This is a genomic window from Streptomyces sp. NPDC048257 (assembly GCF_043201855.1).
GTDB lineage: Bacteria > Actinomycetota > Actinomycetes > Streptomycetales > Streptomycetaceae > Streptomyces.
Genome location: NZ_JBICZI010000035.1, coordinates 1 through 57,671 on the forward strand (window position 1 = coordinate 1; position 57,671 = coordinate 57,671).

General features: G+C 68.0%; 42 protein-coding genes and 7 pseudogenes. 18 read left to right on the forward strand and 31 right to left on the reverse strand.

Annotated elements, in window-relative coordinates:
• Positions 1-153 precede the first annotated feature (153 nt).
• The 4 genes from ACGFZK_RS35340 to ACGFZK_RS35355 all read left to right on the forward strand — a co-directional run bounded on the left by ACGFZK_RS35340 (position 154) and on the right by ACGFZK_RS35355 (position 9,312).
• A complete protein-coding gene (locus ACGFZK_RS35340) occupies positions 154-6,690 on the forward strand; it encodes an RHS repeat-associated core domain-containing protein (RefSeq protein WP_393852926.1) in 6,537 nt (2,178 codons plus the stop codon).
• A 113-nt stretch (positions 6,691-6,803) separates the two neighbouring features.
• On the forward strand, positions 6,804-7,427 hold the full coding sequence (locus tag ACGFZK_RS35345; protein ID WP_393852927.1) for a DUF4304 domain-containing protein: 624 nt from the start codon (positions 6,804-6,806) through the stop codon (positions 7,425-7,427).
• A gap of 230 nt (positions 7,428-7,657) precedes the next feature.
• Entirely contained in the window at positions 7,658-8,953 is a 1,296-nt protein-coding gene (locus ACGFZK_RS35350) for an ISL3 family transposase (RefSeq protein WP_393852928.1), read from the forward strand.
• Entirely contained in the window at positions 8,950-9,312 is a 363-nt protein-coding gene (locus ACGFZK_RS35355; RefSeq protein WP_393852929.1) for a transposase, read from the forward strand. The genes ACGFZK_RS35350 and ACGFZK_RS35355 overlap by 4 nt, the downstream gene beginning before the upstream one ends.
• A 79-nt stretch (positions 9,313-9,391) precedes the next feature.
• On the opposite strand, the gene ACGFZK_RS35360 is transcribed toward ACGFZK_RS35355, so the two are convergent.
• The 4 genes and pseudogenes from ACGFZK_RS35360 to ACGFZK_RS35375 all read right to left on the reverse strand — a co-directional run bounded on the left by ACGFZK_RS35360 (position 9,392) and on the right by ACGFZK_RS35375 (position 14,109).
• Positions 9,392-9,733 carry a hypothetical protein gene (locus tag ACGFZK_RS35360; RefSeq protein ID WP_393852930.1) on the reverse strand — a complete coding sequence of 114 codons (342 nt, stop codon included), beginning with the start codon at positions 9,731-9,733 and terminating at the stop codon, positions 9,392-9,394.
• A 1,928-nt stretch (positions 9,734-11,661) separates the two neighbouring features.
• Positions 11,662-12,012, reverse strand: a pseudogene (locus tag ACGFZK_RS35365) (IS110 family transposase); the annotation flags it as partial.
• A gap of 825 nt (positions 12,013-12,837) precedes the next feature.
• On the reverse strand, positions 12,838-13,335 hold the full coding sequence (locus tag ACGFZK_RS35370) for a hypothetical protein (RefSeq protein ID WP_393852931.1): 498 nt from the start codon (positions 13,333-13,335) through the stop codon (positions 12,838-12,840).
• 15 nt (positions 13,336-13,350) lie between these two features.
• Positions 13,351-14,109 (reverse strand): hypothetical protein, encoded by a 759-nt coding sequence (locus ACGFZK_RS35375; protein ID WP_393852932.1) that lies wholly within the window; start codon positions 14,107-14,109, stop codon positions 13,351-13,353.
• A 2,229-nt stretch (positions 14,110-16,338) separates the two neighbouring features.
• On the opposite strand from ACGFZK_RS35375, the gene ACGFZK_RS35380 reads away from it, so the two are divergent.
• On the forward strand, positions 16,339-20,652 hold the full coding sequence (locus ACGFZK_RS35380; protein WP_393852933.1) for a hypothetical protein: 4,314 nt from the start codon (positions 16,339-16,341) through the stop codon (positions 20,650-20,652).
• A gap of 1,168 nt (positions 20,653-21,820) precedes the next feature.
• On the opposite strand, the gene ACGFZK_RS35385 is transcribed toward ACGFZK_RS35380, so the two are convergent.
• The 7 genes and pseudogenes from ACGFZK_RS35385 to ACGFZK_RS35415 form a co-directional block, all read right to left on the reverse strand.
• Positions 21,821-22,696, reverse strand: coding sequence for a PQQ-binding-like beta-propeller repeat protein (locus ACGFZK_RS35385; RefSeq protein ID WP_393852934.1), 876 nt, complete (start codon positions 22,694-22,696; stop codon positions 21,821-21,823).
• Positions 22,630-23,310, reverse strand: coding sequence for a hypothetical protein (locus ACGFZK_RS35390; protein WP_393852935.1), 681 nt, complete (start codon positions 23,308-23,310; stop codon positions 22,630-22,632). Before ACGFZK_RS35390 ends, ACGFZK_RS35385 begins: the two co-directional genes overlap by 67 nt.
• Before the next feature lie 5 nt (positions 23,311-23,315).
• Complete coding sequence (locus ACGFZK_RS35395) at positions 23,316-23,555, reverse strand: hypothetical protein (RefSeq protein ID WP_393852936.1); 240 nt, start codon at positions 23,553-23,555, stop codon at positions 23,316-23,318.
• A gap of 258 nt (positions 23,556-23,813) precedes the next feature.
• A pseudogene (locus tag ACGFZK_RS35400) lies at positions 23,814-24,459 on the reverse strand (restriction endonuclease).
• Between the two features lie 749 nt (positions 24,460-25,208).
• Positions 25,209-25,916, reverse strand: coding sequence for a helix-turn-helix domain containing protein (locus tag ACGFZK_RS35405; protein ID WP_393852937.1), 708 nt, complete (start codon positions 25,914-25,916; stop codon positions 25,209-25,211).
• A complete protein-coding gene (locus ACGFZK_RS35410; protein ID WP_393852938.1) occupies positions 25,916-28,042 on the reverse strand; it encodes a hypothetical protein in 2,127 nt (708 codons plus the stop codon). Before ACGFZK_RS35410 ends, ACGFZK_RS35405 begins: the two co-directional genes overlap by 1 nt.
• A gap of 8 nt (positions 28,043-28,050) precedes the next feature.
• A complete protein-coding gene (locus ACGFZK_RS35415; protein WP_393852939.1) occupies positions 28,051-28,638 on the reverse strand; it encodes a helix-turn-helix domain-containing protein in 588 nt (195 codons plus the stop codon).
• Between the two features lie 1,652 nt (positions 28,639-30,290).
• Between ACGFZK_RS35415 and ACGFZK_RS35420 the strand changes: the two genes are divergently transcribed.
• The gene (locus tag ACGFZK_RS35420) at positions 30,291-31,196 is read left to right on the forward strand and encodes a hypothetical protein (protein ID WP_393852940.1); all 906 of its coding nucleotides are present in this window, start codon (positions 30,291-30,293) and stop codon (positions 31,194-31,196) included.
• Between the two features lie 450 nt (positions 31,197-31,646).
• On the opposite strand, the gene ACGFZK_RS35425 is transcribed toward ACGFZK_RS35420, so the two are convergent.
• Together ACGFZK_RS35425 and ACGFZK_RS35430 are read right to left on the reverse strand one after the other, a co-directional pair.
• Positions 31,647-32,966, reverse strand: coding sequence for a protein kinase (locus ACGFZK_RS35425; protein ID WP_393852941.1), 1,320 nt, complete (start codon positions 32,964-32,966; stop codon positions 31,647-31,649).
• A 245-nt stretch (positions 32,967-33,211) separates the two neighbouring features.
• On the reverse strand, positions 33,212-33,490 hold the full coding sequence (locus ACGFZK_RS35430) for a GlsB/YeaQ/YmgE family stress response membrane protein (RefSeq protein ID WP_030713656.1): 279 nt from the start codon (positions 33,488-33,490) through the stop codon (positions 33,212-33,214).
• A gap of 174 nt (positions 33,491-33,664) precedes the next feature.
• On the opposite strand from ACGFZK_RS35430, the pseudogene ACGFZK_RS35435 reads away from it, so the two are divergent.
• Positions 33,665-33,997 (forward strand): annotated as a pseudogene (locus tag ACGFZK_RS35435) (transposase); the annotation flags it as partial.
• A 177-nt stretch (positions 33,998-34,174) separates the two neighbouring features.
• On the opposite strand, the gene ACGFZK_RS35440 reads toward ACGFZK_RS35435, so the two are convergent.
• Positions 34,175-34,579 carry a DUF1622 domain-containing protein gene (locus ACGFZK_RS35440; RefSeq protein ID WP_393852942.1) on the reverse strand — a complete coding sequence of 135 codons (405 nt, stop codon included), beginning with the start codon at positions 34,577-34,579 and terminating at the stop codon, positions 34,175-34,177.
• Positions 34,580-34,654: 75 nt separating this feature from the next.
• Between ACGFZK_RS35440 and ACGFZK_RS35445 the strand changes: the two are divergent.
• Positions 34,655-35,118 (forward strand): annotated as a pseudogene (locus ACGFZK_RS35445) (DUF2267 domain-containing protein).
• Here the strand turns inward: ACGFZK_RS35445 and ACGFZK_RS35450 are convergent.
• Together ACGFZK_RS35450 and ACGFZK_RS35455 are read right to left on the reverse strand one after the other, a co-directional pair.
• Positions 35,049-35,723: a LysE family translocator gene (locus ACGFZK_RS35450; RefSeq protein WP_393852943.1), complete on the reverse strand. Its 675-nt coding sequence runs from the start codon at positions 35,721-35,723 to the stop codon at positions 35,049-35,051. The pseudogene ACGFZK_RS35445 and the gene ACGFZK_RS35450 overlap by 70 nt on opposite strands.
• 447 nt (positions 35,724-36,170) lie before the next feature.
• Positions 36,171-36,482 (reverse strand): hypothetical protein, encoded by a 312-nt coding sequence (locus tag ACGFZK_RS35455; RefSeq protein WP_393852944.1) that lies wholly within the window; start codon positions 36,480-36,482, stop codon positions 36,171-36,173.
• On the opposite strand from ACGFZK_RS35455, the pseudogene ACGFZK_RS35460 reads away from it, so the two are divergent.
• Positions 36,469-36,846: pseudogene (locus ACGFZK_RS35460) on the forward strand (transposase); the annotation flags it as partial. The gene ACGFZK_RS35455 and the pseudogene ACGFZK_RS35460 overlap by 14 nt on opposite strands.
• Positions 36,847-36,878: 32 nt before the next feature.
• Here ACGFZK_RS35460 and ACGFZK_RS35465 read toward each other — a convergent pair.
• Together ACGFZK_RS35465 and ACGFZK_RS35470 are read right to left on the reverse strand one after the other, a co-directional pair.
• Complete coding sequence (locus ACGFZK_RS35465) at positions 36,879-37,415, reverse strand: SMI1/KNR4 family protein (RefSeq protein ID WP_393852945.1); 537 nt, start codon at positions 37,413-37,415, stop codon at positions 36,879-36,881.
• Between the two features lie 138 nt (positions 37,416-37,553).
• Positions 37,554-38,900 (reverse strand): IS630 family transposase, encoded by a 1,347-nt coding sequence (locus ACGFZK_RS35470; RefSeq protein WP_393852946.1) that lies wholly within the window; start codon positions 38,898-38,900, stop codon positions 37,554-37,556.
• A 95-nt stretch (positions 38,901-38,995) separates the two neighbouring features.
• On the opposite strand from ACGFZK_RS35470, the gene ACGFZK_RS35475 reads away from it, so the two are divergent.
• Positions 38,996-39,871, forward strand: coding sequence for an IS5 family transposase (locus tag ACGFZK_RS35475; protein ID WP_393852947.1), 876 nt, complete (start codon positions 38,996-38,998; stop codon positions 39,869-39,871).
• On the opposite strand, the gene ACGFZK_RS35480 is transcribed toward ACGFZK_RS35475, so the two are convergent.
• Positions 39,855-40,553 (reverse strand): alpha/beta hydrolase, encoded by a 699-nt coding sequence (locus tag ACGFZK_RS35480; RefSeq protein ID WP_393852948.1) that lies wholly within the window; start codon positions 40,551-40,553, stop codon positions 39,855-39,857. The two genes, ACGFZK_RS35475 and ACGFZK_RS35480, sit on opposite strands and share 17 nt — an antisense overlap.
• Before the next feature lie 197 nt (positions 40,554-40,750).
• The gene (locus ACGFZK_RS35485) at positions 40,751-41,143 is read right to left on the reverse strand and encodes a hypothetical protein (RefSeq protein WP_393852949.1); all 393 of its coding nucleotides are present in this window, start codon (positions 41,141-41,143) and stop codon (positions 40,751-40,753) included.
• 297 nt (positions 41,144-41,440) lie between these two features.
• On the opposite strand from ACGFZK_RS35485, the gene ACGFZK_RS35490 reads away from it, so the two are divergent.
• Both ACGFZK_RS35490 and ACGFZK_RS35495 read left to right on the forward strand, forming a co-directional pair.
• On the forward strand, positions 41,441-41,716 hold the full coding sequence (locus tag ACGFZK_RS35490; protein WP_393852950.1) for an isoamylase early set domain-containing protein: 276 nt from the start codon (positions 41,441-41,443) through the stop codon (positions 41,714-41,716).
• A 51-nt stretch (positions 41,717-41,767) separates the two neighbouring features.
• Complete coding sequence (locus ACGFZK_RS35495) at positions 41,768-42,106, forward strand: PRC-barrel domain-containing protein (RefSeq protein WP_393852967.1); 339 nt, start codon at positions 41,768-41,770, stop codon at positions 42,104-42,106.
• Between the two features lie 228 nt (positions 42,107-42,334).
• On the opposite strand, the gene ACGFZK_RS35500 is transcribed toward ACGFZK_RS35495, so the two are convergent.
• Both ACGFZK_RS35500 and ACGFZK_RS35505 read right to left on the reverse strand, forming a co-directional pair.
• Positions 42,335-42,538 (reverse strand): cold-shock protein, encoded by a 204-nt coding sequence (locus ACGFZK_RS35500; protein ID WP_019072426.1) that lies wholly within the window; start codon positions 42,536-42,538, stop codon positions 42,335-42,337.
• Positions 42,539-42,783: 245 nt separating this feature from the next.
• Positions 42,784-43,122 carry a MerR family transcriptional regulator gene (locus tag ACGFZK_RS35505; protein ID WP_393852951.1) on the reverse strand — a complete coding sequence of 113 codons (339 nt, stop codon included), beginning with the start codon at positions 43,120-43,122 and terminating at the stop codon, positions 42,784-42,786.
• A gap of 1,124 nt (positions 43,123-44,246) precedes the next feature.
• Here ACGFZK_RS35505 and ACGFZK_RS35510 point away from each other — a divergent pair.
• Entirely contained in the window at positions 44,247-44,576 is a 330-nt protein-coding gene (locus ACGFZK_RS35510) for a cold-shock protein (RefSeq protein ID WP_393852968.1), read from the forward strand.
• A 799-nt stretch (positions 44,577-45,375) separates the two neighbouring features.
• Here ACGFZK_RS35510 and ACGFZK_RS35515 read toward each other — a convergent pair.
• The 5 genes and pseudogenes from ACGFZK_RS35515 to ACGFZK_RS35535 form a co-directional block, all read right to left on the reverse strand.
• Positions 45,376-45,812: pseudogene (locus ACGFZK_RS35515) on the reverse strand (TOBE domain-containing protein).
• 34 nt (positions 45,813-45,846) lie between these two features.
• On the reverse strand, positions 45,847-46,635 hold the full coding sequence (locus tag ACGFZK_RS35520) for a TSUP family transporter (protein ID WP_393852952.1): 789 nt from the start codon (positions 46,633-46,635) through the stop codon (positions 45,847-45,849).
• Between the two features lie 391 nt (positions 46,636-47,026).
• Positions 47,027-47,392 carry a hypothetical protein gene (locus ACGFZK_RS35525; RefSeq protein ID WP_393852953.1) on the reverse strand — a complete coding sequence of 122 codons (366 nt, stop codon included), beginning with the start codon at positions 47,390-47,392 and terminating at the stop codon, positions 47,027-47,029.
• Between the two features lie 796 nt (positions 47,393-48,188).
• Positions 48,189-48,509: a CPCC family cysteine-rich protein gene (locus ACGFZK_RS35530; RefSeq protein ID WP_393852954.1), complete on the reverse strand. Its 321-nt coding sequence runs from the start codon at positions 48,507-48,509 to the stop codon at positions 48,189-48,191.
• An 89-nt stretch (positions 48,510-48,598) separates the two neighbouring features.
• Positions 48,599-49,096, reverse strand: coding sequence for a DUF6247 family protein (locus tag ACGFZK_RS35535; RefSeq protein ID WP_393852955.1), 498 nt, complete (start codon positions 49,094-49,096; stop codon positions 48,599-48,601).
• A 128-nt stretch (positions 49,097-49,224) separates the two neighbouring features.
• On the opposite strand from ACGFZK_RS35535, the gene ACGFZK_RS35540 reads away from it, so the two are divergent.
• Entirely contained in the window at positions 49,225-49,794 is a 570-nt protein-coding gene (locus tag ACGFZK_RS35540; RefSeq protein WP_393852956.1) for an SMI1/KNR4 family protein, read from the forward strand.
• A 284-nt stretch (positions 49,795-50,078) separates the two neighbouring features.
• Positions 50,079-50,353: pseudogene (locus ACGFZK_RS35545) on the forward strand (acyl-CoA dehydrogenase); the annotation flags it as partial.
• Between the two features lie 141 nt (positions 50,354-50,494).
• On the opposite strand, the gene ACGFZK_RS35550 reads toward ACGFZK_RS35545, so the two are convergent.
• From ACGFZK_RS35550 to ACGFZK_RS35560, 3 genes are all read right to left on the reverse strand, one after another.
• The gene (locus ACGFZK_RS35550) at positions 50,495-50,815 is read right to left on the reverse strand and encodes a hypothetical protein (protein ID WP_393852957.1); all 321 of its coding nucleotides are present in this window, start codon (positions 50,813-50,815) and stop codon (positions 50,495-50,497) included.
• 145 nt (positions 50,816-50,960) lie between these two features.
• Positions 50,961-52,727 (reverse strand): DUF4157 domain-containing protein, encoded by a 1,767-nt coding sequence (locus tag ACGFZK_RS35555; protein ID WP_393852958.1) that lies wholly within the window; start codon positions 52,725-52,727, stop codon positions 50,961-50,963.
• Between the two features lie 407 nt (positions 52,728-53,134).
• A complete protein-coding gene (locus ACGFZK_RS35560) occupies positions 53,135-53,857 on the reverse strand; it encodes a dienelactone hydrolase family protein (RefSeq protein ID WP_393852959.1) in 723 nt (240 codons plus the stop codon).
• Positions 53,858-54,305: 448 nt separating this feature from the next.
• Between ACGFZK_RS35560 and ACGFZK_RS35565 the strand changes: the two genes are divergently transcribed.
• The 3 genes from ACGFZK_RS35565 (at position 54,306) to ACGFZK_RS35575 (ending at position 55,447) form a co-directional block, all read left to right on the forward strand.
• Positions 54,306-54,752, forward strand: a complete 447-nt coding sequence (locus ACGFZK_RS35565; protein WP_393852960.1) for an IPT/TIG domain-containing protein — start codon at positions 54,306-54,308, stop codon at positions 54,750-54,752.
• A gap of 126 nt (positions 54,753-54,878) precedes the next feature.
• Positions 54,879-55,013: a hypothetical protein gene (locus ACGFZK_RS35570; RefSeq protein WP_393852961.1), complete on the forward strand. Its 135-nt coding sequence runs from the start codon at positions 54,879-54,881 to the stop codon at positions 55,011-55,013.
• Between the two features lie 305 nt (positions 55,014-55,318).
• Positions 55,319-55,447, forward strand: a complete 129-nt coding sequence (locus ACGFZK_RS35575; RefSeq protein ID WP_393852962.1) for a hypothetical protein — start codon at positions 55,319-55,321, stop codon at positions 55,445-55,447.
• Between the two features lie 23 nt (positions 55,448-55,470).
• Here the strand turns inward: ACGFZK_RS35575 and ACGFZK_RS35580 are convergent, their stop codons facing one another.
• Entirely contained in the window at positions 55,471-57,054 is a 1,584-nt protein-coding gene (locus ACGFZK_RS35580) for a carboxylesterase/lipase family protein (RefSeq protein WP_393852963.1), read from the reverse strand.
• Positions 57,055-57,671: the final 617 nt, after the last annotated feature.

Genomic DNA, 57,671 nt, shown 5'->3' on the forward strand with positions numbered 1-57,671 from the left:
CGGCCCCCCCCCCCCCCCCCCCGTCCCGCCCCCCCCCCCCCCCCGCCCCCGGCCCCGCCCGCCCCCCCCCCCCCCACCCCCCCCCGCGGGCGGGGGCCCCCCCCCCCCCCCCCCCCCCACGGCTCTCTCCTGCACACCTTCTTTGGAGTATTCGTGTCCAGACGTTCACCAGGCGGAGAATTCCGCCGGCGGGTGCCTTTGGCAGCCGCCTTGGCCCTAGCCCTCGCGGTGCCAGGGTCACTCACACCAGTCGCGTCCGCAGCCGACCTCCCTGGCGCCCCGAAGATCGCCAAGCACAAGGACGCCAAGGTCCACGCGATCAACACCGCAGGGGCCAAGGCCGCCCGCGAGCAGGTTGCACAGAACAGGGCCGAGAACAAGGTCCAGGCAGAACGGGCCCGCATCGACGCCAAGGCCTCGTGGCCGAAGGCTGCCACCCTCGTTCAGGACGCCTCCTCCAGGCAGGCTGACACCCGCCCGTTGGTTGACGTACGGCCCACCGCGCGGCCGAAGAGCCCACTGCTCCTCCCTGCCGTCCCCGCCGGCCCGGTCGCGCCGGTACAGGCCGGTTCAAGAGGGAAGTCCACCGTCAAGGTTCGCGAGCAGAAAGCGGCCGAACGCGCTGGCATCACCGGCGTGCTGTTCTCAGCGACGTCCGACGGTTCCGGCTCAGTACAGATCAGCGTGGACTACAGCAGCTTCGCTTCGGCCGTCGGCGGCGGCTGGTCCAACCGCCTCAGCCTCGTCAGGCTCCCCGCCTGCGCACTGACCACTCCGGAGAAGGCGGAGTGCCGCAACACCACACCATTGCCCTCGGCAAACAACCTCAAGAACCAGACCGTGACGGCTGAGGTCGCCTCGCTCCCCGTCGGGTCGACAGCAAAGTCCAAAGCCCCGAATGCCCAGGCCCCAGCTGTCTTCGCGGTGATGGCCACGGACGCCGCCTCGGCCAAGGGCGGCGGCGACTTCAAGGCGACCCCGCTCTCCGCTTCCTCCAACTGGGAGTCCGGTTCCTCCAGCGGCGCATTCTCCTGGTCCTACCCCATTGCGGTACCATCCGCCGCCGCCGGACCCGCCCCGTCGCTCTCGTTCTCGTACAACACCGGCAGCATCGACGGCCGGACTGCGAACTCGAACAACCAGGGCTCCCAGGTCGGCGAAGGTTTCGACCTGACGTCCTCGTATATCGAGCGCAAGTACGGATCCTGTGACGACGACGGGCAGAAGGACAAGTTCGACCTCTGCTGGAAGTACGAGAACGCCTCGCTCGTCCTCAACGGAAAGTCCACCGAGCTCGTCAAGGACGACACGACAGGCAAGTGGCGACTCAAGGACGACGACGCCTCCCAAGTGACATGGGAGACAAACGCGGACAATGGTGACGCCGACGGCGAGCACTGGAAGATCGTCACCGGTGACGGCACCACCTACTCCTTCGGCCTGAACAAACTGCCGGGTGCAGGCGCCCAGCGCACCAACTCCACCTGGACAGTCCCCGTCTTCGGTGACGACGCCGGCGAGCCCGGATACGCCAAGGGCTCTGCCTTCACCGATCGGCACGAAAACCAGGCCTGGCGGTGGAACCTGGACCTCATCCAGGACGTCCACGGCAACGCCGCAAGCTACTGGTACGCCGCGGAGACCAACAACTACCCCAAGAACGGCGACAAGACCAAGCTCCTCCCGTACACCCGCGGCGGCACCCTCTCTGAGATCCGCTACGGCCAGCGCGTCGACACCCTCTTCACCGGCACCGCCTCGCAGAAGGTCACCTTTGGTTACAAGGAGCGCTGCCTCGCGGCGAACTGCGACAACCTGACCAAGGACACCTCGGACAACTGGCCCGACGTCCCGTTCGACGCGATCTGCGCCACCGGAGCCACCGACTGCCGGGCGACCGGCCCGGCCTTCTTCACCCGCAAGCGCATGACCGACGTCACTACCTCCGTCTGGTCTACCGCGCTGGAGCCGGACAACTATGCCCCGGTCGACATCTTCGACCTCGCCCAGGAATACCTGGACCCGGGAGACCTCGGTGACACCAGCGACCAGACCCTGGTCCTGAAGTCCATCAAGCGCACCGGCAAGAACGGAGGGACCGCCGAGGTCCCGCCCGTCGACTTCACCTATCACATGCGCCCAAACCGTGTGGACGCCGACGGCGACGACATCGTGCCGCTCAACCGCCCGCGCATCAACACGGTCACCTCCGAGACGGGTGCGATCACCACCGTCACCCTTTCCGACCCGCAGTGCGTGCGCGGCACCAGAATGCCGGTCGCCGAGGACGACAACTCGCTCTCCTGTTACCCGGTGTACTGGCCGATCAACGGCGGTGACCCGGCACTCGACTGGTTCCACAAGTACAACGTCAGCGCCGTCACCATCGCCGACCCTGCTGGCCAGAACGACCTCGTCGAACACTCCTACACATACGAGAACCCGGGCTGGCACTACAACGAGGACCCGCTGACCCCCGAAAAGGATCGCACCTGGTCCGACTGGCGGGGCTACGGCAGGATCACCGCTTACACCGGAGCCACCGACAAGACCCGTTCCAAGACCGTGAAGGTCTTCATGCAAGGCATGCATGGAGACAAGCGCAAGGGCACGGGGTCCACCCGCACCACTGCCGTCGTCGCCACACCGGTGCCTGGACTGACGGTCCCTGACATCAACGACGACAACCAGTACCGCGGCTTCCAGCGCCAAGAGATCACCTACGACGGCGCCACCCCCCTCTCCGTCTCCGTCACCGACCCCTGGAGCAAGGAGACCGCGAGCCAGCAGAAGTCGTACGCCAACACCAGGGCCCACTACGTCCGCCCGGCGACCGGGTACGGGCACACCTTCCTTGCCGCCTCCAACACCTGGCGCACCATCCGTACCGGCAACACCTACGACGACTACGGCATGCCGACGCACACTTCGTCGGAGGGTGACACGGGCAAGGCCGGCGACGAGACCTGCACCCGCATCTGGTACGCCCGCAACGACGCAAAAGGCATCACGAGCCTGACCTCCCGCACCCGCACCGTCGGAGCCCTGTGCTCCGTCACCGACGACAAGCTGACCCTTCCGGCCACATCGGCGACCCGCGGCGACGTCCTCGTCGACACAGCCACCACCTACGACGACACCGCCGCCACCGCCTGGACCGCGAACCAGACCCCGACCCTGGGGCTGCCCACCTGGACCGGCCGCGCGCAGTCCTACCCGGCAGCGAACGGCACCGCCGACCGCAACCCGGTGGGCAGCATCGGCTGGCAGACCGTCAAGAAGATCACGTACGACACGGCGACGGCCAAGCTCGGCCGACCGCTGACTGCTACCGACGCGGCCGGGAACACGACCACTACCAGTTACACGCCCGCCGCAGCCGGACCGCTGCAAGTCACCGTGGTCACCGCACCGAAGCTCGCCTCCAACGGCCAGCAGCACAAGGCGTACACCTACATGGACCTGCGCGGCTCGACCGTGCGCTCCATCGACGCCAACATGGCCTCCACCTACAACACATACGACGCACTCGGCCGCGTCACCGCAACCTGGCTCCCCAACCGTGGCCAGTCCCAGTCCCCGAACGTCAAATACGGGTATCAGCTGACCCGCGGCACGCAGCCCTGGACCTCTGTCGGCACGCTGGCCGCCGACGGAACCTACAAGACGTCCTACTCAATAACCGACGCCCTGCTGCGCCCGCTCCAGACCCAGACACCGTCGCCGAACGGCGGCCGAGTCCTGACCGACACGCGCTACGACTCGCGCGGTCTGGCCTACGAGTCGTACGCAGATATTTGGGATAAGGACAAAGCACCCGAGGGCACCTACGCCCGCGCCGAGTACGGCAGCACCCCGGTCCAGAACCAGACCGTCTTCGACGGCCTCGGCCGCCCCGTCTCCTCATCGCTCCTCGTCTACGGAGTTAAGAAGCAAACCACCTCCGCCAGTTACACCGGTGACTCGGTCGCCCGGACGGCGGTCCAGGGCGGCACGGCAAGCCGCACAATCACCGACGCCCTCGGGCGGACGACGGAGACCCGCACCTACGGCGGGACGACGCCGAACGACCCGGCCTACGGCGGTACTGCGCCTGGCACGCCTTACACCAGCGTGAGCCACACGTACACGTCTGACGGCAAGCAGGCGACGGTCACCGGCCCCGACAACGCAAAGTGGACCTACGGCTACGACCTCTTCGGCCGAACCGTCTCCACCACCGACCCCGACAAGGGAACGGGCACCACCACCTACACCGCCCTGGACCAGACCGCTACCACCAAGGACGCACGCAACACGGTCCTGGAGTACGGCTACGACGAACTCGGCCGCAAGACCGGTCTGTGGAAGTACCCGAAGTCCGACGTCAACAAGCTCGCGGCATGGACTTACGACACCGTACGCAAGGGCTCCCCAGTCGACTCCGTCCGCTACGAGGGTGGCCTGACGGGCAAGGCGTACACCAAATCCGTCATCGCCTACGACACCCTGGGGCGGCCCGCGACAACCCGCCTAACCCTCCCGGCCGACGACCCGCTCGTCACTTCAGGCGCCATCACCGCCACCACCGACCAGACGGTGACGTACCGTCTTGACGGCACCCCGAACACCGTGTCCGCGCCGGCGGTCGGCGGCCTGCCCGCCGAGGCCGTCCAGGTCAGCTACAACGCCTACGGCCTCCCGAAGGGGCTCTCCGGCGCCACCGATTACGTCCAAGACGTGGCCTACTCCCCGCTCGGCGACGTCGATCAGCTCACGCTGGCTCGCTCTTCGGCGGCAGGGGTCCGCAAGACCTTCGTCGGCAACACCTACGAGGACGGCACCAGGCGTCTCCTACGGTCCACGGTCAACGACCAGACCCACACCGGCATGCTGCAGGAGCTCACCTACAAATACGATCAGGCCGGCAACGTCCTGTCGATCTTCAGCTCGGCCCCGCTCAGCGGCTTCACCAAGGCCGACAACCAGTGCTTCACCTATGACGGCCAGCGCCGTCTGACCGATTCTTGGACCCCCAAAACCGCGGACTGCTCCACCGCCGGCCGCACCGTCGCCAACCTGGACGGCGCGGCCCCGTACTGGACCAGCTATACCTACACCGCGTCAGGCCAGCGGGCCACGGAGCAGACCCACACCGGCACCCCGCAGACGCGCACCTACTGCTACAGTCCGGCCCGCCCCCACGCCCTGACGGCCACCACAACCGGCGCCACCTGCACCGGCGTCACCCCCCAGTACACCTACGACGCCACGGGCAACACCACCAAGCGTGCAGAAATCCCCGGCAGCACCACCTCTCAGGCTCTCGCCTGGAGCCCGGAAGGCAAGCTCGGCAAGCTGACCGAGGGCACCACCGCCACCGACTACGTCTACGACGCGGAAGGCCAGCTCCTCATCCGCCGCGACGCGACCGGCGAAACGATTTTGTACGCGGGGGCCAGCGAGGTCCATCTCAAGGGCGCGAAAAAGTGGGCAACCCGCGCCTACCTCATCGGCAGCACCAAAGTCGCGGTCCTGACCAACGAATCCGGCACCGCCAAGCTGAGCTACGTGGCCGGCGACACCCACGGCACCTCGTCGCTGACCGTGTCAGCAGACGACGCCCAGACGGTGTCCAAGCGGTACACCACCCCCTTCGGCGCCGCGCGCGGCCCAGCGGCCGCGAACTGGCCCGACGACAAGCGATTCCTGAGTAAGCCGGAAGACACGAACACCGGCCTCACCCACGTCGGCGCGCGCGAATACGACGCCAGTCTCGGTCAATTCGTCAGTGTCGACCCGATCCTGAGCCTCGACCAAGCGGAATCACTCAACGGCTACAATTACGCCAACAACAACCCCGTCACCTTCAGCGACCCAACTGGCCTTTGCATCCCCAGGGACGACGCGCGTGGCGGATGCATGCCGCCAACCCGCCCCCTCGAGAGGGAAGAGGGTTCCTCCTCTTCAATCCCGGTTCCCCCTCTTCCCGGAGCAACAGGGAACAAGACGACACGACATGATCAAGCACGAGACCGGGCAATCACTGAAATACAGGCAGAAGTGGCCCGACTGGGAATCCAGGATTTCCAGATCTTCACGAGCCAAAGAGTTCCTGGAGCCAGTAAGGCTTGCATGCGGCCGGGCGCTGGCGCGAAGGCTGGCGCGAACTGCTCCTACGGGACTCCAGACATTCTTGGATATGACCCGAACAGTGGCGTCTACTACGTGTGGGAAGTAAAATCGGCAGGAGAGGCCAAGAAGGCGGTTCCTGAGGCGGAATGGTACGTCAGCCGGATGCGTGCCAATGGAGATCAGGCTGTACTTGGTTGGACCATTGGTGGTCCCTACGACGTCGGGAACGGGGATAAGGTGATCGGGCCGGCCGAAGGTGCCGTGATCTACGGCCGACCCAACAATAAGAGTTACAAAAAGGTCGTTTCAACGAGCCCTGCTGCTGTTGCCCAGCAGCAGCCGGGATTGCCGGTTCCTACGCCTTCGGCTGGTCCCGGTCCCGGCTACTATCCCGGCACGGTGTACCAGCCAGGGATGGGGACGTTGCCCCAAGGCCCGTCCGCCGGCTTTTCCCCCCTCTTGGCCGTTCCAATGATTGTGGTAGGCGCAGGGATCGCGATCGGCGGAGGGGCGGAGGTTGCGGCTGGCACAGCTGTTACCGTGGGCGTGGCAGCGATGTTCGATCTCGCCGCTTGACGACATCAAAGGCGTGAATTGATCCGGGGTCGGCGGTGCTACTTCAGGGCATTGATAGTTAGCACCGCCAACCCCGGAAACAAATAAGTGAGGTATTTAGGGACATGCACCCTTTGGACGCTCTGATTCGGGAGTATGTCACTCCTGTTGCCAAGGCCGCCGGATTCAGGAAGAATGGGCGCACTTTCTGGATGGCCGGAAGTCGCCAAGACTATGTCTTGTTCGGGTTCCAGGTGTATGCAGTAGACCCTGAAGCCGTTGTTTTTGATGTGGAATTCCATGCCGTTCCGGAGCCCTACTGGGATTGGCTCAACCGAGGCCAGCAGCCTGCCGGCAAGGTGCCCAACTCTTCCGGTGCGTTGATGACGGGGCGATTTATTCCCCCTGCTTCTGTGGCCCACCGCCCCGGTGACGGGATGCCGTTTCGGGCGCGATGGGCCCTTCGCCCGGGAGAAGAGCAGACGTGCGGGCGAGTGCTGGCCGAGACGCTGAGCACGGAATCCTTGCCGCGAATCCAGCCTCTGGTTGATAGAGCTCATCTGCTGGAAGTCGTACAATCCCGCGACGTGTCTCTCATGAAGCGCATGACACCTACCCTTCGCGAAATCGTGCTTCGGATCGACGACATCCCGGCACCCGACCTCGCCGATCTTCTGGCTGCTGCCGAGTCATCTGGAGCTCCGGCAGCCTTTGTGCTTTGGGCGCGCGAAAGGCGTGCGGCCCGAGAGGGAAGCTGACTCGGTACCTTCACCGCTGGCAGCCAGGGCCTCTCAGCCCACTAGGGCCTGCTTTGGGGGCCGGTCGAGGTCAGCAGTGTGACCCGGCCCCGCCCGAACCAGAACCCCGGCACCAGCTGGGGCAATCGGCGACCGACCGTCACTGTGAGCGTTCACGTTTTTCGGCTCTGTCGGGGATCTTGTGATGTCGCAGGGCTGAGCTGGGCAGTCTCCGGGTGTGCGTTTCAGGGGTGTTGGGGCGGTTGTTGCCGCATCTGTCCGGTGTTGTCATCGAGTCGATCAAGCAAACGGCGGGGGTCGTAACGCTTCGCGCGGGGTGTCAGACGTCTCCGGTGAGATGCCCGGGATGCGGTATGCCGTCGTGGCGCGTGCACGGCCGGTACGTCCGCCGGCTCGGTGACGCGCCCGTGGCCGGCAGCCCCGTGGTCATCGAGCTGACCGTGCGCCGGTTCAAGTGTCTGAGCAGTTGGTGCCCGGCCGTGACGTTCGCCGAGCAGATCGAGGGACTGACCAGGCCACATGCCCGGCAGACGCAGGTGCTGCGGTCGATGCTCGCCTCGATCGCTCTGTGCCTGGCAGGCCGTCCCGGCGCCCGCCTGGCCGCGGCCCTCGGGATCCGCATCGCCAAGGACGCGCTGCTGGACCTGCTCCGCTCGGTTCCGCAGCCACCAGTTGGAGCCGTCAGATTCCTGGGAGTGGACGACTTCGCTCTGCGCAAGGGCGACTCCTACGCGACGATCCTGGTTGATCTGGAAGCCCGCCGCCCGGTCGATATTCTGCCCGGCCGGGACGCCGAGCCACTGGCCGCATGGTTTCGCCGCCATCCGGAAGTAGAGGTCATCTGCCGGGACCGGGCCGGCGCCTACGCGGAAGGGGCTCGAAGCGGTGCCCCGCAGGCGATGCAGGTCGCCGACGCCTGGCATCTGTGGCGAAACGTCGCGGATGCGGTGGAGAGAACGGTCGGCTCTCACCACGGTTGCATCCAGGCCGGGTTCGCGGCGACCCCGGTCATGGCGGAGGCAACCGCGAGGGACCTGGTCGCACCGGAGCCGTCCAGGCCGGTGGCCGTCCCGTTCGTCCCGCCGGACGGCACGCTCGACGTCAGCGGCCAACCCCGGCCTCTGGTGGCCCGCACCACAGAGAGATACGCGGCGGTCCAGGCACTGCTGGCCGAGGGAAAGTCCCTGGCGGCGATCGGCCGGACACTGCGGCTGGACCACTCCACCGTCCGCCGTTTCGCCCGCGCCGCCAGCCTCGACGAACTCTGGCCAAAGCCACCGGACGACTCTCCGTGCTGGACGAGCACAAGCCCCACCTCCACACCCGCTGGCTGGAGGGCTGTCACGACATTCCCCAGCTCCACCAGGAACTGCGCGAGCGCGGACTCACCGGGAGCGTCCAGTGCCTCCGCCGCTACTTCCGCGCCTTCAGACCTCCCCGCCAACCAGGACGGAAGCAGCAGCCGGTGTCCCGGCCGCGGCCCAGGCCGGCCCCGAAACCCCGACGCGTCGTCCGCTGGATCATGACGAACCCCCAGCACCTCGCGGCCGCCGACGCTGCGGAACTGAAGGAGATTCGCACCGCCTGCCCTCACCTCGACGCCGCCGCACGGCACGTCCACAACTTCGCCGAAATGCTCCACGACCGCCGCGGAGACCAGCTTCCCGACTGGATGGAGCGAGTTCTTGCTGACGACCTCCCAGCCCTGCACTCGCTGGTCAGTGGCCTGCGACGCGACTTCGACGCAATCACCGCAGGACTCTCCACACCGTGGAGCTCCGGCCAGGTCGAGGGCCACGTCACCCGCGTCAAGCTCATCAAGCGCATGGCCTACGGCCGAGCCAACCTCGACCTTCTGCGCCAACGCGTACTCCTCGGCCCATAACCCGGCGACATCGCACGATCCCCGGCAGAACCCGACTTGCCCCAGGGGCCCGTCCAGCTGGAGCTAGTGACTCGTCTCCTCAGAGGTCGACGCGATGCTCGGCAGCCGATGGGTTATCGACGGAGCCGTAGCGCAGGACGACATGCGCTGGCCGGAACGGCAGGTCGTTCAGGATGGGCGCCATGACGGCGAAGAGTGCGTCGGCGTCCGATCCGTAGGCGTAGAGGGCGACCTCGCCGCCTCCGTACTCGTTCCCGTCGAACTCGCCGACGTCGGCTTGCTCGATCGCCTCGGTCAGGAGGGACTGGGCCTGGCGGACGGCCTCACGCTGGGTTGGATCGCCGAGGCCAGCGTCGGCCAGTCGGTAGTGAGCGATGACGGCATGCTCAACGTCGGTTTCCGCTTCGTCTGTGTCGGCCATACGGGAAACGTTCTCATCCCGAACCGACATCCTCGCCGGCCTGGCCCTGCGGGACGCGGAGACCTCGACCTCCTACACCAACAGGTACTGCTCGACCCGTGCCCCTGCGACATCACAAGATCCCCGACAGAGCCGAATTACGCGAACGTCCACAGGCTGGGCGCTCATCGACGGTTCCTCCCGGCGGCAGGTTGTACCGCAACGGTACGCGGGCCAGGTCGCCACGGGTGCGGGTATGGGACAAATCCCTTCTCGGGCCAGGGTGCACGGATGCCGGTGCGGGGCTGGACGGTGAGGGTCTCCTCGTGCCGGTCAGTGCCGCACCCAGCAGCCACGGATTGACGGTGCCCTGCGCCATGGACCGGGTCGCTCCCCAGGATCGGACGCCACGAGGTACGAGCGGAGCGCTGGGTGGGTAGTACGGAAGGAGGTCGGCTAAGGGGGGAACTTGTGGCGACTGCGATCATCGGCTCGGCGCCCTGGCGGCAGGCGCGATGCAGCACCTCGTCTCGCTCTCCGCTCGCCGGGACCGCGGCCGGCAGGCTCTCGCCGCTGCGGTGGCCGGGCTGCTCGGCGCCGCGACCGACCATCGCCGCCACCAGTACCTGAAGCATGCACAGCGCAGGGAGGGCACAGCCCCTGACACTCCCGAGGCTCGGGCCGTGCGGTGGGAGGCGAAATCGGTGATGCCAAAGCACTGACCGCGTTGACACTCGCAACCGCCGACCCGGAACTCCTCCGTCTAGCAGGCGAGCTGGTGACCGCGTCTCGTGAGGTAGGCGACCCCGCCCACAACGACCGTCCCACCATCCCTGGTTCAGTGCCCCGGGCCAACCAGGCCCACGCCGCCTTGCGGTCAGCAGCCGCCCAGCACCTGAGGCGATCCCGACGCTGACCAGCCAGTGTGCCTGGAGCCTGGCCACTGCTCAGACTCCGGCGGCGATCCCGGGTATCGCGGCCCCGCCGTTGCGCCTCTCGCAGGTGCCCTGCGCCACAGACTGGTCCGTCCCCAAGTTCCTGGCGCTCTCACCGGTACCGCGGCCAGGGGATGTCTTCGGGTCGCCCTTCGGGGTGGGGGCGGCCTCCCGGCCGTGGGCCCCTCAGCCTCCCAGGCGCAGCGCACGCCCGATCCGGGTCATGCGGCCGCTGTTGGGGGCCGCGGCCGTACGACGGCTCGTCCCGCCGGCGGGGGCGCGAGGAGGTGTCCAGGTCGCGAGGGTGCAGGCGCTGGCCGCCGATGGTGCCGCTGGCCTTGTCGTGCGTCGGAGTCCGCGTCCGGAGCCCAGACCCGTTCCCTGCTTGCCCGCCCGGCGCGGCGGGAGAGCGGTGAGATTCTGCTTCTGGAGGGCCGCGACCCCGGTCCACAGCGCCATCCAGCCGCACGGTGACCAGCAGGTAAGGGCAGTGCCGCCGAGCAGGTGGCCTGTCACGCCGCCGTGGCGAGCAGGGCTGCTGTGGTGGCCTCCAGAGCGACGAGACCACGCACAGCACGGTCCGGGTCGAACGCGTACAGGGCTGTGCACGCGTTCCGGACGGCTTCGGAGCGGTAGCTGGCTCGGCCCCGGTGGCGCCGCGAGCCACTCCAGCCCGGCGAGGGCCCGGCTTCGGTGGGCGGCGTCCTGGCGGGCGATGCCGATGAGCGCGCGGACACCTTCGGTCTGCGCGCTGGCGTCCGTGCTGGAGTGCGGGCGGCTTGCTCGAGGTCCTCGTGGGCATGTGTCATCCGGGCAGTGCAGCAGTCGGCGCCGACAGCCCGCAGGGCGTCCCGCAGAGGTTCGCCCGGAGCTGTGGTCGGGGGTTGCGGGGTCGAGGCCGGAGCAGGAGTGAATGCTGCCGACCGGGGCGGTGACCGGCGACGTGTGACGGCTGCCGGAGCCCTACCCGCGGTCGACAACGCCACGGGGCTGGGAGCAGCCCGTCCGAGGACGGCGGGCCGCGTCCGCGATCACCGCCGCATCCTTCGCGTCGGTCTTCGCCTCTCCCGGATACAGATCAGCAATCCGCCGCATCGCCAGTCCGGACAGGTAGGCGACCTCGCAGCCCGCGTCGCGGGCGACGCTCAGCGGCAGGGCGCCGATCGAAGCGGGCTGGTCCACGATCACCAGGACAGTGCCGAACTTGGCCTTAAGCTTGTCGAAGACGGCCCGCAGCTTCGGCTCGCTGTTGGGCATCGGCTTGTCGAAGACCTTCTTCCCGGCCGGCGTGAGCCCGTGGCCGTAGTGGGCCGTCTTGCCGACGTCCATCCCGAGGAAGACGCCTATGCCTTCGGTGTCTAACATCGCACCCTTTCGCAGGTGTTGACCGTGCCGGCCTCGGCGTTGGCACCGTGCTCACGCATCCACGTTATGCAGACCTGCCGCCCGCGAACTGCCCGGCATTGCACCAGGCCGGACGGTGGCCGGGTCTCTCATCAGCGTCTCCGACGGCACCTGCCGGACCCGGCGACACCCCCCAGGTAATCTGTTCGACAGAGGGGACACAGTAATACCGGGCCCGGAGGCCAGCGGTCCCGTTGCAAGACCGCGAACGCTGAACGCGCGACGCCCAAGACTGGCGCCCACTCCGCACACAGGTGCATGGCCCAGAGCTTCCCTTTCACCGCCCCGCACGCACTCGACGTCTGCCCTGCGGGAGGCGCCCGGGGCGGAGGGCCCCTCTTCACCGTCTGCTTCAGAGGTGGCGTGCGGGCTGTATGGGGCGGCGGCCTGCCCTTCGTGCCTGTGGCCCGCACAGCGGGAGCCCCGGAGGCGGTCTCAGCCTCCTGGCCTCCGCCACGGCCCGCAACCTTGATTCGGCCCAATTCTGGAAAACCGGCGGGAGCACCCATCAACGCTCTGCAGCGCACGCATGGGCAGCCCCAGCGCTGTCAGCGACGCTTGAGCCGACTTGGTGTGATGGCCCCCGCCACAGAGCGGGGGCCATCAAGGCCTATGCATCAACTGTGTCTCCGGACAGAGAGTGAGCTCCTCCACGGAACATGAAGGCTCTCCCGTGATGGCGAGATCGCAACAGGATCGGCCGCGCGGGTTATTTCAGTCGCTTTTTAGCAGTTGCGACTTCCCCTATCCGCTTTTACTGAGATAACTGCGGAATTCCCCCCGCGCTCAATACCGCACGTTAGACGCATTTTCATTCTTCAGTGCGGCGAGCAAGTTTTCTGCGGGCCAGTATTCGCCGCAGTTCGGCAGGAATGTCTGACTAAGTCCGCCATAGCCGGAGTTGTAGTAGACCCTATAGCTTGCAGAGCATTCCCCATTCGATGCAGAAGCTGACGCATTCTTCAGCGTCCGGTTAGAACCGGAAGCACCTCTACAGGTGTTGTAGAGGTTGGACATCAAGCCAGCGTCGAAGACGAAGCGTGCGAATATCGCACCGTTGGGTGAATATCCTGAATGGTCCGGTATGCTCCTGTTGGTCACAAAGCACGAACTTGTCGCGTACCACGTCTGCTCGCCACGACTGTCGTAATACAACGCAAAGCAGTAGCTGTTGTTGGCGGAGGTGCACTCGTCGGCGGAGTACGTCGTCGCAGCCTGAGCATTGGGGGCTACGAAGAATGCGACAGAAAAAGCAAGGAGGCCAGCGAACGACGCGCGCAGCATTCTCGAAATCATTTGTTAGCCCCGCGCCCCGTATGCCTGTGCAGCCTTGCTGACCACGTTATTCTTACTTTCTCGCTCTCCTGCGAGAGCTGAGGCATCCTTCGCAATCTCTTGCTGCTGCTTTGATTCTTCGTTCTTGTGCCAGAGGTCCACAAGTTTCGTGTCAACCTTGCATTCGACGTCGGCTACCGCGACCTCAATTTCGCGAGCGCTCGGCGTCTGGGAATTTACATCTACCCCGAGAGTTGAGATATCGTCGATGGGCGATTTGATGTCGAATCCACGCTTCTTCATACAGTCGGACCACTGGGCAATTTTCGCCTTGACGAACTCGTCGCCCTTCGCTGCCAAGAAGGCACGGCTTTCGGCGTCGGCGACGGTAGGCGTTTGAGGCATGGGGAGGAGGCGCTTCACTTCCCCTCGGCAGCCGCCATCGGGGATCTTCTGACCTTTGTAAGTGCCGCCGGCTACGTCCGGTCCGATTCCAGTGAAAACAGCTTCCTCGGCGCCCTTTGCGGGTTCCCAGCGCGACGACTCTGGGGTCTCCGGGAGATGGTAACCCCGCGTTTTAGCGGCTTCTGGATCTGAAATTCCATAGCGTCGACCCATGTCGGCATCCGCAGCACCGACAGCTACCTCTAGTGGCGGCTCAGGGGGTCCGAACTTCTTAAATCCGTAGCGGTCCATACAGGTTCGCCACTGATCCTGCGTTGCGACCTGCCAGGCGTACTGATCGCGCGGATTGGTGGAATATCCGTCGAGGGGAAGGGTCATACCCTTCGTTAAACCCTTGGTCGGCGCCGCAGGTATGGAGTTCAATGAAATCCGAGGGGGCGCTGCCACTTCGCCCACATCTAAAGACTGCCCTTGGGTAGCCGTTCCGCATGCTGTCAGAAGCCCTATCGCCGCGACACCGACAGCAATCCGTATATATTTGCTCAACGCAACCTCATCTCTGTGTGTCCGTTCCGCCGCAGACGGCCTCGCGCGATGCCATTGAGAGAATGGCTTCATTGGCCGAGGTAACCCGGATACTGGAAGCATCACGAGGGGGAATCGAGACATGGTGATAGAACTTGATGATGAATGCCGCCTGCGCCCCGACGCTCCGAAATCCCCACCCCGGGCGCATACGTGAATCAAACCACGCTACATTTGTCGCATAAGCGACATACTCCCCCCGATGCGGCACTCCTGTCCCGAAGTCTAGCGAAACCAACAGCCTAGAGACAGTGGCTGGACGTTCTGTCGGCAATTGGATCGGCGGTCGTGCGGGCACTGCCTGCGCTTTCTTCTTGCAGCGCGCAGAGCTGTGACGAAGCGACAACCGAGTCACCTGGCCGGAATCTGACGGCGCGTTTTAATGACTGTGCCGCAAGGAGCCTCTATGCCTAACTTCGCAGACCTTTCTGGTCGCAGTCACGGCCCGCTCGAATCGGTCGAAGGCCGACCGGGACCCGGCGGAGTGGCTGCTGGGGGCCCCGGATGCCCTGGGCCGGTACGGCGCCGAGTGGACCGCCACCAAGATCCGTTGGGGCCTCGCGGTCGACGGGGTGGAGCGGGACCAGTTGCTCGACATCGCGGCCGGCTGCGGCGGCACGCATGTGGAGTTCCCTCCCCCGCCTCGTAAGGCAAGCTGGCCGAAGGCCTCCGCGCCCTGCCAGGGTGGCGGCCCTTCGGCACGCTACGGATCCCGGCCCCAGGGCTGCGGTCCCCGGTGTCGTGCCTCGGGATGGGAACGGGCGTCCAGCTGAGGCCGCCAAAGATCTCGCACTCAGGCGCTCCCTCGCACCGGAGGTCGCCACCGACCCAGTTCGGCGCCGTACCCCCCCCTACCGTTTTGGTTGCCCCGCAACGGGGCGCCCGACCTCCGGAGTTGGCATGACTTTCTCCCCCTGTCGATCGCATGTCTTGGGGGGGTGGTGTCACCGGCTCCGGAGGCATCGACAGACCGCTGATTAGGGGCATGACCACCGGCCTTTCCGCAGGTCGGGAGGCTCTTCGTAATGTGGATGTGGCGATCGGTTCCGTGGGACGGCCGGGCGAACCGTTCCCTGAGCGCCTCGTAGACGTCGGCCTACGGAAGCGTCAGTAGTTCGTTCTCGCTCCATCCGGCGACCGCGTTCGCGAGGTCATGGGATCAGTGTGCGGGCCACCGCTGACAACACGCCCGTACCTGCACCCGGCTCCTTCAGCCTGGCGGACGACAGCTAGAGGGCGCCCGTCATCTGCGGTGCCATCGCCTCCTGGCGGGCTTCCCAGGATGCCGCCCTGAGCTTCATGCGTCAGGAACAACCGAGGCCCCAGGCCGGGCCGAGCCCAACAGGCCGCGCGCCGCTGGTCGGTGTTGAGAGTGCCGTTGGCCTTGATGGCCTTGGGGCCATTCCAGGCACGTGTTGCAGTCATTTTCGGCCGGGTCCATCACTCTCCAAAGTGGAAATGATCAAAAAACTGGCCGATTTTCTGGTTCATCCCGAATTTAGACATGGTCTAATCGGATTAAGGATCTAACGGGGAGGGGGCTTGAGAGTGGTTCCGACGCGCGATGGGCGCGTTTGCGCGCAGGCGTCTTCCTCGGTATCCAAATCCCAGTCCCGACAGCCATATCGCGAATGCTCGACGCTTTGATTTAATTCCCCAATCTAGCAGGGTAATCGGCGTCTTTTTCGCCAATCGAGTTGACGCAAATGTGCACGGAAAATTCCATGCGTCGATCAAGATAGGGCGCGGCAATTTTATGTCCGTCCCAGGAACCCCGCGCGTCGGGCACCGCGCGCAGGTAGCAGCCAACTCCAGCCAGATGACGCTCCTGTGACGTGCTTTGGCCCCAGCCAGCACGCCGCCACCAAGGCGCTCTGTACCACCTAATTCTTCGCTCGCGAAGCCGTCCACGATGCATGGCCACGTCTCCATCAGACCCGCATCCGGGTGGTCTTGCGCGGCGAGTCCCGTATCCGCCGACCAAGGAGATCTCCCTTGAGACCTCGTGTAAGGAGGCGCCGTGTGTCAGCAGCGGCGCTCGTGAGTACCGCACTGTTATGCGGCCTGCTCCAAGGGCAGGCATGGGCGAAGCCGGATGCCGCTGGCGCTGCCGCCACGGACCCCTCCCAGATCTCGCCCACCGACCGCGAGAAGGTCCTGGGCAAGGGCTGGAAAGCCTCGACGGACCGGGCCTGGACCACCAGCGGTGACTCCGCCGGGTTCCACCTTCTGGTCGCCGACCAGAAGGTTGGCTACGGCTGGCGGACGGCCGCGACGCTCGCCGAACCCGGTTTCGACGCCGATATGTGGATCGGCAATGCCTGTGTCACCGGGTCGGGCAAGCGGGCCATGATCGCCTACGCGCCGCGCACGTTCACCAACAAGCCCGAGCTCATGGCGCGGGGCGCGTTCACCGCAGTGGTGGATCTGGAGTCCGGTGCAGTCACGAAGCTGGACCGTCAGGCCTCGCTCGCCTACTTCAGCCCAGGTTGCGGCATCGGTGAGACGGCTGTCCTAACCCAGGCCGGCGGTGACACCAAGAACCAGACTCGCCTGCTCACCGTGGACACCGCAGCGGCGAAAGTCACCCGGACCACCGAGTTGGCTGGCCAGGTCACCTCCGCCATCCCGGTCGGGAATGACATCGTTGCGGCGGACTCCGCACGCCTCACCCGCATCGACCAGCAGGGTAAACGCACCGCCCTCGCCAGCACCGGACAGGTGCCCTTCGGGCTCAAGGCCGATGCCGAAGGCGGCCTCGTCTACCTGGACCGCCCCGCCGGCTCCACGGACAAAGCCGAAGTCAAGCGAATCACCGCAGCTGACATCGTCCGTGGCAACGCTGGCAAGACCAAGCAAGCCGTCTTGGCGCGCGGTGCGCTGACGAAGATGGACCTGTCCAGCAGTGCCAACGGTACCGTCTTCATCACGGGCCAGACCCAGGCTGCGGACCCCCTGCCCAAGACAGTCCAGCGCCGCCCGGACGTTCCCAAGGAGTCCCAGGCCACGACAGGCGCCAAGGCGCTGGTCACCAAGGTGGCCGCGGCTGGCCAGGGCGACCCACGTAAGCAGCAGGACCTGACCGCCAATACCGCGCAGATCAGCCTTAAAGTCCTTGCCACCGGTAAGGACGCCACCTTTACCGTCACTCCAAAGGCGCCCGACGCCAGCGCCGCCACGGGAACGACTCCCTCGCCGGTCCTGGGCGCGCCGACGCAGTCCTCCGCACGCGCCGGCTCCGCGCTCGCCGTGCCAATGGCCGCCGACTCGACAGTCGAGAACGAGCGCTACTGCGCGGTGGCGCGCAACGACCCGGCCAAGCAGGTCATGCAGCCCAAGCCCCGCCAGGTGGAGTGGGCGGTCGACCAGGCCGTCAACGGGACTCTGGACCAGCACGTCTCCCGGCCGGCGAACTGGAAGAACCTGGGAATGTCCGCCTATCAGCCGCAGACCCTGTTTCCCCGCGTCGGCCTCAACAGCGGAGGCCGCATACCGGCACAGGTTCTGCTGGGCGTCACCGCCCAGGAATCCAACATGTGGCAGGCTTCCCGCGTGGTCGTACCCGGTGTCACCGGGAACCCGCTGATCGGCAACTACTACGGCATCAAGTACGCGGCCGACGGTCAGCAGAATGACCCGTGGGGCATCAACTGGGCCGACGCCGACTGCGGCTACGGCATCACTCAGATCACCGATGGCATGCGCATGCACGGCAGGGAAAAGCCCGGCACGGTGGCCACGCTGAGCACGCTGCAGCAGGAGGCTGCGGCGCTCGACTACACCGCGAACGTCGCCGCTGGCCAGCGGGTCTTGGCCGACAAGTGGAACGTCACCAACCAGGACGGGCTGATCGTCAACAACGGCGATCCCAAGTATCTCGAGAACTGGTTCTTCGCCCTCTGGGCCTACAACTCCGGCTATTACCCGAAGGCCGCGGCCGGGAACAACGGCGGGCTGTGGGGTGTGGGGTTCACCAACAACCCTGCCAACCCGCTGTGGAGGGCCAATCGAGCCCCCTTCCTCGAGGGACCGTTACCCGGCAGCAACGACTACTCGCACGCCAAGCACCCCCAGGACTGGCCCTACCAGGAAAAGGTCCTCGGTTGGGCGGCCCGCCCCCTCTCGGCATTGGAGTCCCCGGGCACAATGGTCGCGGGGTTCCGACCCGCCTGGTGGAACAGCGACGCACTGAAGTCCAAAGTCAAGCCGGCCGAGAGTCTGTTCTGCACCGCCGCGAACAGCTGTGACCCCAGCAAGATAGGCCCGAACGACCAGAATAAGCCTGGGCTCGGCGCCTGTACCCGCGACGACCTCAAGTGCTGGTGGAACCAGCCGGCCAAGTGGAAGGAGTGCGCCCTCGGGGAGTGCGGCAACGAAGTTATACGCTTCCCTGCCACTTACAAGGAAGAGGCGGACGGCACCGCGTACCCGCCCAACTGCACCACCCAAGGCCTGCCCGCCAACGCACTCATCGTGGACGACGTTCCCGACGGTACGCCCATCTCACGCCCGGGCTGCACCCAGCCCAAGGCCAACAGCGGAACGTTCTCCCTTGACTTCGCCACACCAAGCGCAAGAATCGATTTCCAGCAGCTTGGCGCCGGCTACGGCGGCCACTTCTGGTTCGCGCATACCAGGAACGGCGACGAGGCCGGAAATCGCATGAAGGTCACCGGGACATGGCAGATAACAGATCAGCCAATTGGGCAGCGTGAGGTTTTCATACACTTGCCCGATCATGGAGCGCAAGAGTCGCAGGCCACATATGAAATCGAGACACGCTGGGGAACTCAAGCCAAGACAATAAACCAAAAGGGCTCTGGTAACCGATGGGTTTCCCTTGGATACTACGATTTTGGCGACAGATTGGCGGTGCGACTGTCGACTACGGTCCAGAGCGCCACAGGAGACCTCGACCTGGCATACGACGCAGTGGCGTTCGCCCCGAGCAATTATAGCCCCCTGCCGCAGATAGCTCTCCCGGAGCCCAACCCGAACTCTCTTCCGGATTTTTCATACGACATTCCAGAAGAATATGATTCCAGCGGCCCTCAGCTGCGTGGTTCGGGTTCTTCTGCTCCTCGGTGCCAGAGCCCGAATTCGCAGGGGAAGTTCACCTGCGTTCAGGTTGTGGACCGCGGTTCCTACACGCCGCCCAATTCTGCAAAGACCCTCAGCCCCTCAGCAACCACCGCATGGAGCCCACTCATTCCGCGGTGCGAGACAACCTCTAAACCGTACAGCGTGACGCGATTCGACGCCTGCTATAAGCGAGACATTCTCGCCCAAGCTTGGGATCGGAGCAGCAGCACGCCGAGACTCGTGGGAACGGTTTCGTTCCACCTTCTACAAGAAATAAAGATTCCCCGCCGCGCAGCAGAAGGTGGCGGCGGCTTCTCGAACGGATTCAACACAAAAGTCACTTTGGAGCTTTTTGACGTACAGGGTGAGATAGACAGAATCTCGGCAAACGGTCTCGAGATCTCCTGCACTGTCGCAGTCTGCAACACTCCGACGGTCTCGAATTGGCCCGAAGGGGATACGTGGTTCGGCCGCACCGATCGACACAAAGCCAGTGCATTCGCCAGCGTCCAATGGACAAACGGTGCCACTGATGCGGTCAATTTTTTCGACCTGAACGCATCAGTAAAATTCACAATTCCGGGATACAAGCCGGACGAAATCGAAGGAGCCGCATGGCAAACAGTGCCACTTGGGCAGGTTCGGTGCGACAGCAGAATGTCCGCGGCACCCGCGTGTGTCATGTCTGGCCATAAGCCGGTTTGGAAGCTGGACGACCATCGCTATCCAGTAGCTGCGGCATACTACTGGCTGCTCCGCGAAAAACTCGCTTCCCACCCTGGAAGCCGCAAGGAAAAGTCGCCGCTACATCGAGAAGCCGACGGGCCGACTGCCGCCGAAAATCGACGGCGGGTTTGCGATCGAGGCGTGTCGGCGAATCTTGAACCATGGTCCGCCCACCCGGATGCCCTCGGCGACTCAAGAGGGATTCAGTGCGATGAATTCCCATTTGCTCGCACCAAGGAGAGTGGCGGCCAGATTTACACGAACGGAAAGCCGTGCGTGCAACTGTTCGCTAAGCCCGTGAATGGAAAATGGATGCTCAACGCGGACGGTCGCTACGCTGCACTGTCCGGTACCACCTGGCCTCAGAAATGTGGCCGCGCGGCAATCCCTGGAATTCAGAACGAAGCCGCCGGCTCCGACCTGGGAAATTTCTACCTGGCAAACCGCATGCTGCACGACGATGGGTTCTACTTCGAATCGCCTCGATATGAGGGATGCAGCACAACTCAAGTCTGCACCATCCCGTAAAGAGGTTTGATTACAGGGGGGCGCGTCAGTCGACGCGCCCCCCTGGATGGTTTTTTGAGCTTGTTCCTTACCTACCAAGGTTTTCTGGGCCTGTCGATTGCCTAAGGGCCTCGGGGAGTTGGGACGGTTTCACCGGCGATAGCAGGTGGCGGGTCTCCGGTTCTTCGAGCCGAGAGACGTCCACGGGACCGGTTCTTGTCCATTGAGAAACACGGGCCGGGCAGAGCAAGTGGGCACGGATATTCCTGAACCCCCGGCGAGCCCGGACCGGGGCGAGGCAGTCGGGCTGGCGGGTTTCTCCCCGGGCATGCGGAGATCTGGCCAGCGGCAGAACGAGGACGAAGCTGGGTAGGGGACGAACCCCCAAAGACTCTGAAATTGCGTTCAAATCAGTGCGTGAAATCTAAGGAAATCGCGGATCATACCACTCGATGGTTAGTTCGCCGGGCCGCACTCGCGGCTTCAGCCCTCCGGCATTACCGCGCCCCCTGACGGAAGAATTCATTTCACGCAGCATGCTCCGCAACGAGGGCCACTTTGGCTGGTACTGCAAACGCCCGTCGTCATAGGCCAGTACGGAACCGAGCAGTGGGCCCTTGCGATTGTCCAGGAACAGTTGGCCTCCAGCTGAGTCACTGGCAATGGGTAGCCAATCCGTATGGCAGGTGAGGCCATAATTGTCCACTAGCGTACCTCGTCGGCGCTCGCACTCTATGCCCTCCAGCATGACGGAGCGTCCAATCAGGATTTGATCGACCTTCTTAAGGGAGTATCCCCCGGGGAGATAGGCCGAAGGCGAACCTCCTCGTGTGACAGGGGGGGCTCCATTGTGGCAACAGAGAAGGGCCAGCAAGTCTGGGTGTATAGAATATCCATTTCCGCTAAGCCTCTCGATCTCGCTTTCGCTGGCAGGCGGGTTCAGGGAGAGGAGCGTTCCTGGAGCATTAATTTCCAGCCAGGCGCGAAACATTTCCCACTCCTCGGCCACTGAGATCTCAGGCATCTAAAGCTCCTTGCTGAGGTTAAATTTCCAACCCTTTTTCATCCTTCGCCGATAAGATGGCAATTCAGATTTAGGGGTCGTGCCGTTAGTGGGGCTCACCCTCAACCTACTTCCTCACGCTATCTCTTATCTGGACTTCGTCGGAATCAGCTGCTCGCCTCCCGGTCAGCGGCCGGGCCGCCCAGGGCTGCCCCTACGGCGCCACCACCGCGCTGGGAGCCGCCGTGGCGCACCCGTGCGGTGCGCTCGGTCGGTGTGGCCGCCCCGGCGGCGGCCCCGGCTGAGCTCCGGGGCCGACCTGGCGGATCGTCCGGGCGTGCGGGTCGCGCACCCAGAACCGGGCGGGAGCAGACGGGAATCGATCGGCATCCATCGGTTCCGATCGTTTTCGTGCGGCAGGAAAGTTGAGGCCGCGGTCCGCCAGAGCACCACGCCCGTCGCGGCGTCCAGGGCAGTCAGGGCTCCGGAGTTGTCTGTCGCGTAGACCGCCTCGCCGTCCGAGTCCAGCGCCGTCGCGGGGTGGTCGGCGCGGTGCTCCCACAGCACCGCGCCGTCCAGGGAACGCCGTACGATGTACGAGCCGCCAGGGCCGTGCCCCTGCGGCTCGTAAACGGAGCCCGCGTAGACCATGGACTCCCCGATCTCGACCGCCGGACCCCCGAAGTGGTGCTCCTGCGGCACCCAGCTGTGCGGGAAGAGCGGACGCAGCGTCCCGTCCGCGCCCACGGCGGCGACCCACAGGCCCCGGTGCGCCCACTCCGGATCGGTACCCACCAGCGCATACGGGCGGCTCGAACGGCGCATCGGGAACGGGTGGTTGAACAGGTCGAAGCCCCTGACCTCCGGGCCCTCGGCGGCCGTTCCGTCCAGCTCGAACATCAGCAGCCGCCAGTCGGCCTTTCGGGGTTCCTCCACCAGCCGCAGGACCAGCCGCTTCCTGCCGCCCGCGACGAGAACCGCGTACTCGCCCGCGCTCACGGTCTCCAGCACCCGTCCCGTGTCCAGGTCGATCCGGGCCACCCGGGGCGCGGACGTCTCCACCCCGTCCGCGTACGGCGGCCGCGCCGCTCGGCATTGGTCCACACGGACGCCCCGTCGGACGCCGGCACCAGCTGGCGGCCGCCCTCCTCATCCCCGACCGCCCACTGCCGTTGCCCCGACGGCAGCCACGACTCCGCGAGGACCCCGTCGAGCGCGGCCAGCACCCGGCCGTCCGCCAGACCCTCGACGGCCCACACCCGCCGCCGCACCGCCCAGTCCAGGCCGACCGCGCCCGCGAGCTTCGCCAGCAGCCGGCGGGCCCGCGGTGCGCGGTCCGGCCGGGCGTACGGCGCCACGGGCACGTCCACCTCCTCCGCGCGGATGTCCCGCGCGCCGACCACGCCCCAGTCCGCGCGGGAGACCACGGCGGTGTGGCCCTGCTCCCGCGCCCCCGGGTCCACCCAGTCGTCGGGCGGGGCCAGCACCATGCGCAGTTCGGTCCAGCTGGGCCAGGCGACGTCGAGCACCTCCCGCTCGTGCTTCAGGGCGGAGACGACCTCACCGGTGTCCAGGTGGACCAGGAGCAGCTCGCCCTCGAAGCAGTAGCCGCCGTCGTAGCTCCCCGTGCCGACGGCCAGCAGGGGCAGGACGGGATGGAACGCCAGCGACCGCACGGGCTTCAGGAGCGCAGCAGGTGCCGGCACCGCAGCACGTCCGGCTCGTAGACGCCGATCCGGTGACCGCCCCACCCGTCGTCCGCGGTCCCGTTGCCGCTCCACTGCACCGACCCCACGTCCCCGCCCACCGCGACCAGCCCCGAGCGGTCGTCGGGGACAGCGACCGAAGGCTCCCCGATCTCGGCGAACGGCCCACCGCCGAGCACCCGTCGGACGGTCGGCACAGGGGTCACACGGGGCATACGGGTCCCTCCAGGCGACAGCGGCACACGAAAACGCCGCCGTCCCGGGCAGGGGACGGCGGCAGTCCATGATCACCCGCTCCTCCGCCCGCCCGCCAACGGATTTCGACCGCGGCGGGATTGGGCGCCCGCTACGCGGCGAGGCCAGCGCGGACGAGGCGCGTCGCCGACCCCACCGCGCCCATGGCCGGGACGGGGGCCCGCACACACTAGCTAGGGCGTCTCGTATCTTGCCCCTGGTCCTTGAAATGGGGGCGGTCATGCGGCGCGTCTGAACGGTGTTTTACGGACGCGGACTGGCAGTCCGAGGATCTCATGCAGCGCGTTGCCTCCCTCTGCCCAGCGTCGTAGTTCTGCCCGGTCGACCCAGCGGACGCCGTGCTGGTCGCCCCAGGTGATGGCATCGCGGGTGATGGCAGTTGGTAACGACAACGGCGTGGTCGGCTCGGTGGGCGGGGCCGGCAGTCCCTTTCACGATGTACATCACCGATGAGCCCACTTTCCCTCCAACGCGCGTGTGCTTGGCCTGCACGACAATGCGGCCGCGTTGCGGGTGGTCTGCGATGACATCGGCGGCCTGATCTCCACCGCCGCCCACACGGCGAGCCGGCCATCCGTCACGGACGAGAAGGTCCCGCAGCGCGTACTCGAACTGCCTGTCGTCCATGGCGTCGAGTTCGGCAGCGCCGCCGCCGAGCGGGCCTGCTCCAGAGAGGGTGATCGTCAGGGAAGCCAGTCTCTCGGCATCGCGGCGTCGTATAGCTGCGGCCTGGGCGGTCCGCCACGCGGTGACGGCTCCTGCTATCAGGATGAGGGCCAGTACGGCAGGCCAGGCGTCCTTCAGCGTGCTGAAGGCAAGGCCGGCCATCCGGACGGCCAGGACAAGCACGGCGAGCGCCACTATGGCGGCAGAGGTGACTTCGGCGGCCCCGCGCGGGCCGCGTATCCGCAGGGCCGACCGTTTGCGACCATCAGCGCACGGCGGGGGTGGAGACCGCTGGCTGCGGGTCCGCCGGTGGTGTGGTGGTGTGGTGGCGGTGGTCTCGCCGAATCCGAAGACCTGCCCCCACAACCAGGCACCGGTCAGCAGCCCGGCAATCATCCATCCGCTCATCCGCGTAGCGCTCTTGGGCCTCGGATTACGTCGGATGTGTGCGCGTACACGGTGGAAGCCGTCCGGAACCTTCGACATGCTGTCCCCTCCCCTGGCTGGGCCGCGGTCGCCGCCCATCCCTCAGAGGTTTGTGTAGCAGCGGGCTCTGACAGAAACTGATGGATCATCACGACAGCAAGTCCAGCCAGGCCACCATCAAGCCAGCACAACAACAGCACCTGTCTGGTTGTCTCTACCGGCAGCTTGAGTCGCTGACCTCCGCAGACATGCGACATCGCGTCCCGAACTGCCGTCCTCGCTACGTGTGGGTATGCGAGTGACACTGTCGCCGAAGACCCCTGACCTACTAGGACGAGGCTCCCTACGTCGGTGAGGAATGGCGAAAATTGGGGATCGCGCTGGGCTCCGAAATGCGCCGGAGCCTCTCCTGGCCACGCAGCCGGAGCTCTAGCCGCGGCCGCGGGGCCTGGCAGGCTGGTCGTGAAGGCGGCAGCTCACGCAGGGACGCGCTGAAGAGGCCAGCAGGTCCAGCGTGCTGGTTAGCGTGGGCGCCAGGTGCGGATCTCGAGGTGGGTGATGTGGGCGTGGGGGTGGATGCGGCCTGTTTCCACGAGCCACTGGTGGACGGCTGCGGTGACATCCCCGCCTGTGGCGTCCACACGGCGAGCAAAGTCGGCGGCGTCGAACCCGCCGGTGGCGGCGGAGCCGTAGGAGCGTTCCTCGCTTTGGCCAGGGCGCTGGATGGTGTCGCGGCGGATACCGGGTGAGTCGGTGCGGCTGCCGGAGGGGTGTACGTAGTCGGCCTTGTGGAGGCGGACGGTGAAGGCCAGCCGCAGTCCGCGCTGGGCGGCTTCGGCGATGAGGGGGCGCAGGCGGGTGGAGCCTGAGGCGATGGCCTGGGTGCTGACTCGGCCGGTGCCGCTTCCGCTGGGGGTGATCAGTACTGCTTTGCTGCGGACGCGGGCACGGGCGCCGGATGCGGTGGTGCGGCGGGTGATGTGGGGGGCGGCGAGGGCGGCGAGGGCGGGGATGTCGCTGATGCCGGCTTGGATGGCTTCCAGGGCGTGGGTCAGGGCGGGGATGAAGGCGGCTCCTTTGCCGCGCGTGTAGAACTGCGAGACCAGGGACGGGTCGCGGTTGATGATGCGGGCGATGTCGCGTTTGGTGAGGCCCGCAGCCTGGAGTTGGTCGGTGAGGCGGGCTGCTTCGTTGGCGGGGCGTGGGGTGCTGCGGCGGCGGGGCGGCATCAGGCCTGCTCGGGGTTTGGGGTGAGGGCGGCGCGTCCGGCGTCGCGCAGGGTGAGGAGTTCGTCTTCGGTGGTGGGGGCGGGGATGGGGCCGGTGAGGTGGCCTTTGTTGAGGTAGTCGCCGGGCTGGTTGTGGTGGGGCCAGTTCTGGGGGGCGGTGAGGTAGAGGGCGTCGGTGCGGAAGGCGACGACGCTGCCGGGCTGGGTGTGGAGTGCGCCGACGAAGGTGTTGTCGGCGCGCATGCGTTGGGAGAGCAGGGCGGCTCGGGCTCCGGACCAGATGCCGGCGGCCCATTCGGGGTGGGCGTAGGGGTCGCGGGCGAAGCCGGTGGGGCGCTGCCAGGTGATGTGGTCGTGGTCGAAGGCGATGATTTCGGCGTCGGTGGGGACGTCGCGTTCCATGGTGCGGGGGGTGGTTCCGGTGACCATGCGGGGGCGCTGGGCGAAGGAGCCGATGCCGTAGAGGAGGATGGCGCGTACGGCGCGGGAGGCGAGGTGGGCGGCGGTGCGCTGGGCGGGGTCGCCGTGGAGCTGGGCTTGGGCCGCGAGGCGGGACCAGGCTTCTTTGAGTTTCTTCGACCAGTCGTCGAGGGGCTTGCCGTCGTCGAACAGCAGTCCGTCGAGGATTTCGATCTTCCAGGGCTGGATGGGGTTGGCGAGGGCGGTGTAGATCTCGGGGCCGCCGGCCCAGGTGGTGAACGTGGTGCCGGGGGTGGAGGGGTAGTGCCAGGCCCGGTCGCCTGGGGCGGGTGCGGGCAGGATCCCGACGTGGTTCCAGCCGGTGGGGACGGTGACGCGGACGTGCCAGTGTCCGCAGCCGAAGAGGGCTTTCGTCTGGTCCTTCTCGGACCAGGTGGCGAAGGTGGTCGCGGTGACGCGGCGGGGGGTGCCGACTCCGGACTTCCAGGTGTGCTTGGCGTAGGCGAAGGTGCGGTCGTACTCGACCAGGGCGGACAGCTGCTCGGGGACGCGCGGTGGGGTGATCAGCTCGGTGCGGCCCTGTCCGGCGGTGGCGTGGAGCAGGCCTCGGAGCTCTTCGGACAGGACGGGGTAACCGTCGGCGAACTGGCCGCGTTCGGGAATGGTGCGGGTCCACAGGTCGCGGCCGGTCTGCGAGGGGGATCCCATGATGACGGCGTCGGGCCAGTGGGCGCGCAGGGTGGTCCACAACAGGACGAACGCGTCGCGGACGATGGCGGGCGCGATGTCGGTGGTGTCGAACCACTCCCCCGCGGAGCGGATTTCGACGTGCTGTTCGCTGTTGTCGCGCTGGTAGCGGCCGACAGGGTTGCGGGGGTGGACGAAGTGGCCGGCCAGGCGGTCCTTGCCGCGGCCGGTGTCGGTACGCCAGCCGGGGGCGGGGGCGTTCAGCCAGGCGGCCACCGCGTCCTTGAGGTAGGGGTGGCGGTCGGTGTCGCGGTGCCAGGGGTCGCCGGCGGTGATGTAGATCCGCTCGACACCTTCGGGTACGGCGTGGAAGACGGCGGTGAGGATCTCCCCCACCGAGCCGTGGCCGAGGGCGAGCTGGAGGATCCGGTCGCGGTGGACCAGGGTGCCGGTGGCGGCGTCGAGGAAGACGGTGGAGCGGGCCTGCTGGGTGAAGTTGGGGTGAGTGGAGGCCAGGTTCGGGGTGTGAGTGAACCAGCTGTCGCCCTCGGGGCCTTCGGGGATCGAGGGCAGGGCGCGCTCGCGTTCCGCGATGGCCGGCGGGGGCGCGGAGGTGGCGGCTGGCGGTGGCACTGGTTCGACGGTCGGCGGCTCGGGGGCGGCAATCCGGGGTGTCAGCGCGGGCGCGAGGGCGCCGGGTACTTCATCCTCCTCGGTTGCCTCCGGAGCCTGCACGGGCGCGGGCGCCGCCACCACGGCAGGCTGCTCCGGCACGGTATGCGCGGGCTCGGCGGCGAGGGTGGCTGGGGCCAGCGCCGGAACCAGGGCGACGACCTCGGCCAGACTCAGCCCCGCGGCCGGCGCGATCCGCTCGGCCTTTGCCTTCTCGTACTCGGCCAGCGCGGTGATCTTCTTGTCGCGTTCGGCTTCGAGTCGGGCCAGCGCCGCTTGCGCCTTCTTGATGTCGTCCCGCAGCACACGCAACTCACCTAGAGCAGCGGTGTAGGTCTTGGCGTCCATCACAGTCCCTAGGAAGTGCAGGCGTAGGCGATCGCTCCGCCCGAGTGGGAAATCAGGCGGGTGCCGAGCAGCAGTCCGGCGACTTCTCGGGTCTCGGCGTCTGTGGCGTGCAGTTGGGTAGTGGGGCGAGCCAGGTCGGTGACATGGCCCGCCAGCACAGCGCCGGGGAAGGCGTGGCGGCCGCCTTCCATGTCCCAGGTGTCCAGTCTGGTGAGGACCGCGACCACGTATCCGGAGAGAGTCACTGGCAGTACTCCCCCGGCCGCAACGCTCGCCGCGTCGCAGCGCCACCAGCCCCGGAGGGATTTCAGCAGGTCGGCGGCGCTCAGGTGTGCCGCATAGCCGATCCAGGCCCGGTCATCGTCTTCCAGGGCAGGCTTGGCCACGTCGACACGGAGCACTGCGATCTCGCGGACCGGCAGCTGATGGAGGGGTGCAAGCTGTCGGTCCCGCAGAGCCTGGACCACCTCCAGTGGCACCATCACGCGGTTACCCCGGCGGGACAGGCCGGGCAGCACGCCAGCTTGGACAAGGCGGCGGAAGGTGGTGGCCGCGCAACCCAGCTCGTCCGCTGCCTGGCCAGTGGTCAGCAGCATCCCTTCACCACCCTTCAACTCCCGTGACATGACATCGGATGCCAGACGATAACGACTCCTCCCCAAACGATGCAAGCCAACTCCAATATCAGAGTCCGCTTTTACATCGGTGGCGTTGGTCTGGCTGCTGGCGACCGTCGGCGCCTGGGGGCCTGTGCTCGGCATACCGGCAGGTGACCGATGCCAATACCCTTCAAGTGCGGCACAGGGACGGCGTGAATGGACCTGTCCGACAACTCCGGCTCGCGGCAGGGCAGGTCCACAACCGGCTCCAAACCTGAGCTGCCGACGGCACTTGCGGCCGCTCACAGGGCGAGGACGGCGCCGTCCTGCTTCCCTGCCGGCCACGGGGCATGCAATGCTCCCTGCCCACTGGGGTGCCCCGGTGGACGACTTTCGGCGCGCAGCACGAGCGAGCGCTGTCTCAGGCGAGCCTAGGTGTGGGTCTGGGGTGCTCTCGGGTGCAGGTCTTCGCGTCCGCGGGCGTGGTGGAGCCGCACGTGGAGCAGGTCCATTGCCGTGCGGGAACTCCCAGGGCTGCTTGAAGTACGGCCCGGTCCTCGAACGAAGGGTTCTGCAGCTTCCTAGCGGCGGTGTGCCGGACCAGTAGGTCGGGGTCGGCAAGGAGGTGTCGGGCGTCGCGGTGCTGGGAGGCGTGACTGAGTTCTGTTGCGGTGATGGACGCGGCGCCCGCTCTGACGAGGGGGTCATCGGTTGGCAGGGGGACAGCGGGGCAGCAAGAGGTGAGGACTGCTGCCGTGTTCATGCGGCCGTACGGGGTGAGGTCGGGCAGGACCGCGAGAGCTCGCGTGGCGAGGTCATGTGCCGTGGCGGTAGCGCTGGCGGCGAGCAGCAGGACGAGCTGCGTGAGCCAGGCGTTGCCCTTGGTGAGCGTTTCGATGACCAGGTCGGTATCGATGGTGTCTGGCTGGAGCCGTAACTGGGGGGTTCGAGTGCTGGGCCGATAGAGGAGCCCCCAGTCCGGGCGCTTTGAGGCTTCGCTGCGCAGGCTTCGGAGTTGTGCGCTGACCAGTGCGCCGTCCAGACCACTGGCCTCGACGGTCAGACGGAGGATCCTCCGCGTCAGCTCGGAGTGGTGAGTGACGGCGTTGGCAATGGTTCCAACGGGTTGGCCTCTCGTCCTGAGAGCTGCGGAGAGGGCGGCAGCTTCGTCGAGATGCCACGCCTGTGTGGGGGTGAGTTGTGGTGCGGTCGAGGCCTGCAAGGAACTCGTAGGGCACACCCATCGTGTCGTAGGCGTCGATGAACGGGGTGAGGATGCCTGGGCGTATGGTGGCGGTGATGTCGGCAAGGGCCCCGTGGTAGCCCCGCTTGGGCAGTTCGATCTCCAGCCACTCAAGGGTTTCGATGGTGGCGTGGTAGGTAGCTTTGACTAGGTGGGTCAGGGATTCGGGCCTCGCGGATAGCAGGTGCTCGACTCCGAAACGGACGAGTGCATCCACGCCAGCGATCGCCAGCTCTCCGTTGGGAACTCTGCTGGCCGCAGCGGCGAGCCCTGCTTCCAGGGTGTCGAGCTCCATCGCAGTGGGCTCTGTGCCGCGTCTGCGGGCTTGCTGTTGAATACACAGGGCCGTGATCACGGCCGTCTGATCGGGTCCCATGTTGGCTGAGGCGTCGATGAGCTGCTGGGTGTGAGCTGCACCGAGGTCTTCTTCGGCAAGGCGGGCTGCGAGTTCTGCGCGCGGGGAGCGTCCGGCGTCGAGATCGATGACGTCGTCCGACGCCTCAGGGTGCCGGTCCGGAACAGTAGTAAGTCGCGTGAGCTGGGCCTCGCGGTATGCGTGCAGTGCGGCGCTCGCAAAGGCAGTGCCGTCCGCCAGGGCATCGTGCACCAGGTCGAGGGCTGTTCCGCCGGCGTGCACGACCCGGAGTCCCAGCACGAGTGGGTGGCTTTCGACTTCGGGGTGACGGGGCTCTGCGGTTCCTACCACAATGATTGGCCGCTGGACGCCCCGGGGCCGGTCGAGCATGCCTTGGCGTACTGGGGCCCGGACGGCGATCCCACCGGCTTGATCCTGGTCCTTGAGGAACTCGTACGGCTGGATCGCTCCCCTCTCACCCCTGCGGAGCTGGACCTGCTGTGGGAGGCTCCGGGGGACCCGCTCGGTGGCTCTCCCACGTTCGGCGGAGCCCGACGGGCCTGGCTGGACCAACTGCTGGCAGGGCTTTCACCGCTCGCCCTGTCCCGGGGTGCTTCGGAATCGCAGTGGGCCGCCCCGACTGCGTGCATGCCCGACGGAACAGGACCGGCAGCAGTCGGACATCAACGCCTGACGACCGAGGTTCTGGACCTGACGAGCCTGCTGGACGGGGCGCGTGTCGCAAGGGAAGGCGAGTCGTTCGTGGCTACACGCGCGGCAATTGAACGGTGTGCAAGGGTGGTCTGCCCGGAGCTGGCCTTCCGGTTCCTGCTGCATGCCCTCGCGCGGTTCGACTGCCCGGTGTCCGCTGAGGTCTACAGCCGGCTCGAACGTGTGAGCACGGCCTTCGGGCACGGACCGTACGTGGTCGATGCCCACCGCCACCGCGTGGAATGACACCCGCCCCATTCGCAGGCCCTGGAGGGACCCGGCGGTCCGTCCAGGGCCTCTTTCGTATCCCCGCGCCTTCTGTACCGGTCGCAGCCCAGGAGACAACGTTCACCCCGAATGCGAGAGGGCGTGTGCCACCGGGCACTGAGGTTCAGCCGGGTCTGGCCGCCGACAGCGGCCCCCACGTCCGCAACGTCCTTGACGGGAACCCCATGAGTTTCTGATCAATAAACCGGGTCACCCAGCTCCTGCGGCTCACCGGTATGGACGCGGTGCTGACCATCGCCGACGGCCTGCCCGGCGCCCGGACCATTCCCTGACCAGACCACCCTCGCCTTGACCTGAGTCCCGGACGCGGACAGGAAGCCTTATAACCGGACTCAGCCGGTGCGCCCCATCCTCGGAATGGCGGCCCGCCCTGTATGGCCGCTGGTGCGCTCTCGAAGTGGCGGTCGATCAGCGCCCCTTGTCCTTCTTTCCCTTGGCCTTCCCGGGGACCTCCTTCGTCTTCGCCGCCCCCGGAGCCTTTGACGGGCGTTCCGTGACCGGGCGCACGGACGAGGGGATGGTGGGCGCCTGGAGGTCTCGTGGAGTGGAGGGTGCTGCGGGCGGGGACTGCGCGGTGGACGTCGATGCGGCGGGAAAGGATGCCGCGGGCACTGGTGGTGGGGATCCTGCCGGGGCAGCCACCTCGGTGCTCTTCGATGCCGAGGGCTGATCATGCGTGGGAGCGGTGACGGGCGAGTTCTTGCCTGCTGGCATGCCGCCCATCACCAGCGCGCAGGTGCCCGCGACGCTCGCCGCCACAAGGCCCCACCAGATCGGGCGGTGCCCTCGGGCAGCCTCATGCTTCCTAGGTTCGGGCGTTCGTAGGGCGTCAGCGGCAGGGGGGAGGAACAGGGAGCGGTGTGTGGTGGTGTCGGCGATGGTTGGGGTGCGGGGTCGCGGTGCTTTCGCCATGTCCTGCAGGCAATGGTGGACGGCGGCGGCGTCGGGGCGTGCCGTCGGGGCCTGGTCGGTCATCTTCTCAAGCAGGCGGGCGAGGCCTTCCGGTAGTCCGTCGGGTATGTGGGGCCGGCGCAGGAGGTGGGCGGTGCCGATCTCCATGGGAGTTCCCTCGTACTCACGCCGGCCGGTGAGAGCCTCCAGGAGGGTGACTCCCAGGGCGTAGATGTCGCTGGCCGTACTCGCGCCTTGGCCCAGGAACTGTTCCGGGGCCATGTAGGCGAGGGTGCCGACGAGGGTGTCGGGCGCGCTGTGAGAGTGATCGTGGACGGTCCGAGAGAGCCCGAAGTCGGCCAGGTGGGGCGCGCCCTCCTCGCCGAGGAGGATGTTGGAGGGTTTCACGTCGTGATGGATGACGCCGCGGGCGTGAACGTGGTCGAGGGCTGAGGAGATGTCGGCGCCGATCTGCATGACCTGGACGGGGCCCAGAGGGCCCGCATCCATTCGGGTGCGCAAGGTGACGCCGTGGATCAACTCTGTGACCATGAAAGCGCCCTGGCCGTGTCGGCCGGCGTCGTAGACGGTGACAAGGGCGGGATGGGACAGGCGGGCCAGTGTGCGGGCCTCGTCGCAGAAGCGATCGGCCGTGACCGTGTCCGTGCCCGCGCGGAACACCTTGACGGCCACTTCACGGCCCAGCACCTCGTCGACGCCGCGGAACACGTCCGCCGTACCGCCCGAACCTATGGGGCCCTGGAGCCGGTAGCGGCCGCTCAGGACGGTGTCGTGTTCAGGTGGTACTCCGTCATTTGGGGCGGACCGGGCTGGCATGGGGTCCTCCTCTACTCGCGGACAGTGGCGCGCCCCTACCCCTCGCAAGTCGCCCTACGCACCGGGCTCTGGGAGCCTCTACCCGGTACACGGGGCAAAGCAGCCGCCAGCAGGGCACCTGGAACCTCTGACGGAGCGATATGCAGGGGAAGCGGGGCCCGGGTCTGCTTGGAGGTCCGACAGCACATCGGCTCCCCCTAGAAAGGAGGGGGAGCCGTTTGCGTCTGGCAGTAGGACCGGGCCGCTCAGGCGTGGCGGTGATTGCGCTTGTTGCCGGTGACCAGTCGGTAGATCACGAGAAGGATGACGGAGCCGATGATCGCGGCGATCCAGGTGGAGAGGTCGAAGAAGCCGTCGATGGAGTCGACGCCGAAGATGACCTTGCCGAGCCAGCCGCCGAGGAGACCCCCAGCGATGCCGATCAGCATCGTGATGATCACGCCGCCCGGGTCCCTGCCCGGCATCAGCGCCTTCGCAATGAAGCCCGCGAGCAGGCCGATCAAGATCCAGGCAATGATGCCCATGCGCTTCTCCTACCTCGCAGAATAAGAATGATGTCAACGAGCGTATTCACCGCTACGAGGCTTCCAAACGTCGGAACCTACGGGCTCCTTTGGCTCCTAACAAAATGGGCTTGGCGTGCCCTCTGGCTGGGTGATGCTGTTCGGTGTGTGGGCAAGCGCGATCCTCAGCCGTGGGTGGTGGACGACGAGTTGAGGGCTCGCATCAGGCCTCTGCTGCCGGTGCGGCAGCGCCGGCATCGGTATCCGGGCCGGAAGGCTCTGGATGATCGCCTGGTGCTGTGCGGGATTGTGTTCGTCTTCTTCTACACCGGGATCCGGTGGGAATGGCTGCCGGCCGGGCTGGGCTTGTCGGGCATGACGTGCTGGAGGCGACTGCGCGACTGGAATGACGCGGGCGTCTGGCAGGCCCTGCACGAGGTGATGCCGGCCGAGCTCTGCGCCGCTGACCGTCTTGACCTGCCACGGGCGGTGATCGACAGCTCCCACATCCAGGCCATGAAGGGCGGCCCGAACCGGCCGCTTCCAGGGCCCCGTGCGGCACGCCGCGCGTACTTGAGTCTTCCCGTTACGGCCACGCCCGCAGCCGGGCGCCTACCTCGCCCAGTCTGGGCACAGTCGATCACCTCGCCGGCCCGTGTTCCCCGCTGGCCGGCATCAAACGCCGGTCGTGTGCGGGCCCGGCGGTCAGGGGGCCGCGGTCCGCTGCACGGGCTCCTTCTGGTCGTGTTCGATCTCGGCACGTTCCTGCGCGATCTCACGGGTGAGAAAGAAGTTGAGGATGGTGCGGATGGCGGCGATGGCGGCCAGCTGGCCGATGTCGGTGAAGCTGGGGGCGACCGCCGTGCGCAGGACATCACCCGCCAGCTGGAACTCCAGTCCCAGGACAAGGAAGCGTCCAAGGCTGAGCCGGATCTTGTTGAACTCGCTGATGAGGGATCGTCGCCGGAGACCGGTCGTGGCGAATCGCGTGAAGGCCCAGACGGCGCCCGCGAAGATGATCAGCGCGCCGGCCGCCTCGATGACGTGGACCAGCCACCCGATCAGCTCCTGCACTCCGGACTCTGACACCAGTTCAACCGACACGTTCATGAGCTGCTCGTACCCCCGTCTGTGCGCCTACACGGGTCGGCCCCGGTGTCTCTCGCCACACGGCGGACGCAGGAGATGCGCAGGGAGTCGTTCCTGGCCCACGTCAGGGGCGCGGCGAGTACGAGACCATGGAAGAGGCCGACCGCGTCGCCCGCGTCGTCCTGGCCCTGCTCGGCGCCCAACTGGTCGGCAGCGTGCGGGCCGAGCCCGCCGCCCGCCTCCCCGAGACGTACGCCCTGATCCCCCTCAACCCTCTGCAGTCCGCGGAGCCGCTCTCACCGGAGCGGTTCGTCCGTGCGACCGCGGCCTGGATCGAACGGCCCGACCCGTTCTCCTCGGACGATCCGTCCTCCAGAGCCTCCGCCTCTGCTCCGGCAGGGGGGACCAGCAGTCCACCTCGATCCACCCCTGGCCGCGACGTACGCGAGAGGTGTCCCGGACGCGCCGGCGAGGTCGTCACCGGCAGCCCTCACGCGGTGGCAGCAACGCCGATGCCGATGGCGATGAACAGCCAGCCGGTGGTCAGTTCCCAGCGGTGACGGAACTTCGGTCGGGCGAGGAGCGCCCGCATCCGCGTGGCGGCGGCGACCAGGGCGAACCAGTAGGCGACGCCGATGAGGACGTCCAGGGTGCCGAGGAAGAAGATCTGCCGGGTCATCGATCCGCCGCCGTGCACGAACTGCGGCAGGATGCTGAGGAAGAACAGCGCCGCTTTCGGGTTGAGCACATTGGTGAGGAAGCCCTGGGTGAACCCGGCCCGCCACCGGCCGCGAGCAGGGTCCGCCCCCGCGGAGTCGTCCGGCGCCGGACCGTCCTCCGCGGCCGGAGACGCCGTCCGCCCGGCGGACCGCTCGCGGGCGGCCCGCCGGGCGGCCAGCACGGCGCGTACCCCGAGGTAGACGAGGTAGGCGGCGCCGAGCAGTTTGATGGCCTCGTAGACCACCGGGTAGCGGGCGGCGATCAGCGCCAGGCCGGTGGCGGCGGCGAGCATGTGCACGCACAGCCCGGCCTGAGCGCCGAGCGCCGCGGCCCGGCCCTTGGAGGGGTGTTCGGTCGCCGACCGGAGCACCACCAGGAAGTCCGGCCCCGGCACGACGTACGCCACCAGGACCACACCGAGGAATCCGACGAGGTCAACCGACATCAGCTCTCCGTTCGTCAGCCCGTGGGCGGTCCGCCGCCGGGGTTGGTCGTCCAAGAGCCGAGGCGCCTGGTGCTGGAACGCTGGAACCTTGGAACGCTGGATGGTGTCAGGCAACGAAGCTCTGTACGCCCACCACCGACGCGACGGCCTCGTCAAGTATCCCGAGTCCCTGCTCCAGTTGCGCGCGGCCCACGGTCAGTGGCGCAGGATCTTGGCCACCTCCTCGTGCGGCCCGGCCGTCTCCAGCAGCAGGCCGTTGCCAGCCTTCTTCGGCGCCTGCGCCCGCTTGATCGCATCGCGCTGCACCTTGCCGGGCCGCTTCCTCTTCGGCTGCTGCCCGCTCGCCGCCTTCGCGGCCTTCTGTGCCGGGTGTGTCCCACGGCCGGATCGTCAGCCGGGCACTGGACAATCGCGCGCCACGCCACCCGGGTGGCGATGCCGACGTGTCTACGCTGCGTCGCGGCGGCAGTAGGCCCAGGCTCCTGCGGATCCGATGGCGAAGGCGAACAGGGCATGCACCACCACGCCGGTCCAAGGGTCGAGCCCGCTGCCGAGCAGCGTCTGTTCGAGCGCGGCATCCGTGCCGTCGCCGATGTCGGGGGCCCCCGACATGGCTGCCCGCGCGGCCGCGAAGGGCAGCACGCCAGGCAGACTGTCGGCTCCGAGGAGACGGCCCACCAGTACGCCTGCGGCCCGCTCAATACTCAGCGGCCACAGAACGAGCACCAGCACGGTGGCCGTTCGGTTGCGTACGAGCACCGCCACCGCCCGCCCGGACGGCGCCCCAATCTACGTGATCCTCGACAACCTCTCCGCCCACCTGCACTGGAGAATCCGCAGGTGGGCGGTCCGGAACAAGGTCGAACTGTGCTTCACGCCGACCTACGCCTCCTGGGCCAACCCCATCGAAGCCCACTTTGGACCACTACGACAGTTCACCCTGACCAACTCGAACCATCCCAACCACACCGTCCAGACCCGGGCCCTGCACGCCTACCTGCGCTGGCGCAACCAGAACGCGCGCCACCCCGATGTCCTGGCCGCCCAACGACGCGAACGCGCCCGCATCCGCAGCGAACGAGGTGTCCGTTGGGGCGGCAGACCACTGCAAACAGCAGCCTGACTGCCCGACCTGGCAACCCTACGGGAACAGCACTACATGTCGAAGGGCTCGTAGCGGGCGTCGCCTCCGGGCCAGGCGCGGTCCATGAACGGCGCCCGGTCGAGGCCGTCGAAGCAGCGCATCAGGAAGTCGGTGAAGCTGCCACTGGTGCGATACCACTCCGCGCACTCGCTGCCGACCACGATCTCCCAGTTGCCCGGATCCGAGTCGCCGGCCAGGAAGTAGTACTCGCTGCTGTGCTCGTCATGGCCCCAGCGGATGAGTCCACCAGGGTCGGGGTGGAAGGGGAAGGGGTAGAGGTCCTCCGACCCTCTCCGCGCATCGCGCCAGCCCTCCAAGGACCAGAACTCCTCGAGTTCGGCAGGGGTCATGAGACCAGTCGGCCGGTCGAGGTGGAGGTACCCGCCGAGGGTTCCGGGCCCGTACACGTCCATGAAGGCCTTGTAGTCCGCGGGCAGCGTGACTCCGAGGAGCTGTTCGGAGGACTCCCAGACCTCTCGCCGCGGCCCGCCCCACGGCTCCTCCGGCTCACCGAGCAGTGCCTGGAGGCGTTCCAATGGCGATGGCACGTCTTCCCTCGTCCCTGATATGTGACCGGCCGGGAATATCATCAGGCCTCCCTCTGACAACACAGCGGAGCTCAGCGCCCTCAACCCGGCGAACCTTCCCGGTCACAGCACTAGTGTGATGCGCCGGAAATCTCAGGGTTAAGTCTGCGACTGGTTGTTGGTGTCTGGTGGGGTGATTTTGGTGAGGTAGTCGGCGAGGGAGTTGAGGATCTCGTCGGCGGTCTTGGTCCAGGTGAAGGGTTTCGGGTTCTCGTTCCATGTCTCGATCCAGGGCCGGATGTCGTCTTCGAGGGCCTTCACCGAGGTGTGGACGCCGCGGCGGATGAGCTTGTCGTTCAGCAGGCCGAACCACCGCTCGACCTGGTTGATCCAGGACGAGCCCGTGGGGGTGAAGTGGACGTGGAAGCGCGGGTGTCTGGCCAGCCAGGTCCTGATCTCCGCGGTGTTGTGGGTGGCGTAGTTGTCGCATACCAGGTGCACATCAAGGTCGCGGGGCACTGTCTTGTCTATCGTGACCAGGAACTTCTTGAACTCGATGGCCCGGTGGCGGCGGTGGAGTTCGCTGATGACGGTGCCGTCTGCGATGTTGAAGGCGGCGAACAGGCTGATGATGCCGTGCCGCAGGTAGTCGTGGGTGCGGCGCTCGGGCATGCCCGGCATCATCGGCAGCACCGGCTGCGAGCGGTCCAGTGCCTGGATCTGGCTCTTCTCGTCCACGCATAACACCACCGCCCGTTCGGGTGGGTTGTGGTAGAGGCCGACGACGTCGACGACCTTGGCCACGAACTGCGGATCGGTGGACAGCTTGAACGAATCCTGCAGATGGGGCTTGAGCTCGAACCGTTTCCAGATCCGGCCGACCGTCGATTTCGACAGCCCTGTGCGAGCGGCCATCGAGGCCCTCGACCAGTGGGTGTCGCGGCCCGGCGTGGACTCCAGCGTCGCCACGATCACCTCCTCGACCTGGTCGAGGAGAATCGAGGGCGGCCGGCCCGGCCTGGGCTCGTCGGCCAGGCCGTCCAGACGCTCGGCGATGAAACGACCGCGCCACCGGACAACGGTCGAGGTGTCGATGCCGAGCTCGGCCGCGGTCTGCTTGTTCGTCCCCCCGTCTGCGCAACGCAGCACGATCCTTGCCCGAAGTGCCAGGTACTGGGCGGTCTTCGGGCGCCTGGCCCACTGGGTCAGCTGGGCCCGTTCGGCCTCGCTCAGAACGAGATCGGCCTTCGGCCGGCCGATGCGCATCCCGTCCTCGAGCCCCGCGATTCCCTCCGCCGCGAACTTCCCACGCCACTTCCGCACCGTCGCCGCGGTCACACCGACTTCCACGGCCACCCTCGCGTTCGGTACCCCACCCTCGCAGGCCAGCACGATGCGAGCACGCTCGGCGAACCGCGGCGCCACAGCCCCACCGGCCCAGCGGGACAACTCCGCACGCTCCTCATCGGACAGACGGACTTCAACAGCACGAGGACCCGGAGACATAAAAAACAGGCTACAGACTTAGCCCTGAGATTTCCGGCGCATCACACTAGTGCTGTGTATCGAATTGGATCTTGAGCAATGAATGATCGCGGTTCATGGGGCGGGGAGATCTCACGGACGAGCAGTGGGCGGTGCTGGAGCCGTTGTTGCCGAAGAGGACGAAGGCGGGGCGACCGCCGACCTGGTCCCGGCGACAGCTGGTCGACGGCATACGGTTCCGGATCCGGACAGGGGTGCCATGGCGGGACGTGCCCGTCGAGTACGGCACGTGGGGCCGGGTCTACGACCTGTTCCGCCGATGGCAGCGGGACGGCACCTGGCACCGCGTCCTCACCCAGCTCCAAGCCCTGGCCGACGCGAAGGGAGCGATCACGTGGGACCTGAGCGTCGACTCCACGGTGTGCCGCGCCCATCAGCATGCGGCCGGGGCCCGGAAACGGGGTGACCTGCAGAAGGAAACACCAGGCGGTGTTTCCACCGAGCCCCGCGATCACGGACTGGGACGCTCGCGCGGCGGGTTCACCACCAAGCTACACCTGGCCGTCGAGCAAGGTCAGAAGCCCATGTCGATCGTGGTGACGGCAGGGCAGCGCGGGGACTCGCCGCAGTTCGAACCCGTGCTGGAGAAGCTCCGCGTGCCCCGCATCGGGGCGGGTCGGCCGCGCGTCCGTCCCAATCGAGTACGCGCTGACAAGGCGTACGCCTCCCGCAAGAATCGTGCCTACCTACGCCGCCGCGGGATCCGCTGCACCATCCCCGACAAGGCCGACCAGGCACGCAACCGCAGGAAACTTGGCTCCCGCGGAGGCCAGCCACCGCACTTCGACCCGGCCGACTACCGCGAGCGCCATGCGGTCGAGTGCGCGATCAACCGCCTCAAGAGGAACCGCGCCGTCGCCACCAGATACGAGAAGCTCGCGGTCCGATACGAGGCCACCGTCTTGATAGCAGCCATCAACGAGTGGTTGTGACTCGTTCGTTTCGCCTGGGAGGGTTGTGTGTTGCGAGTAGTTCCCCCAGAAGTTCCACGATGAGATCGGGCTGTCCCACGAACGGGGAGTGGCCTGTCTGCCATTCACGCACGTCGGTGCAGCGCGAAGCCATCCTCCGCTGGAGGTCGGGGTCGATGGCTCGGTCCTGTGCACAGACGATGTAGGTGGAGGAAGTCTTCGTCCAGGCGTGGTGTTGCGGGACTCCTCGTCCGCAGCCTGGGGCTTGCGGACGCAGTAGGCCGACTGCCCGGGCGGCGAGGGGCTCGGGGCAGTCGCCGTAGAGAGTGTCGATGGCCCGGTCTGGGTGCAGGCTGGTCGAGCCGTCGGGCTCAGGGATGATCGCGTCCTGCAACTGCTGGGATGCCCCTCCCAGACTGGCCGCGCTCTCGCCGGCATCCAGTACGAAGGCCGCCAAGTAGACCAGGTGACCCGCTCCGCGCACCCCTGTGATCACTGATCCTCCGTAGGAGTGACCGAGGACGATCGGGGGCGCCGGCAGCGCATCGATGACGGCCTGGACAGCGGCTGTGTCAGCAGGCAATGAGCCCCGATGGAGCTCAGGAACGACAACCTCGGTTCCGGCGGTCCGCAATCGTTCCGCCAGCACGGCAAAGTGCTCGGGGCGGTGATACAGACCGTGAACAAGCACCACAGCAGCCAACTCGCCCGTCTCCTCAGCTCGACGCCAGACCAACGAGCCTAGCTCCGAACCACCGCCAACCCACCACCCTGATCCACTTTCGATACACGGCCTAGTCCCTGACCGCAGCTCTGGGCCTCCGTGCTGCACGGGCGCAGTTCGGAGGCCAGGGGATGCGGTCGGGACCGATGCGCGGCTGTGGGAACGGGGGCCGCTGTCTATCCGGCGCTGCGGGTGCCGGGCGGATCCTGGGGGTCGATGCCTGTCGTGGCTGAGGCGTCCTTGGTTCCGCTGGGACGCTGCGAGCGGCCCCGGGGGCCGGTGTCGTGCATCCCCTTGTCGCCGGAGCCCTTGCTCTGGTCCTCGCCGCGGCTGCTCGTGCTCTTGGAGGGCCGGCCGTGGGGGTTGCCCGCTTCTTCCTTGGAGACGGTCCTGCCGGGTCCCTTGGCGGGGGCGTACTTGTCCGGGTGGAAGGAGCGGTGGGCGCTGGGGTTGTCCTGCTGTTTGGTCTCGTCGACATCCGGCGACCAGCCGTGCTGCTCGGTGCCCTTGTGCGGGCTCGGGCCCTCACCGTGCGTGGGCTGGGACGGCTTCTGCTGCTGCTTGGCCACGGTCTGACCTGCTGTTCTGTATGCGGAAGGCGTAGGCCGCTCGGACGTGCCGGCCCCTTCCGCCGGTGCTCCCCTTGTCCACCGGAGTGCCTCAGGCCGCCCTCCCACGGCCTGGCGCAGTGTCAGCTCGCGCATGGTGTCGGCGTTGCCGGCTGCGGGACGCCACCGCCGAGCCGCCGGAATCTGCGGCCGAGCGGGGGACAACTGGTAGCGGGTGGCGTAGCCGCCCGCTACCAGAACCGGCCCAGCGGGCAGAGATGGCGAAGCCATTCCCCGCAGGTGAGGAGCTGAGCGTCAATGCTGGAACGCACCCGGAGCAAGAAGCGGACCGAGATCACGTTCGTCCTGCCCGCCGGCCATCCGGCCGGTGAGGTCAGTGTGGTCGGCGACTTCAACGACTGGCGGCCCGGCGCCCATCCCATGGCCGAGCGCCCCGACGGCAGCCGCGCGGTCACGGTCACCTTCCCGGTGAACCAGCACCACGGATTCCGCTACCTCGCCGACGGCGGCCACTGGCTCGACGAAGAAGGGGCGGACGGCCACGACGGCCGTAACTGCCTCCTGCACACCTGACCGCCGCACGAGCACGGATTCTGACCCAGAAGGAGTATTTCTGTGACTGACATGTGGAGCTACGACCCCGAGTCGCACTACACGCCCGGCACCAGCCTGGTTGGCTTCAAGGTCGAAGCCAGCGACGGGAGCATCGGCAAGGTCGACGAGGACACCGACGAGGTCGGCGCCTCCTACATCGTCGTCGACACCGGCCCGTGGATCTTCGGCAAGGAAGTCCTCATCCCCGCCGGCACCGTCGTCCGCGTCGACGTGAAGGAGAAGGAGATCCAGGTCAACCTCACCAAGGACCAGATCAAGGACTCCCCCGAGTACGACAAGGACAAGCACCGCGGCGACGCCGCCTACCGCGACCAGCTTGGCCAGTACTACGGGCGCGACCGCGTCTGACCTCGCCACGGCCCCTCCCGCCGCCTGGGCGACGGTGTCCTGCACATGCTGCACGAAAGTCGGCCTTGACGGAGTACGCCTACAACCGGCAAGACGGTAGGCAGAGCGAGGAGCAGCACAATCAGGGCCGCGCAGCTGCTGCTGCGCGGCCCTGATTCCCGCCGACGCCGCCGGACAAGCCCCGTCGATCGCTGGTTGGCTGCCCGGGCAGCCCGCGCGCCGAGAAGGTTAGGCCGGGTTGATGTTCTCGGCCTGGGGGCCCTTTTGGCCCTGGGTGACGTCGAACGTCACGGCCTGGCCCTCCTGGAGTTCACGGAAGCCCGAGGAGTTGATCGCGGAGTAGTGGGCGAAGACGTCGGGGCCACCGCCGTCCTGGGCGATGAAGCCGAAGCCCTTCTCCGCGTTGAACCACTTCACAGTTCCCGTAGCCATGTCTCATGCCTTCCAGTCGATGAACGCCTCCCACAACGTGCGGAAGGCGGAGGTGATCGCCCTGGTTCCTGCGGCACAGCACAGCAAAACGCCCACGCCTACGGCGTGGGCAAAGGGAACTTCCGAACCACGACAGCTGACGCAGACGGTACACGCTCCCACGCACTGTCACCATAGGAAACGTGGACGCATCACGCCCTGGGCTGGGTGCTTCGGGCCGCCGCGAACAGGCGGGCGCGCCCACTTCAGGCTGCGGCCGGTGGAGTCGCCGACTCGGCGGCGCGGCGGTATTCGACGTTGAGGCGCTGGGCTTCCTCGAGCTGGTCCTCGAGAATCACGATCCGGCACGCCGCGTCGATCGGAGTGCCCTGGTCGACGAGCTCACGCGCTCGTGCGGCGATGCGCAGCTGGTAGCGGGAGTAGCGGCGGTGGCCGCCCGCGGAGCGCAGCGGGGTGATGAGGCGCGCTTCGCCGATGGCGCGGAGGAAGCCCTGGGTGGTGCCGAGCATCTCGGCGGCCCGGCCCATCGTGTAGGCGGGGTAATCATCGTCGTCAATACGGCCGAACGAGTCGTCTGCTGTCATTGCACCTCTCTGTGGAACGGTGGAGGGGCCCTGGCGCCAATGGCACCAGGGCCCCGAAGGAACTACTACACCATCTGCCGGCCCTAGTCCTGCGCCGGCCCTCTGTTTCCGCAGAGCCGTCCGAACGGGGACGGGCAGTGCGGGGATCGCGGTTGCTTGACCGGAGACCACCTCACTATCGATGTCCTGCGGTACCCGGACTCAGACTTCCGCCCGGGCGATCCTGATGGTGCTCGGCTCCTCCGCTCTTCCCTCTGAATCAATCACTTCGCCAAACAGGAACTGCGTACTGCTGGTGACGCGAACTACTCCGTGACCTGACCCAGCGTCACTCTTCGGCAGCCAGCCCCGTCGCCCATCCTGCGTCTGCTCTGGCTTAGAACCCCACTGCCGAACTTCCCGGTGCGCGCGCCCGCAGCCGACGCCTTCACCGAGGTGTTGCTCACTGACTTCACTGCTGGGTACTGCCACTGCACTTACTACGGGTACTGCCACTGCGTTAACTGCGGTACTGCTTGCGGCGGCCCCTGATCACTGCGGGCCACCCGGTCCGGCCGTCAGCCCCGTCACCGTCCTACGACAACCCTGGCTTCGGAACTCCACCACCGCACCGTGCTGCGTACTGCAACTACGTGTACTGCATGTACTACTGCCCGGCAGTTCATCTCTGCCAGGCCCTGCGGTCTCTCTGTGTTACGAGAGAAACCATAACCACACCACAGGCCAATGTCTACTCCAGTCGACATAGATTTTCACGTGTTCGACGATGAGGTAATCGATCTCGAACGCGGCCCGCCCCCAGGGCCGCCGAGGCGCCGCACAGGAGAAGGCGAAGGTGGGGCCTTCCTGCCCTGGGGCGCGGGGAAGGCACTGAAGGGCCTTTCACAGTGGGTTCCGACGCGGCCAAGGGCGGCTACGGTCGCAGCAGGGACATCAACGACGGGGGAACGTGACCGAGCAGGACAAGACGCGCCGCCTACGGCGCACTGCTCGCCACATGCGCCTGCCATCTGCGGTCGCGCTGGGGCCCGCTGCTTCACTCCCCTGCTCACGCTCTCCTCACCCATGGAGATCGGACGGACAGTGTCGACTTCCGGATCCGACCAATGGAGAGCGGGAAGAGCATGTCGCCCTGCGGTGTCGTGAAGTGGTTCGACCCTGACCGGGGTATCGGTCTCATCAGCCAGGAGAGCGCTGGTGGTCCTGACGTTCAGGCAGAAGCCTCAGCAATTCAGGCAAAGGACCACCGTCTGCACCAAGGCGAGGAAGTCCTCTTCGACATCACCCTGGACAGTGCGGGACTACGGGCCGACAACATCCACCGCTCCCGTTACGAGGCCGCCCCCGGCCAGGAAACACCTCGGGCGCGCAGCGACACCGCTCCCTGTGCGGGGCCGTCGTCATCGCCGCCCCCCGCGGCGAGGTGTCGGGGTGGGCCGTGCGCGGTGGCGTAGTCAGACCCAGCGGGCGAGTTCCTCGGGCCGGCCGGTGACGGCGCGCTCATCTGCCGGCGCCGGTTTCCGCGGGCGTGGATCATGAGGCCCTTGGGGATGACGTCGGTAGCACGGTCACTCCCGTAGACGGGTGTGACCGTGTACTCGATCGTCTCGCCGGCGTCGACTGCGGCACGGATCTGGTCCTCGGTCTTCTTCATCACTGGCGAAACTGCTTGGCCTGCCAGCCTGATGCCGTGCGTTCCCTGTACCGCGCGGGATCCGGCTGTCGGTGTCAGCGAAGCGCAGAGCAGGGGGCGAGCGGGGACAGCCGCCGTACGGCGTGACCGTGAACCGCCCCGGATACGGGGCCCGCTCCCCCGGCGCCGCAGCCGCGGCCTCGTCCTGTTCAGCCGCGGCCAGCCACCGCCACACCGCCCGCTCCCGCAACCAAGCGGACATGCCCCGAAGTCAGCGAACCGGTCTCGCGCAGCTCCAACAACCGGCCAACCCAACGTGCGGGACGTTACGACGTCACCGCCGCAGGCGGCCCCACTCCGCCCGGGACTGCGAAGGGCGCCCCCTCACCTGGGATCGGAGGGCGGGGCAGCGTGTTCCGGCTGCTACCAGCGCCATCCCATGCGCATCGGAGGTGTATGAACCGCAATGCTCTCCTTGCGCTCCCGTTCATGCGCCCGCCCCCAGGTGCCGTACGGGCCGGTCGGTGGCAGTCGGTAGTGGTGGGGGTCGCTCAAGGCGAGGAGAAAGGGCAACTCCTGGCAGCGGCAGGCCGGTTCCTCGAAGCGCCAGTCGTCGTTCGCTACGGCCAGCACCGGCCCGGTCTGCCGGCGCCGGCTGTAGTCGATGAGCCCGGACAGGTCCTCGACCGAGGCCCGGCGGTGGCTGAGACGCCGGGCTCCAGACCGAGTTCTTCGACGGCTTCGCGGGTCAGCAGGGAGACCACGCGGTGGGGGCCGGCCGGCCTGGATCTCCACCTGCGCGGTGACATCGCCGAGGATGACCCTGGTGACGATGCCCGGCATGGCGTTGCGGGCCGAGGTCGTCGATTCCGTCTCGTCCACGTTCTCCTTGGCGAGCTGCACGCAGAACACGGCCAGGTCCGGGCCGGGGATCATTCGTTTGCTGCCCTGCTTGGTGGCAGGGAAGCGGGAAGCGGCCTCGATCCGCCCACCGGTGGGCGGTGTCGGTGCTGACGCCGAGGAGCTCGGCGGCTTCGCTGACGGTGTAGTAGCGCACGCCGCCACCCTCGTGCGAACGCGCTGGGGCCCGGTCAGGTGAGGGCCTGGACGGCGTAGAGGGCGCCGAGGGCGGCCGCGAGCGTGCCCAGCAGCAGGCGCAGGAAGGTCTCGGGCAGGCGGGGCTGGAGTCGGGCCCCGAGGTACCCGCCGCCCAGCCCCCCGAGGCCGCAGGCGAGACCCAGCCACCAGTCGGGTGCGACGGGCCCGGAGCTCACCGCGGCCAGCACGGCGTACGCGACGGCTCCCGCGAGCGAGGTGGTGAACGTCGCGGCGAGCGTGGCCGGCGCGAGACGGGCCATGGGCACGCCGCGTGCGGCGAGGATGGGCCCGAGAAGGGAACCGCCGCCGATCCCGTAGATCCCCCCCACCACCCCGACGGTCACAGCCAGTGCGGCGAGCCCGGGCGCCGACGGCTCGCCTGCACGGGGGTCCGTCCGGCGGCGGGCCGGGCGCAGGGTGCGCAGGCACAGCCAGGCGCCCAGGGGCAGCAGGAGGGCGGCGACCAGGACGCGGAAGACGCCGGGGCCGGGGAGGGCGAAGACGCGGATGGCCGCGCCGGCGATGACGCCAGGCAGCGTCCAGAGGACGAGGCGCCGGGCCAGTCCGCCGCGCAGAGCGCCGTCGCGGCGGTAGCGCCAGAGGGCGCCTGGCCCGGCCACCACATTGAACAGCAGGTTCGTCGGCGTGACCGCAGGGCTCGGCACGCCGAAGACGCTGAGCTGGACCGGCAGGAGGAAGACCGCCCCGGACACGCCGACCGGCGCGGTCACCGTCGAGATCAGCAGGCCGGCCGCGAACCCGGCCCAGATCGTCCACTCCATCGCTGCTCCCGCCGTGTCCCGATCGCCGGATCAGTATCGGCGCACCGGACCGGGCGGGCGCGGGTCGGCAACGAGATGTTCATCAGCAGCAGGTGCAGCCCGGCGCGCAGCCGCACGTGTCGCCCTCACCCACGACCAGACCAGCCCCAGATGCATCAGGAACTCAAACGACAACCGCTGACCGCACCCCGGTCCGCCCCACCAGGACGGACGAGCGGACCCGAGCCCCACTTCTCCTAGAGGCCGGTGTTCAGGCCGGTGAGTCCTTGCAGGACGTCGGGGCTGAGGGTGGCGGAGAGCAGCTGCTGCCCGGCAGTAGGGTCGAATCGCGCGCCCTGCCTGTACTTCCCGTACCGGTGCCAAGGGCGTTTGGGCGGCTTAGGTCCGCCTCTCACGGCGCAGACAGGCGACGGGCGGTGAGCCTTCCGTCGGGGGTGAGGGTGAAGACGGTGGGCTCCATCATGCTGGTCGCGCGGGCCGTCTTCCCGTAGGCCCGCAGGGTGAGGTCCTCGGCCTTGCCGAAGTGGATGTCGGCCTGGGCCGCGTCGCCCCAGGTATTGACCCGTACGTGCGTCGACCAGCCCTCGATCCCCCCGTCGGTCCAGGGACCCCAGCTACGCTCGGGCATGAGCCCGGACGCGCGGCCCTCCCGGACGGCGACCACGGCCGACAGCAGCACCACGACGGCGACGGCGAGGGTGCCGGCGAGGCGGTGTGCGCGGGCGGAAGTGCGAGGTCGACGGGACGGAAGCGGCACGGCGGTTCTCCTGTCGGACGGCCGGTCAAAACCGCCGGGGGCGGTCTTCGCCCGAGAAGAGGTGGACGGCAGCGGAGTCGTTCCCTCCGCCACGTCCCTCGCCGCTATCGGGCCGGGGTCGGCTGAAGGCTCTCGCCGCCGGCATTCAGAGGTCGCCACGAGGCTCCCCTGCTTGCTGCCCATGGCCAACACCGTGCTCCTCACTGACGGCGGACGACCGTCGCGACACCGCAGCCGGTCTCCCCCCGTCGAGCGTCGGCCCGCGAGCGCCCCGGACTTCCTCACGCATATCCGGCCGCCTCCTCGAGCTCGGCACGGGCGCCGACGCCGGAGCCGCCTGGCTCACCGCAGGCATGGACGCGGCCGCCCGCCTTACGACCGTCGCGGGCCACCATCTCGGAGCCGGATCCCCGGATCGAGTTCGTCACGGCGGACGCCGATGCCTGGCTCACCGCCGCGGGCGGTCCGTACGACTTCGCGTATGTCGACTGCCGGCCGGGCAGGTACCACCAGCTGGACGGTCTCCTCGCGCTCCTGGCCCCGGAGCCCTCTACGGGGTGGAGGACATGCTCCCCCAGGCCACCTGGCCCGAGGACCACCAGCCGCGGGTCGACGGCTTCCTCGAACGGCTGCCCGAAGTCGCCACGGCGACGGCTGACGCGCGCAGTCGTCAGACCGCTCTGCGATGCCACCCCGCCTCGGCGTACGGTCCGGGCGCAACGGCTCGATGCGAGCTCACTGGGCACCAGTCAGTGACACAGCCATACAACGAAAGCGAAGGCATCCGGAGGCTGCCCTATTCAGTCAGGTCTGGGACTTGGCGTCGCGCTTCCGACCGCCACAGCCCGTCACCGCCGTGCGTCAAGGACTCGCTGTGTTCCTCAGCTACCTCGTCTTGGTAGTCCAACCGGGCCTGCACCAGGCTCAGTCGGCCGTTTGGCCCACCTCGGACGAAGTGCGCGTCCGCGTCATCCTGCCCGTCGTCCTCCCAGCCGCACTCTGGGCAGATTTCGAAGTTGGCCCGCTTCTCCAGCGTCGGCTGGAAACAGCAGGGGCATGCAACAAGGCCGTTCGTGGTGTCAATCGAGGGCACGGTGGGCGGGTCTTCAGGAGCCATGCCTACATCGTTCCGCTCTCTCGAATGATCCACAAGAAGCGGCCCAGTACGGCCGAGGGCAAGGCGTTGCCACCCGAGCCAGACGATGCTCAGGACGGACAAGCCGCGGGTGAGGCGGTTGGCCACGTAGACGTCGGGCAGCTGCCCGACGGACGCGGCCCGGACGCCCACGGCTGACCGGTCACCCGCGGCTGCCGAGGACGTCGTCCCGGGGCCGCGGCGACACGCAACTGCCAGGTGCGCACCACCTCGTGCAAAGGGGTGAGGGTGAAGGAGTCGCGGGCGTCCTCCAGGGCCTTGGCCCAGTCCCGCTCGAACGCCGGCACCCAGGTGTCCGCGCGGCGGTCGACGCGCAGCAGGGCGCGGAGTTCGGCCGCGGCCCCGGGCGCGGGCGCGTACGGCGGGACGGGGGCGTGGTCGGCGGGTTGGGCGCTCACGGGCTCCTCCAGGCCGGTTGTACCGCCGCGGTAGCCGCCGCGGTGGTGGAGGGAGGAGGGGTCCGGTCCTCCCGGCTGGTGGAGGTAGCTCTGGGCGTAGTGGCGGGCCGCGGCCTCGCTCGTGCCCCACGCTGTCGCGACCTTCTCCATCGGGATGCCGGCGGCCGGCCCACTCCCAGCGGGCCCGCTGCTCGTAGCCCACAAGCCGTACGCACACGGTGAGCCCTACGTAGGAGGTCAGTGAAGGCTCGTGATCCGTGCTCTGGCACGCTGTCCCGGTGGACGCTCTCATCGGCACTCAAGTACCTCGTCAGCGACTGACTGATCCGGCCTCGACGGTCGCGGCTCTGGAGCAGGCCGTCCCCGGCCTCGCCCTCATCCGACGTACGGCTCCGGCCGGCATCGACTGGGCAACGGTCGAGGAGTGCCTGACCACGGAGCTGCCTTCCGACTACAAGCTGCTTGCCGACAGCTACCCGTCCTTGGCCTTCGGGGACTTCCTCTGCGTCGGCTTCCCGAACCCCGGGCAGGAAACGGCCTGGTCAGAGGACCCCGAGGATCTTGAGATCCTCGCTGAGTGGTGTGCGGACGCAGAGATGTCCATTCCTCTGCACCCCTTTCCTGCCCCTGGGGGTCTGCTGCCCTGGGCCACGTCGAACCAGGGTGACTACTTCCTCTGGAACACCACAGGGTCTGGTCCCGACGAGTGGACTGTCACCGTGGCCTCACGCAACGGCGGCTGGTGGCACTACACCGGAGGCGCGGTCCAGTTCCTCGCCGACCTGATCAGCGGAGCCTTGGAACTGTGGGAGCTGCCGTCGGTACGGCCTCGGGTCGAAGCCTTCTGAGCGAACGACGGCTCCACGACTCGCTCGTGTTCACCGTGTCGTCGCACGCGAAGGGACAGCCCGGCACCGGAGACAACTACATCCCGTGTGCAACGGGAGTGTCGCCGCTACCCCGCTTCATCACCACGCTGAGAGTCGTCTAACACCGGACCGTGTGGAGCCGTCGTCGTTCCACGCGCTCCGCAGCGCCCCGGCCCGGACCCGGTCCGGATGGATTCGAGCTTCCAGTCCGGCGGGCCTCGCGGTCCCGGCCCCTCGACCGTGAGGAGGCCCCGGGTGGCGGGCACCCGCCTCGCCGACCCGTCAAGCACCGCCTCGCCCGGCTCTGGCTCGATGTGGCCTCCGCGCGCGCGGTGGCCAGGGCCGCGGCCGACGCCCTGGCCACCGCGGCCCCCGACACCCCGCTGAGGGTCTGGCGTGGCCGTCCGCGCCGCCGAGGACCTGGGAACACCCGGCCCACCTCTACCTCAAGCGCGCCAAGGCCGACTCCCCGGCCCTGGGCACGGCGGGCCACCACCGCGGCCTGGTCGCGGACTTCGCGGAACTCCCCGCTCCCTAGGGGTGTGCTCGGGCCGGGCAGCGCGCTCCCCTTCGGCAGTCGTTCCTGGTACGGCGGGATGCTCTGCTGGGGGCCGGCCGACAGGACCGTCACGCGTTTGGCGATCTTCCCGTCGTACTTCCCGCCGCGGCAGTGCATGGACTACTTCTCCAGCGGTCCGCCCGTCTCGGGGTCGATGATCATGCGGATGCGTGAGTTGCGGGTGTCCGCTTCCACGGCGGTCCCGGCACGGCCTGTGCTGTCCTGGACCGGCCCGACCAGCCGGAGCCCCGGCATGTCCGCGAGGACCTCGTATACGGCAGCACGTTGCCGTGGTTCGAGGGGCGCGAACGTGAGCAGGTAGCTCAGGGCGTTCATGTAGGCCGAGAACGTATCGGCCTCGCTGTCCGGTCCGGGACCTCCGGGATAGAACTCCTCCAGGACCACCTTGAGTGCCGTGGGGTCCGAGGGAAGCCGCTTCACCTCTTCCCAGCTGAGGTCCTCTTTGCGGGCACCTGCTGAGCGAGGGCGTCGCCTTTGGAGCGGTTTCCCCGGGGGCCCGGTTCGGTGAGGCGTGGGTGACGTCCGTCAGTGCCGGCCGGCCGGCCATGGGGTGGCGGCCTGGGGGTCAGGTGACCAGCCCTGCACTACGGAGTGCGGTGAGGCCCTCCGGATAGTTCGTGCCGATGTGGGCCAGGACGTCGGCGTCCGGGACGGTGATCTGCTGGTGTGCGGCGCACTCCTGGAGCCAGACGATTCCGGGCTGGACGCTCAGGCTCCTGAAGCTGCTCTTGCCGTCGCTGCCCTGGAAGCCGTACTTCTTGTGGTTGCCGGTGAGCCACTGGATGACCGAGGCGGTGTCCTTGGGAAGCGGTGCGAGTGCCGTGACGCCAGGCGTCTGCCCCCTGTTCGTGATCTCGGTGGCCACGTCGGATGGGCTGGAGCTGCCGCCGAGCACCCCGGCCTTGTAGAGGGCCAGGCAGGCCCTCATGTACTCCTGGCGGCGTGCCGCGTTCACGTTGCCCGTGACGCTGTCGGCCGCGTTGCGGGCGTGGTCGAGGAGGGAGGGGGAGGTCTGCAGGATGTCCTTGCGCATGACGTTCATGGTCACCTCGAACCGCCCGCGTTCCATCCAGTAGTTCGCGAAGATCATGGGGTCGTTCGTGATGGCGGGGCTGCCCGCGTTCTGCCACTTGGCCGCGTTCGACTCGACCGTCTGTGCCGTCACCTGCGGATAGGCGATCTCGGCGATGTACGGCCTGGTCTGCCAGCCGGAGCCGTCCTTCTCGAAGATGTGCCCCAGGCTCTTCGCGGACGTGATGTCGTACCAGGCGACCTCGCTGCCGTCGAGCTGGAGGACGACATCGGGACGGGTGTTGCCGTGGGTGACCTGCATGGCCACGGCGAACTTGAGGCCGGAGGCCGGACCGGTCCAGGACTTCCGCTCGGTGAGGAACACCTTGGTGGCGAGGGACTCGATGGCGTAGCCGGCCATGGCGGGTACCAGCGCGGCTATCTCCGTCTTCTTCACCGGGGTGGCCTGGAGGTACTCCTGCCACTGCTCCGCCCACCGGCCCAGATATCCGTCCGTACGTGCGAGAGCGGCGTCGGTCGGATTCTGGGTGGCCTGGAGCCAGGCGATCTGGACGGCCGCGTCGAGCTTCTCGGCGAAGGCCACCAGGTCCTTCCCGACCTCCTCGCTGGGGATCTGGCCGGACGTCGGGTAGGGGTGGATGGAGCGCTGCACGGACTCCGCGCCGGCGCCGGTCCGTTCGGCCGGGCCCTTCGTCGCCTGGCTGGGCACCGGTCCGCTCAGAGCCCTGGTGGCGTTGGCTTCCGCCTCCCGCTCGAAGCGGTCCGACGGGTCCGAGACGCTCAGCCCCGACCCGTTGTCCGTGCCGGCCACCGGGCCCTGCCGCTGCTGGATGACGTGGGTCAGCTCATGGGCCAGGGTGTGCCGGTCTGCGCCGCCCTCGCCGATGACGACGTGGTGGCCGGAGGTGTAGGCGCGGGCGCCGATCTCGGCGGCGGAAGCGCGGGCCGCCTCGCCGGTGTGGATCCGTACGTCGGAGAAGTCGGCGCCGAGGCGGGCTTCCATCTCGGTGCGGGTGGCGTCGTCGAGGGTGTTGCCGGGGGTGCGCAGGACGTCATCGACGGTGGAGCGCTGTACCGGGTGCTCGGTCTGCTGGTGGTTGCAGTCGGCGCCGTGCCGGTGCTGTTCCCGGGCCCCGGGGTGTCCGGTCCGGCGGAGCATCTGGACGACGGCGGCGTTGCCGGCGGTGCTCTGCATCGCGAGGAGGGCCGGGGGCGGCGTCGGGGTCGCGGCCCGGGGTTGGCGGGCCGGTGCCCTGCCCTTGCGTGCCTCGGCAGACCTGGCCCGTTCTTCGGCGTGCATGCGACCTCTTTCCTGGCGAGCAGACAACTCCCCTCTGGGTACCTGAGGCGCGGGCGGTCGGGCGATGTACGCGAGGGCAGAGCTGGGGCAACGTGCGTGGGCCGTATGGCCGGAACTCCGGTGCCGTCGAAGGCGCGTCACGCCACATCAGGATGGTCAAGCGCCGGATGTCCGGCCGGGCCGGATCCCGGCTTCTCCGCAAGCGCGTCCTGCACGCGTACAAAGAAGCCGGGACCCAGTGGGGTCTACTCAGAACTCCGATCGCGAGTCACACATGGGGGGTTGCCGCGGAGAGCCTGGGCCTGTCCCCGACGAGCAGCGTTCTGGCCGGCGTGGCCTACCGTCTGCTGCCGGCCTGACGGTCCGGCGTCCGGCGGTCCGGCGGTCCGGCGTCCGGCGGTCCGGCGTCACTTCAGGTGCCGGTCGTAGAACCGGCACCCGTCCTCCACCTCGAACCACGGGGTGCCGGTGTGCCCGCCCAGATTGGCGTGCAGGGTCTTCTCCTTGCTGCCGAAGGCGTCGTACAGGTCCAGGGCCCGCTGCCGGGGGTTGCCTTCGTCGTCCCACTGCAGCAGGAACAGCAGCGGAACGGTGACCTGCCGGGCCTCCTCGCGCTGGAGGTGGGGCACGTAGCCGCCGGCGAAGAAGCCGGCGGCCGCGATGCGCGGCTCGACTGCCGCCAGGCGGATGCCGACGGCGGTCCACCCCGAGTATCCGACCGGGCCGCCGATCTCGGGCAGTGCAAGGAGGGCGTCCAGGGTGGTCCGCCATTCCGGGACCGCCTGTTCGACCAGCGAGCCGACGAGGGACTCGAAGATCTCGTCGACCGGCTCGCCGGCCTGCATCGCCCGGCGGAGGTCGGCGCGAGCCTGCTCGTCGGCGGCGGAACGGGGCCGGTCACCGCACCCGGCGGCGTCGATGGTGGCCACCGCGTAGCCGGACGCCGCGGTGTGCCGGGCCCGGGCCACCAGCCGGGGCTGCCCCTTGGGCAGGCCGTTGTTGTGGGCCATCAGGATCAGCGGGGCCGGTGCGGCGGATTCAGGCGTCCACAGGGTGCCGGGGATCTCACCGAGGGTGAATTCGCGTTCGAGGACGCCGTCGTCGAGGCGCTGTTCGGAAGTGAACTGCATGGTCGTGCCTTTCGGGAGTGCACTGGAACGGCGCTCCCGGACGACCTATCGCCCGACCGTGACCCCGGAGGGGAGCACCCATGTCGATACTGCGTTCACGGGTACCACCTCCTCGTTCTCTCGCACGGCCGGAGGAAACGTAGCAATGGCCGCCGTGGTCCGCCAAACGGTTTCTTGCGGGGGCTCCGTGGCCGGGACGCGGGCGCGGCCGACGCGGACGGCGGCACCCCGGCGGGCGTGTCTTCCGGCAAGCCGAGGAAGCCTGGCGGTGTTTCTCCTGGAGGGGGTGCGGTGCTGGGGCGGTAGGGGCGCCGGGCAGGTACAACGAGGTAGGGGTTCGGGTCTGCGGCTGGCGCGCGTCTCTTTGCGCTGGTGGACCCGCGCCACCGTCCCATCGAGGCGGGTCCGGGTTCCTCCGGGCCCGTCCCCTACACCGGAAGGCACCGCCTTGAGACGTACCCACCGCCGGGCCGGGATCCTGCTTGCCTCCCTCGCCCTGAGCGCCCTGCCGCTGGTCCACTCCGCCTCGCGGGCCGAGGCCGCCGGTCCCGCGCACTGCGCCCCCGGGGCGTTCCCCGTCCTGCGCCCGGGCGCTCCGGAGGGGGCTCCTCAGGGCCAGCTCGTCGCCCTCCAGCCGGACATCGGGCCGGTCAGCGGCGGCACCCAGGTCACCCTGAACGGTACGGGGCTGACCCCCTACACCCGGGTGCTCTTCGGCTTCCTGGGACCCGACGGGTGCTTCACCGGGCGGGAGGCCTCCGATGTAGTGGTCCTCAGTGACACCGCGCTGGTCGCCATCGCCCCGCAGTGGCCTGCGGCCGGGGCCGTCTCCGTCGTCGCGGCGACCCCGTGCGGGCGGCTCACGAACCCGCTCACTTTCACCTACGTGGACTGAGCCGCGAGGGGCGCCCACGGCGGCGGAACGTCAGCGGGGTCCCTCGTGGGCGATGCCGCCGGACACGGCCGGCGAGGGCTCCGCCGGACGGCGTGCCCTTCCCGAGGCGGTGTTGCGCCCGCTCCCGTGTCGGTCGAACGCCTTCCCGACGGGGCCGGGCACCGCACCGGGATCTGGCAGGGGAACGTCAGGGCCCGCGGCGGGCGGCTTGATGCCTGGCAGCTCGCCGCGCTCGCCGAACTCGGTATCGACTGGGCCTGAGGGGGGATTTGCCGGAGCCTGATGCAGGCGTCGACGTGCAGGACCGGGCAGGGCGCCGCGTTACACAGCGCTGCCGTCCACGTCGGCTATCGCCCGGGTGAATGCCGACCGGCTCCGCGGGCCGAACGCCGTGTGCGACATCCGTTCCCTCGCCGTCGTCCTGGGCCCCGGTCGCCGGGCCGGGTTCACCCATCCGGTCATGACCGGATGGGTGAACCCGGTGCAACCTCCGGCAAGCCGCTTTCCCGGGCGCCTTCCGCCCCGGGACGCCTCCGGGCCTCGCGAAGGTCGAGGGCGTCCAGGAGATGGCCCGGGCCGTCGACCTCATGGAGAAGGGCTACAACCGGGCCCGCCACAGCAAGGGCGGCGGCGCCCGCGCCGAAACCCTCGAAGTCGAATTCACCGACATCGACTACATCGACGTGTCCTTCTGAGAAGGCGAACGGGATCCGGATTCCTACGCCGATGGCGTTCCGGTCCAAGCGCCGGCAGGCGTCGATGGGCGGCTGCCGAGCAGCGGCAGGGCCGGGAACGTGTGGTCCTGCCAGATCAGGCGGGAGGTCTCCTCCGGGTAGGCGGCGAGGGCCGGCCGGGTGTCGAAGAGTCGTACGAGGCGCTGCTGCGTGTCGTACGCGGGCCAGCCGGGGTCGCCGTGGGCGGCGAACGCCGTCCAGGCGGCCCGCATCCGTGCGGACAGCTCTTCCGCCTCCGGGAACGGGCTTTCGCCGATCAGCACGGCGGGCTGGCCGCGGTCCAGGTTGCCGAAGACCAGAGGTACGTCGAGGCCGTGGCAGGCACCGAGGGCACCGCCCATGCCCGGGGCGGACCAGGTCAGCTCGTAGACGTGGGCACGGCCGCCGGCGGCGGTCTGAGCGCGGGCGAGGTGGAGGGACGGCATGCGGAACAGCCAGTCGGAGGTGACCAGTTCGTACAGCTCGTCCGGGCCCGCGGTGGGAAACGCGTCGCGGTAGCGGCGTGCGGCGTTCCGGCCGGGGCCGAAGACGTGCAGGGCGGTCTCCGCCTGTTCCGCAGTGACCTGGCCGAGCAGTCCGTCGAGCGCGGTGAGCAGCCGCGTTTCGTCGCGGGTGTGGCCGACGAGGAGTTCGACATTCCGGCCGGCGCCGTCGGCCAGGGCCTGCCACGGCGTGACCGGCAGGACGTCCCCGTCGACGACCGGCGAGAACGGGATCGCCCGGTGCCCGACCGGACCCCAGCGATCCGCCCACCGGTCCATCTTGGCGCCGACCGCGTCACCGGCGGCGGACAGCCGGACGGGGTCCACCCCGGACAGGTCGCCCACGGTGGGCCCCGTCCCCAGCTCGGCGGCACAAGCGGCGGCGATGTCGGCGGCGAGTTCCGGCGAGAAGAACGTGCCCTGCACACTCTGTGCCACGGCCCGGCCGAAGAGCCCGGCCGCACGTGGCATCGCCAGCAGCGCGGCGACCGATCCGGCGCCTGCCGACTGGCCGAAGACCGTGACACGGTCCGGGTCACCGCCGAAGGCCCGGATGTTGTCGCGCACCCATTCCAGGGCGGCCACCTGGTCCAGCAGGCCCCGGTTGGCGGGCGCCCCTTCGATCTGCCCGAACCCCTCCAGGCCCACACGGTAGTTGAACGTCACCACGACGACACCGCCGTCACGCGCCAGGCGCCCGCCGTCGTACTCGGGAAGACCGGACATGCCGATCGTGTAGGCACCGCCCTGGATCCACACCATCACCGGCAGCACTGCGCCCGGGCTCGGTTCGGGCGACCAGACGTTGACCGTCAGCCAATCGTCGCCCGCCGCGTCCCGCGCCAGCGCGTCCATGCCGAAATGGCCGCCCTGAGGGGGCGGCGGGCCGTACGCCGCCGCAGGCAGGACCCCGTCCCATCCCCGTACGGGCCGCGGCGCGGCGAAACGCAGCGGGCCGACCGGCGGCTCGGCGAACGGGATGCCGCGGAAGACCGCCACACCCGCCTCGCGGCTGCCGCGCAGCGCCCCGCCCGCCACGCGGACCTCGGGCTCGGATCCGGACGGCTCGGACGCGGTAACGGTCATCACAGCTCTTCCACTGGGCGGCCTGGACGTTCCGGGATCATCCCGCTGCCGCACGGTGCGTGCCAGTCATTTAGGGAGGGCACGGCGAGATCCGGTCCGCGGCGGATTCTTTTGAGCGGGACCACGGCGCCCGAGACCGGAGGCGGGTCCAGCGGCCGGGGGCCGCACGGCGCTCCTTGACGCCCTCTCAGAACTCCTGGAGAGACGAGCGTTTGAGGGAGCCGGGCCGGGACAGACGCGTGGATACCGGTAGCGACACCCTGCAGTGGTGGCGCCTCCGGAGCGGGCCCCGCCGCATGCCGCCCCTCCCCCCGGCGTCGTGCGGCAGGCCCGCCCGCACGACGGGCTGCCGCCCGGATCCGTACGGCACCCGGACACCCCGCGTCCCGGCCCCTCCCCGGCCGGGACGGGGCGTCCGGCGAACCCCCGGCTCCGGCGCTCGTACCGCCGGCCCCGGGCAACGGACCCCGACGGCAGCAGCCCGCCACCTGATCAATGCTGATGAGCTCGGGAGTCACCGGCCGCTGCGGCCATGACCACCTGCCCACCAGGCGGCCCACCTGGACGCGGGAACGTACGGCCGCAGCCGTGCCGCGTGCACACGCACCCCTCCCCCG

Bases quoted from the DNA above. Each gene is read 5' to 3' on its own strand.
- ACGFZK_RS35370 (WP_393852931.1), bottom strand. From the start codon at position 13,335: ATGCTGCGCGCGTCGTTCGCTGGCCTCCTTGCTTTTTCTGTCGCATTC.
- ACGFZK_RS35475 (WP_393852947.1), top strand. From the start codon at position 38,996: ATGGGGCGGGGAGATCTCACGGACGAGCAGTGGGCGGTGCTGGAGCCG.
- ACGFZK_RS35530 (WP_393852954.1), bottom strand. From the start codon at position 48,509: ATGGCTCCTGAAGACCCGCCCACCGTGCCCTCGATTGACACCACGAAC.
- ACGFZK_RS35415 (WP_393852939.1), bottom strand. From the start codon at position 28,638: ATGCTGCTGACCACTGGCCAGGCAGCGGACGAGCTGGGTTGCGCGGCC.
- ACGFZK_RS35440 (WP_393852942.1), bottom strand. From the start codon at position 34,579: ATGAACGTGTCGGTTGAACTGGTGTCAGAGTCCGGAGTGCAGGAGCTG.
- ACGFZK_RS35425 (WP_393852941.1), bottom strand. From the start codon at position 32,966: ATGCCAGCCCGGTCCGCCCCAAATGACGGAGTACCACCTGAACACGAC.
- ACGFZK_RS35580 (WP_393852963.1), bottom strand. From the start codon at position 57,054: ATGACCGTTACCGCGTCCGAGCCGTCCGGATCCGAGCCCGAGGTCCGC.
- ACGFZK_RS35395 (WP_393852936.1), bottom strand. From the start codon at position 23,555: ATGCCCCGTGTGACCCCTGTGCCGACCGTCCGACGGGTGCTCGGCGGT.
- ACGFZK_RS35575 (WP_393852962.1), top strand. From the start codon at position 55,319: ATGGCCCGGGCCGTCGACCTCATGGAGAAGGGCTACAACCGGGCCCGC.
- ACGFZK_RS35505 (WP_393852951.1), bottom strand. From the start codon at position 43,122: ATGACAGCAGACGACTCGTTCGGCCGTATTGACGACGATGATTACCCC.
- ACGFZK_RS35355 (WP_393852929.1), top strand. From the start codon at position 8,950: ATGACGAACCCCCAGCACCTCGCGGCCGCCGACGCTGCGGAACTGAAG.
- ACGFZK_RS35410 (WP_393852938.1), bottom strand. From the start codon at position 28,042: ATGGACGCCAAGACCTACACCGCTGCTCTAGGTGAGTTGCGTGTGCTG.
- ACGFZK_RS35500 (WP_019072426.1), bottom strand. From the start codon at position 42,538: ATGGCTACGGGAACTGTGAAGTGGTTCAACGCGGAGAAGGGCTTCGGC.
- ACGFZK_RS35510 (WP_393852968.1), top strand. From the start codon at position 44,247: ATGTCGCCCTGCGGTGTCGTGAAGTGGTTCGACCCTGACCGGGGTATC.
- ACGFZK_RS35495 (WP_393852967.1), top strand. From the start codon at position 41,768: ATGTGGAGCTACGACCCCGAGTCGCACTACACGCCCGGCACCAGCCTG.
- ACGFZK_RS35490 (WP_393852950.1), top strand. From the start codon at position 41,441: ATGCTGGAACGCACCCGGAGCAAGAAGCGGACCGAGATCACGTTCGTC.
- ACGFZK_RS35450 (WP_393852943.1), bottom strand. From the start codon at position 35,723: ATGTCGGTTGACCTCGTCGGATTCCTCGGTGTGGTCCTGGTGGCGTAC.
- ACGFZK_RS35470 (WP_393852946.1), bottom strand. From the start codon at position 38,900: ATGTCTCCGGGTCCTCGTGCTGTTGAAGTCCGTCTGTCCGATGAGGAG.
- ACGFZK_RS35430 (WP_030713656.1), bottom strand. From the start codon at position 33,490: ATGGGCATCATTGCCTGGATCTTGATCGGCCTGCTCGCGGGCTTCATT.
- ACGFZK_RS35360 (WP_393852930.1), bottom strand. From the start codon at position 9,733: ATGGCCGACACAGACGAAGCGGAAACCGACGTTGAGCATGCCGTCATC.
- ACGFZK_RS35535 (WP_393852955.1), bottom strand. From the start codon at position 49,096: ATGGAGAAGGTCGCGACAGCGTGGGGCACGAGCGAGGCCGCGGCCCGC.
- ACGFZK_RS35555 (WP_393852958.1), bottom strand. From the start codon at position 52,727: ATGCACGCCGAAGAACGGGCCAGGTCTGCCGAGGCACGCAAGGGCAGG.
- ACGFZK_RS35375 (WP_393852932.1), bottom strand. From the start codon at position 14,109: ATGACCCTTCCCCTCGACGGATATTCCACCAATCCGCGCGATCAGTAC.
- ACGFZK_RS35520 (WP_393852952.1), bottom strand. From the start codon at position 46,635: ATGGAGTGGACGATCTGGGCCGGGTTCGCGGCCGGCCTGCTGATCTCG.
- ACGFZK_RS35405 (WP_393852937.1), bottom strand. From the start codon at position 25,916: ATGCCGCCCCGCCGCCGCAGCACCCCACGCCCCGCCAACGAAGCAGCC.
- ACGFZK_RS35560 (WP_393852959.1), bottom strand. From the start codon at position 53,857: ATGCAGTTCACTTCCGAACAGCGCCTCGACGACGGCGTCCTCGAACGC.